Source organism: Asaia lannensis NBRC 102526, assembly GCF_024054035.1.
In the GTDB taxonomy this organism is placed as follows: Bacteria; Pseudomonadota; Alphaproteobacteria; order Acetobacterales; family Acetobacteraceae; genus Asaia; species Asaia lannensis.
In genome coordinates this window covers 172380-230050 of the sequence record NZ_JAMXQU010000003.1, presented here as the reverse complement: position 1 = coordinate 230050, position 57671 = coordinate 172380, and the positions used below count along the sequence as shown (strand labels likewise).

The 57671-nt window shown below is 59.3% G+C and carries 50 protein-coding genes and 5 tRNA genes (2 of these 55 cut by a window edge); 35 read left to right on the top strand and 20 right to left on the bottom strand.

What is annotated here, in order from left to right; all coding sequences use genetic code 11:
- On the top strand, positions 1–35 hold the final stretch of the coding sequence (locus tag NF685_RS05880; protein ID WP_252849077.1) for a lipid A deacylase LpxR family protein. The gene continues 919 nt to the left of window position 1, outside the view; the window shows 35 of its 954 coding nt (coding positions 920–954); its start codon lies beyond the left edge, outside the window; the stop codon is at positions 33–35.
- 110 nt (positions 36–145) lie between these two features.
- Here NF685_RS05880 and NF685_RS05875 read toward each other — a convergent pair whose 3' ends face one another.
- A complete protein-coding gene (locus NF685_RS05875; protein WP_252848951.1) occupies positions 146–1747 on the bottom strand; it encodes a GGDEF domain-containing phosphodiesterase in 1602 nt (533 codons plus the stop codon).
- Positions 1748–1889: 142 nt separating this feature from the next.
- The gene (gene recG / locus NF685_RS05870) at positions 1890–3995 is read right to left on the bottom strand and encodes an ATP-dependent DNA helicase RecG (protein WP_252848950.1); all 2106 of its coding nucleotides are present in this window, start codon (positions 3993–3995) and stop codon (positions 1890–1892) included.
- 267 nt (positions 3996–4262) lie between these two features.
- On the opposite strand from recG, the gene mfd reads away from it, so the two are divergent.
- Both mfd and NF685_RS05860 read left to right on the top strand, forming a co-directional pair.
- Positions 4263–7718 carry a transcription-repair coupling factor gene (mfd, locus tag NF685_RS05865; protein WP_252848949.1) on the top strand — a complete coding sequence of 1152 codons (3456 nt, stop codon included), beginning with the start codon at positions 4263–4265 and terminating at the stop codon, positions 7716–7718.
- A gap of 213 nt (positions 7719–7931) precedes the next feature.
- Positions 7932–8729 carry an SDR family NAD(P)-dependent oxidoreductase gene (locus NF685_RS05860; protein WP_252848948.1) on the top strand — a complete coding sequence of 266 codons (798 nt, stop codon included), beginning with the start codon at positions 7932–7934 and terminating at the stop codon, positions 8727–8729.
- A 52-nt stretch (positions 8730–8781) separates the two neighbouring features.
- Here NF685_RS05860 and NF685_RS05855 read toward each other — a convergent pair whose 3' ends face one another.
- Positions 8782–9792 (bottom strand): AraC family transcriptional regulator, encoded by a 1011-nt coding sequence (locus NF685_RS05855; RefSeq protein WP_252848947.1) that lies wholly within the window; start codon positions 9790–9792, stop codon positions 8782–8784.
- Positions 9793–9940: 148 nt separating this feature from the next.
- Between NF685_RS05855 and NF685_RS05850 the strand changes: the two genes are divergently transcribed.
- Positions 9941–10573: an NAD(P)H-dependent oxidoreductase gene (locus NF685_RS05850; protein WP_222547178.1), complete on the top strand. Its 633-nt coding sequence runs from the start codon at positions 9941–9943 to the stop codon at positions 10571–10573.
- Between the two features lie 118 nt (positions 10574–10691).
- On the opposite strand, the gene NF685_RS05845 is transcribed toward NF685_RS05850, so the two are convergent.
- On the bottom strand, positions 10692–11606 hold the full coding sequence (locus NF685_RS05845; protein ID WP_252848946.1) for a DUF2125 domain-containing protein: 915 nt from the start codon (positions 11604–11606) through the stop codon (positions 10692–10694).
- A 110-nt stretch (positions 11607–11716) separates the two neighbouring features.
- Between NF685_RS05845 and NF685_RS05840 the strand changes: the two genes are divergently transcribed.
- Positions 11717–13120 (top strand): pyridoxal phosphate-dependent decarboxylase family protein, encoded by a 1404-nt coding sequence (locus NF685_RS05840; RefSeq protein ID WP_252848945.1) that lies wholly within the window; start codon positions 11717–11719, stop codon positions 13118–13120.
- Between the two features lie 126 nt (positions 13121–13246).
- Here NF685_RS05840 and NF685_RS05835 read toward each other — a convergent pair whose 3' ends face one another.
- From NF685_RS05835 to NF685_RS05825, 3 genes are all read right to left on the bottom strand, one after another.
- A complete protein-coding gene (locus tag NF685_RS05835; protein WP_252848944.1) occupies positions 13247–15109 on the bottom strand; it encodes a cobaltochelatase CobT-related protein in 1863 nt (620 codons plus the stop codon).
- Between the two features lie 13 nt (positions 15110–15122).
- On the bottom strand, positions 15123–16139 hold the full coding sequence (locus tag NF685_RS05830; RefSeq protein ID WP_252848943.1) for an AAA family ATPase: 1017 nt from the start codon (positions 16137–16139) through the stop codon (positions 15123–15125).
- Positions 16140–16252: 113 nt separating this feature from the next.
- Positions 16253–16840, bottom strand: coding sequence for a DnaJ domain-containing protein (locus NF685_RS05825; RefSeq protein WP_222547183.1), 588 nt, complete (start codon positions 16838–16840; stop codon positions 16253–16255).
- 51 nt (positions 16841–16891) lie between these two features.
- Here NF685_RS05825 and NF685_RS05820 point away from each other — a divergent pair, with 51 nt between their 5' ends.
- Together NF685_RS05820 and NF685_RS05815 are read left to right on the top strand one after the other, a co-directional pair.
- The gene (locus NF685_RS05820; RefSeq protein WP_252848942.1) at positions 16892–17179 is read left to right on the top strand and encodes a BolA family protein; all 288 of its coding nucleotides are present in this window, start codon (positions 16892–16894) and stop codon (positions 17177–17179) included.
- Positions 17176–17796 (top strand): LolA family protein, encoded by a 621-nt coding sequence (locus NF685_RS05815; RefSeq protein WP_252848941.1) that lies wholly within the window; start codon positions 17176–17178, stop codon positions 17794–17796. Before NF685_RS05820 ends, NF685_RS05815 begins: the two co-directional genes overlap by 4 nt.
- Here NF685_RS05815 and lipB read toward each other — a convergent pair.
- Positions 17751–18464 carry a lipoyl(octanoyl) transferase LipB gene (lipB, locus tag NF685_RS05810; protein ID WP_252848940.1) on the bottom strand — a complete coding sequence of 238 codons (714 nt, stop codon included), beginning with the start codon at positions 18462–18464 and terminating at the stop codon, positions 17751–17753. The two genes, NF685_RS05815 and lipB, sit on opposite strands and share 46 nt — an antisense overlap.
- 57 nt (positions 18465–18521) lie before the next feature.
- On the opposite strand from lipB, the gene NF685_RS05805 reads away from it, so the two are divergent.
- From NF685_RS05805 to NF685_RS05765, 9 genes are all read left to right on the top strand, one after another.
- A tRNA-Leu gene (locus NF685_RS05805) sits at positions 18522–18607 on the top strand.
- Between the two features lie 290 nt (positions 18608–18897).
- Complete coding sequence (galU, locus tag NF685_RS05800; RefSeq protein WP_252848939.1) at positions 18898–19773, top strand: UTP--glucose-1-phosphate uridylyltransferase GalU; 876 nt, start codon at positions 18898–18900, stop codon at positions 19771–19773.
- Positions 19773–21191 carry a phosphomannomutase/phosphoglucomutase gene (locus NF685_RS05795; protein ID WP_252848938.1) on the top strand — a complete coding sequence of 473 codons (1419 nt, stop codon included), beginning with the start codon at positions 19773–19775 and terminating at the stop codon, positions 21189–21191. Before galU ends, NF685_RS05795 begins: the two co-directional genes overlap by 1 nt.
- A 42-nt stretch (positions 21192–21233) precedes the next feature.
- Entirely contained in the window at positions 21234–21410 is a 177-nt protein-coding gene (locus NF685_RS05790; protein WP_222547186.1) for a DUF3553 domain-containing protein, read from the top strand.
- A gap of 15 nt (positions 21411–21425) precedes the next feature.
- Positions 21426–22214 (top strand): ComF family protein, encoded by a 789-nt coding sequence (locus NF685_RS05785; RefSeq protein ID WP_252848937.1) that lies wholly within the window; start codon positions 21426–21428, stop codon positions 22212–22214.
- A 2-nt stretch (positions 22215–22216) separates the two neighbouring features.
- On the top strand, positions 22217–22477 hold the full coding sequence (grxC, locus tag NF685_RS05780; RefSeq protein ID WP_252849076.1) for a glutaredoxin 3: 261 nt from the start codon (positions 22217–22219) through the stop codon (positions 22475–22477).
- Positions 22474–22926 (top strand): DUF1178 family protein, encoded by a 453-nt coding sequence (locus NF685_RS05775; protein WP_252848936.1) that lies wholly within the window; start codon positions 22474–22476, stop codon positions 22924–22926. Before grxC ends, NF685_RS05775 begins: the two co-directional genes overlap by 4 nt.
- Before the next feature lie 67 nt (positions 22927–22993).
- The gene (locus NF685_RS05770; protein WP_252848935.1) at positions 22994–23413 is read left to right on the top strand and encodes a DUF2147 domain-containing protein; all 420 of its coding nucleotides are present in this window, start codon (positions 22994–22996) and stop codon (positions 23411–23413) included.
- 35 nt (positions 23414–23448) lie between these two features.
- The gene (locus NF685_RS05765) at positions 23449–24711 is read left to right on the top strand and encodes a lactonase family protein (protein WP_222547189.1); all 1263 of its coding nucleotides are present in this window, start codon (positions 23449–23451) and stop codon (positions 24709–24711) included.
- 155 nt (positions 24712–24866) lie between these two features.
- Here NF685_RS05765 and ubiG read toward each other — a convergent pair whose 3' ends face one another.
- Positions 24867–25616, bottom strand: coding sequence for a bifunctional 2-polyprenyl-6-hydroxyphenol methylase/3-demethylubiquinol 3-O-methyltransferase UbiG (gene ubiG, locus NF685_RS05760; RefSeq protein ID WP_252848934.1), 750 nt, complete (start codon positions 25614–25616; stop codon positions 24867–24869).
- A 157-nt stretch (positions 25617–25773) separates the two neighbouring features.
- Between ubiG and NF685_RS05755 the strand changes: the two genes are divergently transcribed.
- The 6 genes from NF685_RS05755 to prfA all read left to right on the top strand — a co-directional run bounded on the left by NF685_RS05755 (position 25774) and on the right by prfA (position 33279).
- Complete coding sequence (locus NF685_RS05755; protein WP_252848933.1) at positions 25774–27021, top strand: aspartate kinase; 1248 nt, start codon at positions 25774–25776, stop codon at positions 27019–27021.
- 2 nt (positions 27022–27023) lie between these two features.
- On the top strand, positions 27024–28100 hold the full coding sequence (locus NF685_RS05750; protein WP_222547192.1) for an NAD(P)H-dependent flavin oxidoreductase: 1077 nt from the start codon (positions 27024–27026) through the stop codon (positions 28098–28100).
- Positions 28101–28102: 2 nt separating this feature from the next.
- Positions 28103–29545: a helix-turn-helix domain-containing protein gene (locus tag NF685_RS05745; protein WP_252848932.1), complete on the top strand. Its 1443-nt coding sequence runs from the start codon at positions 28103–28105 to the stop codon at positions 29543–29545.
- 264 nt (positions 29546–29809) lie between these two features.
- Positions 29810–30964 carry a flavodoxin-dependent (E)-4-hydroxy-3-methylbut-2-enyl-diphosphate synthase gene (ispG, locus tag NF685_RS05740; protein WP_222547194.1) on the top strand — a complete coding sequence of 385 codons (1155 nt, stop codon included), beginning with the start codon at positions 29810–29812 and terminating at the stop codon, positions 30962–30964.
- Positions 30965–30967: 3 nt separating this feature from the next.
- The gene (hisS, locus tag NF685_RS05735; RefSeq protein WP_252848931.1) at positions 30968–32212 is read left to right on the top strand and encodes a histidine--tRNA ligase; all 1245 of its coding nucleotides are present in this window, start codon (positions 30968–30970) and stop codon (positions 32210–32212) included.
- 2 nt (positions 32213–32214) lie between these two features.
- Entirely contained in the window at positions 32215–33279 is a 1065-nt protein-coding gene (prfA, locus tag NF685_RS05730; RefSeq protein ID WP_252848930.1) for a peptide chain release factor 1, read from the top strand.
- Between the two features lie 28 nt (positions 33280–33307).
- Here prfA and NF685_RS05725 read toward each other — a convergent pair whose 3' ends face one another.
- Positions 33308–33748 (bottom strand): hypothetical protein, encoded by a 441-nt coding sequence (locus NF685_RS05725; protein WP_252848929.1) that lies wholly within the window; start codon positions 33746–33748, stop codon positions 33308–33310.
- 32 nt (positions 33749–33780) lie between these two features.
- Here NF685_RS05725 and prmC point away from each other — a divergent pair, with 32 nt between their 5' ends.
- Positions 33781–34659: a peptide chain release factor N(5)-glutamine methyltransferase gene (prmC, locus tag NF685_RS05720; protein ID WP_252848928.1), complete on the top strand. Its 879-nt coding sequence runs from the start codon at positions 33781–33783 to the stop codon at positions 34657–34659.
- Between the two features lie 262 nt (positions 34660–34921).
- On the top strand, positions 34922–35323 hold the full coding sequence (locus tag NF685_RS05715; RefSeq protein ID WP_252848927.1) for a DUF4167 domain-containing protein: 402 nt from the start codon (positions 34922–34924) through the stop codon (positions 35321–35323).
- A gap of 2 nt (positions 35324–35325) precedes the next feature.
- Here the strand turns inward: NF685_RS05715 and NF685_RS05710 are convergent, their stop codons facing one another.
- Positions 35326–36189: a glycosyltransferase family 2 protein gene (locus NF685_RS05710; protein WP_252848926.1), complete on the bottom strand. Its 864-nt coding sequence runs from the start codon at positions 36187–36189 to the stop codon at positions 35326–35328.
- 55 nt (positions 36190–36244) lie between these two features.
- Positions 36245–36319: transfer RNA gene (locus NF685_RS05705), tRNA-Met, on the bottom strand.
- A 188-nt stretch (positions 36320–36507) separates the two neighbouring features.
- Here NF685_RS05705 and NF685_RS05700 point away from each other — a divergent pair.
- Both NF685_RS05700 and NF685_RS05695 read left to right on the top strand, forming a co-directional pair.
- Entirely contained in the window at positions 36508–37716 is a 1209-nt protein-coding gene (locus NF685_RS05700; protein WP_252848925.1) for a mechanosensitive ion channel family protein, read from the top strand.
- A gap of 230 nt (positions 37717–37946) precedes the next feature.
- Complete coding sequence (locus tag NF685_RS05695) at positions 37947–38234, top strand: hypothetical protein (RefSeq protein ID WP_252848924.1); 288 nt, start codon at positions 37947–37949, stop codon at positions 38232–38234.
- A 66-nt stretch (positions 38235–38300) separates the two neighbouring features.
- Here the strand turns inward: NF685_RS05695 and NF685_RS05690 are convergent, their stop codons facing one another.
- The 3 genes from NF685_RS05690 to NF685_RS05680 form a co-directional block, all read right to left on the bottom strand.
- Positions 38301–39299, bottom strand: a complete 999-nt coding sequence (locus NF685_RS05690; RefSeq protein ID WP_252848923.1) for a bifunctional enoyl-CoA hydratase/phosphate acetyltransferase — start codon at positions 39297–39299, stop codon at positions 38301–38303.
- 399 nt (positions 39300–39698) lie between these two features.
- Positions 39699–39923: a hypothetical protein gene (locus NF685_RS05685; RefSeq protein WP_222547202.1), complete on the bottom strand. Its 225-nt coding sequence runs from the start codon at positions 39921–39923 to the stop codon at positions 39699–39701.
- Positions 39924–40778: 855 nt separating this feature from the next.
- Positions 40779–40853: transfer RNA gene (locus tag NF685_RS05680), tRNA-Val, on the bottom strand.
- An 85-nt stretch (positions 40854–40938) separates the two neighbouring features.
- On the opposite strand from NF685_RS05680, the gene NF685_RS05675 reads away from it, so the two are divergent.
- Both NF685_RS05675 and mqo read left to right on the top strand, forming a co-directional pair.
- On the top strand, positions 40939–41835 hold the full coding sequence (locus tag NF685_RS05675) for an N-formylglutamate amidohydrolase (RefSeq protein ID WP_252848922.1): 897 nt from the start codon (positions 40939–40941) through the stop codon (positions 41833–41835).
- A 154-nt stretch (positions 41836–41989) separates the two neighbouring features.
- Positions 41990–43468, top strand: a complete 1479-nt coding sequence (gene mqo / locus NF685_RS05670) for a malate dehydrogenase (quinone) (RefSeq protein ID WP_252848921.1) — start codon at positions 41990–41992, stop codon at positions 43466–43468.
- Between the two features lie 477 nt (positions 43469–43945).
- Here the strand turns inward: mqo and ruvX are convergent, their stop codons facing one another.
- Positions 43946–44413 (bottom strand): Holliday junction resolvase RuvX, encoded by a 468-nt coding sequence (ruvX, locus tag NF685_RS05665; RefSeq protein WP_252848920.1) that lies wholly within the window; start codon positions 44411–44413, stop codon positions 43946–43948.
- A gap of 74 nt (positions 44414–44487) precedes the next feature.
- Between ruvX and gatC the strand changes: the two genes are divergently transcribed.
- The 4 genes from gatC to NF685_RS05645 all read left to right on the top strand — a co-directional run bounded on the left by gatC (position 44488) and on the right by NF685_RS05645 (position 47887).
- Positions 44488–44775, top strand: a complete 288-nt coding sequence (gene gatC, locus NF685_RS05660; protein WP_222547206.1) for an Asp-tRNA(Asn)/Glu-tRNA(Gln) amidotransferase subunit GatC — start codon at positions 44488–44490, stop codon at positions 44773–44775.
- A complete protein-coding gene (gene gatA / locus NF685_RS05655; RefSeq protein ID WP_222547207.1) occupies positions 44775–46253 on the top strand; it encodes an Asp-tRNA(Asn)/Glu-tRNA(Gln) amidotransferase subunit GatA in 1479 nt (492 codons plus the stop codon). Before gatC ends, gatA begins: the two co-directional genes overlap by 1 nt.
- Positions 46250–47707 (top strand): Asp-tRNA(Asn)/Glu-tRNA(Gln) amidotransferase subunit GatB, encoded by a 1458-nt coding sequence (gatB, locus tag NF685_RS05650; RefSeq protein WP_252848919.1) that lies wholly within the window; start codon positions 46250–46252, stop codon positions 47705–47707. The genes gatA and gatB overlap by 4 nt, the downstream gene beginning before the upstream one ends.
- Positions 47708–47794: 87 nt before the next feature.
- Positions 47795–47887: transfer RNA gene (locus NF685_RS05645), tRNA-Ser, on the top strand.
- Positions 47888–48633: 746 nt separating this feature from the next.
- Here NF685_RS05645 and NF685_RS05640 read toward each other — a convergent pair.
- Positions 48634–48707: transfer RNA gene (locus NF685_RS05640), tRNA-Cys, on the bottom strand.
- A gap of 208 nt (positions 48708–48915) precedes the next feature.
- Here NF685_RS05640 and NF685_RS05635 point away from each other — a divergent pair.
- Positions 48916–50370, top strand: coding sequence for a TolC family outer membrane protein (locus NF685_RS05635; protein ID WP_373317816.1), 1455 nt, complete (start codon positions 48916–48918; stop codon positions 50368–50370).
- A 269-nt stretch (positions 50371–50639) separates the two neighbouring features.
- Positions 50640–53327, top strand: a complete 2688-nt coding sequence (locus NF685_RS05630; RefSeq protein ID WP_252849075.1) for a valine--tRNA ligase — start codon at positions 50640–50642, stop codon at positions 53325–53327.
- A gap of 256 nt (positions 53328–53583) precedes the next feature.
- Here NF685_RS05630 and lldD read toward each other — a convergent pair whose 3' ends face one another.
- Complete coding sequence (lldD, locus tag NF685_RS05625; RefSeq protein ID WP_252848917.1) at positions 53584–54738, bottom strand: FMN-dependent L-lactate dehydrogenase LldD; 1155 nt, start codon at positions 54736–54738, stop codon at positions 53584–53586.
- Between the two features lie 115 nt (positions 54739–54853).
- Positions 54854–56527, bottom strand: coding sequence for an alpha-keto acid decarboxylase family protein (locus NF685_RS05620; protein WP_252848916.1), 1674 nt, complete (start codon positions 56525–56527; stop codon positions 54854–54856).
- Positions 56528–56637: 110 nt separating this feature from the next.
- Between NF685_RS05620 and NF685_RS05615 the strand changes: the two genes are divergently transcribed.
- Entirely contained in the window at positions 56638–57558 is a 921-nt protein-coding gene (locus NF685_RS05615) for a LysR family transcriptional regulator (protein WP_252848915.1), read from the top strand.
- A gap of 11 nt (positions 57559–57569) precedes the next feature.
- On the opposite strand, the gene NF685_RS05610 is transcribed toward NF685_RS05615, so the two are convergent.
- Positions 57570–57671, bottom strand: the 3' portion of a protein-coding gene (locus NF685_RS05610) for a DUF1868 domain-containing protein (RefSeq protein ID WP_252848914.1). The gene runs 738 nt beyond the window's last position; only the last 102 of its 840 coding nucleotides appear in the window; its start codon lies off the right edge, out of view — the gene reads right to left on this strand; it ends in the stop codon at positions 57570–57572.

Below are 57671 nucleotides of genomic sequence, written 5' to 3'. Positions count from 1 at the left end.
ACTACGGATCGCTCAAGCTTTCGGTCAAATTCTGATCGCTTGTGGAAAGAGCGTCGTCTGAGCGACGCCTCTTCCATGAAAAACCCGTGCCGATCGCAGGATCGACACGGGTTTTTTTATATGCGCGGAAGCAGGTGTTTCCCGCTTACAGGTAGTCAGGCGTCGGGATGCCGAGAAGATAGCCCTGCACTTCCTCGCACCCGTAGGAGTCGAGGAATGCCATCTGGCGCTCCGTCTCGACGCCTTTGGCACAGCAGGAAATGCCGAGACGACGCGCCATCTGGATTGTCTGGCCCATGACCTCATTCACACGTCGGTCATCGCTGAGCCTTTGCATGAACGAGCGGTCGAACTTGATCTGATCGACCGGGAAATTGGCCAGACGTTCGAGCGAGGAATAGCCGGCGCCGAAATCGTCGAGAGCCACATGGACCCCCAGAGCCCTCAGTCGCGACAGTTCCTGATAGGCGATATCCCGCGGACCGAAAGAGCGCTTCTCGGAAAGCTCGATTTGCAGCCTTTCCGGAGCGAGTCCCGTTTCTTCCAGCACCGACTCGACCATGCCCGAGAGCAGGCGTTTGGCGAGCCAGGTTGGGGAAATATTGACACAGACACGAAGCGGGTGGCTCCACTGGGCCGCAGCCTTGCAGGCATGGATCAGGCTCCATTGATCGAGCTTTTCGATCATCCCGCCATTCTCGGCACACTGGATGAAAACATCGGGTGGAACCTGCCCCGCACCGGGGCGCTCCCAGCGCAGGAGTGCTTCCAGCGCGACGACAGTCTGACTGCCCGGTGCGATGATGGGCATCCAGTTCAGCGCCAGCTCGCCGCGCTCCACGGCAAAAACCAGATCGCGTTCCAGGCTCGATGTGCCAATCAGGGCAGCCGTGCTGATGGAATTCGCACGGCGTTCGTGGGCGCCGCCATGTTTGCGCACTTCAGCGATCGCTGCGTCAACGGCCTGAAAGAGCGAGGGCGCTGTGTTGCCGTCCTCGGGATAAAGGGCCCAGCCTACGGAAAAGGAAGCCTGGATCTCGGTATTGCCAATAAGGAAGGCGGGCGAGAGGGCCTGGCGGATGCTTGAAACCAGAGTGCGTGACGTGACGAGCGACAGGCCGGGCGGGGATACGACCAGAATATTGCCGCCGCCCGCATAGCCCAGAAAAGACTGGCCAGGCAGAACGGCCTTGATTCGCGCGATGGCGCTGTCGATCACCTCATTCGAGGTCTCCCAGCCGTGGCGGAGGTTTAGCGCATTCAGATGGTCGAGATCGATCGCGATCACGGAGAAGCTGGCTTTGCGCGCTTCGTCCGATGTGGCTTCGATCAGATTCGAGATCTGGGCTGCGCAGAGGCCACGATCCGGCAGATCCGGGCGACGCGTCTGCAATGTCTGATTGACGAGAATGGTTCTGGCGCAGACGGCGAGATAGGGAGCCAGCTCGTGCAGTTCCTGCTCGGAGATCGAGAGCGGCACATGGGCGAGAAGGGTCAGATCCTGGTCCAGCGCAATGCCGAGCTGATAGTATTCGGATGTCCGTTTCAGGAAAAGCTCGTCACCGTGATTGCAGACCGCCCTGACGCACTCGACGGTGACTTCGGAGGTGATTGTTCCGTCGCTTGCGATTTCAACGAGCTCGTCAGCACTGTCGAAGCCGCAGATGCAGATCGAAGAGGCACTCAGCAGGCGGCGCGCAATCTCAAGTATCGCGTTATGCGGCTGCAGCTTGTTGATCCAGGACATGACGCCTCTCTGTGACGGTAGGTTTGTGGTTATGAATAACAAATCAGCGACAGGCAAGCGCTTGAAAAAGTAATCGTCACGCGTTTTGTCGCATTATTTCAAAGGATCAAATAAGTAATTGACGTCGTCAACGTGCATCTAACTACCCTGCGCGGTTTATTCGTTGCGTATCGTTACGGTCGAATATCTGCAAAAGGCGGCGCAGTTGCGGCTGATGTTCGACAGTATCGGGTCGGTCTCGCGTCAGTCTCAGCGTTTCGCTGTGGGCCTCATGCAGGAAACGTTCTGCATCGACACCTTCTCCCAGGCGGAAGAGAGGCATTCCTGACTGCCGGTTCCCGGTCATGTCTCCGCCTCCACGCAGTCGAAAATCCCGGTCTGCGATCACGAATCCGTCTTCCGTCTCTCTGAGAAGGGCGAGACGCTCCTTGCCTGTCGCTCCGGTGGCGTCGTCGTAGAGAAGCAGACAGTAGGAAGCCGCCGCACCGCGCCCGACGCGCCCGCGCAACTGGTGCAACTGAGCGAGTCCAAAACGTTCGGCATGTTCGATGACCATGACAGAGGCGTTCGGGATATCGACACCCACTTCGATAACCGTCGTGGCAACGAGCAGGCGCGTTTCACCAAGCCTGAAACGCTCCAGTTCGGCCTGACGCTGGGCAATCTCCTGCCTTCCATGCGCAAGACCTATGGGAAAGGTAAGACGCTGCGACAGATCGGCCCATCGGGCCTCGGCTGCCGCGACGTCGAGCACCTCGCTCTCCTCGACAAGAGGGCAGACCCAGAAGATCTGGGCGCCCTGATGCAGGATACGGCTTATGCCATCGATGACCTCATCCAGCATGGAGAGGGGATGCAGCGATGTCCGTATGGGTTTGCGCCCAGGTGGCTTTTCGTCGAGACGGCTGACGCTCAGATCGCCCCATTGCGTCAGCAGCAGCGTGCGCGGAATGGGTGTGGCGGTCATGACCAGAATATCTGTGTGCTCACCTTTTCCGCCGAGGAGCGCACGCTGCTGAACGCCGAAACGGTGCTGCTCATCGATGACGGCCAGAGCGAGGTCGCGGAATGCGACAGCTTCCTGAAAGAGCGCATGGGTGCCGATCACCAGACTCGCCTCACCGGAGGCAATCGCTTCAAGAGCGAGGCGGCGGCCTTTGCCTTTCACGCTGCCTGAAAGATAGACACAGGGAACACCTGAGAGTCTGGAGAGCGTGTCGTAATGCTGACTGGCCAGAATTTCGGTTGGGGCCATGAGAGCCGCCTGTGCACCGGCCTCTACCGCGCGCAGCATCGCCAGCAGGGCCACCATGGTTTTCCCCGCACCGACATCGCCCTGAAGCAGGCGCAGCATGGGAACGGGGGCAGCGAGGTCGGCGTCGATCTCGGCAAGCGCACGCGTCTGCGCACCTGTCAGATGGTGACCGAACCGTTCCAGGGCTTTGGCGCGAAGCGCTCCGTCTCCTACCAGTGTTCGCCCGGGTCGTGAGTGCGCTTCCTGCCTGGCCAGAACCAGGGAAAGCTGATCGGCAAAGCACTCGTCGAAAGCGAGACGCTCCCGCGCCATGAGCATCTGCTTCGACCAGTCGGGCGAGGATTCGGGGTTGGGGCGATGAAGCGTCTGCAGCGCGCTGCTGAAATCGGGCCAGTCATGACGTGACAGATATTCGGCTGAAATCCACTCCTGCATGGGGGGCAGGAGGTCGAGCGCTTTGTGCATGGCGCGACGCATGATCGACGGGAAAAGACCCGCAGTCAGCGGCCAGACCGGATCGATGGCTGGAATGGTGTCGCGTCTGAGCCAGTTCACCATGTAGTCGGGGTGCGGCATGGTCAGGGAAAGCCCGTAGCGTTCCAGCTTGCCCGACACGGCCAGCTCATCGCCCGGTGCGACGGAGCGTATGAAAGTCTGATGGAAAAACAGGATTTCAACCTCATCCGTATCGTCGGTCGCGCGAATACGGAACGGCTGGCGCGGGCGGGAGGGCTGGGCAATGTCGAGAACCCGCAGCTTCGTTGTAAGCGTGGCACCCGGCATCAGCTGCTCGCGTGCGTCGCGCAAGGTCATGATCGTCCGTCGGTCGACATAGCCGCTCGGCAGGGTGAACAGAAGGTCCATGACCCTGTTTCCGCAAGCGACACGACGCAGCAGATCGGCATAGCGCGGGCCGATGCCCGAAAGGGTCGAGAGAGGCGCAAGAAGCGGGGTGATCTGCGTCGATTCTGAGGGCGTGGACTGTGTGGACATGGACTCTGGGGACATGACCTTCATGGCGTAGGAACGGATAACAGGTGAACCGATAATCGGGGCCGAAAACACGGCTTATGAATACGGGCCAATAACACGGGGTAGGGAGGCTGGTGCAGAGTCGGTCACACACGAGGGGAGACGCATCGGCAACATGGGCTGACAGAGGGAGTTTCACAGGCTATAGGATAGAACCGTCATGGAACAAAACGAAACCATCGCCTGGCAGCAAGCCTGCATAGTGGCGCGCGTGCTTTGGATTTCTGTATGACCGATACTCCCGACCGACCGACCCTCTGGGGCGTGCCGGAAGCCTATACTGCGTTCCTTCTGCGTCGTCGTCTGGGCGAACATGACGGCCCGCTGATCCATGTCGCACGTGACGACGCTGCCGTGGCAGCACTGGCCGACATGCTGGCCTATGTCGAGCCCGATGTAACGGTCATGCGCTTTCCCGCCTGGGACTGCCTTCCCTATGACCGTGTTTCCCCCAATCCCGCAATCACCGCAGAGCGCGCCGCGACGCTGACCCGTCTGCTCGAACCGGCAGGCAAGACGCGTCGTATCGTTCTGACGACCGTCCATGCTCTGGTTCAGCGCGTGCCTCCGCGCGACGCGTTTCGCAACCAGGCTATTTCGGTGCGCAAGGGCGAGGCTCTCGATCAGGCCATGCTGATCGATCTGCTGGTTGCGAGCGGTTACACCCGTACCGATACGGTCATGGAGGCCGGCGAATTCGCGACGCGTGGCGGTATTTTCGATCTTTTCCCGGCAGGGGAAAGCGAGCCGATACGTCTCGATCTGTTCGGCGACGAAGTGGACAACATCCGGCGCTTCGATGTCGCAAACCAGCGTTCGACCGACTCGCTCGATGCGTTCAATCTGCGCCCCGTCTCCGAATATGCCCTGAGCCCCGATGCCATAAGCCGTTTCCGCTCAGCCTGGCGCGATCTGTTCGGTCCGTCATCGGCTTCCGACGTGCTTTACGAGAATGTTTCGGAGGGCCGGCGTTTCCCCGGGCTCGAGCATTATATCCCGCTTTTCCACGAGCATATGGACACGCTGGTCGATTATCTGCCCGATGCATCGATCAGCATGGATCATCAGGTACCCGATATTCTGTCGGCGCGTCTGGAAATGATTGCCGATCATTTCGAAGCGAGAAAGGCCCCTGCGCGTGAAGGCGAGGCCATTTATCGCGCCCTGCCTTCGCATCTGCTCTATCTCAACCGGACCGGCTGGGATGCCATGCTGGCCCGGGTCCCGAGCATTGCGCTGAACCCCTTTGCCAAACCCGATACGGTACAGGGAATGGACGCCGGCGGTCGGCCGGGACCGATCTTTGTCCGCGGCAAGGATGGCACCCGCGAAGGCGCTTTCGACGCCCTGCGCACCCAGCTTGAAGCATGGGAGAAGGCCGGTCGGCGCTGTTACGTCACCGCCTGGACCAAAGGCTCGCGTGAGCGGATCGCGTCTCTGCTCAAAGAGCATAAATTCACCACTGAATCCCATGATAGCTGGGCATCGGCTGCCGGTATTGCGCCGGGAACGATCGGCCTCGTCGTGCTGGGGCTCGAGCGTGGCTTCGTGGCCGATCGCATGGCGTTCGTTTCGGAGCAGGATCTGCTCGGCGAGCGCATCGCACGGCCGCCGCGTCGCAAGCGTCGTGCCGAGCAGTTTATCACCGAGGCCTCCGAAATTGCCGAAGGCGATCTGGTGGTCCATGCCGATTACGGTATCGGGCGCTATGAAGGGCTGGAAACTGTCAGCGATGGCGTTGCCCCTCATGACTGTCTGCGCCTGCTCTATGACGGCGCGCAGAAGCTTTTTCTGCCTGTCGAGAACATCGAGCTGCTGAGCCGCTTCGGCTCGGAGCAGGGCGGTGTGGCGCTGGATAAGCTGGGCGGTCAGGCCTGGCAGGCCCGCAAGGCCAAGATGAAGGAGCGCATACGCGACATGGCCGGCGAGCTGATACGCACCGCCGCCGGTCGCGCCATGAAGGAAGCACCTTCTCTTATTCCCGCCGAAGGCATGTGGGATGAGTTCTGCGCCCGTTTTCCCTTTGTCGAGACAGAAGACCAGTCCCGCGCCATTGCCGATGTGCTGGAGGACCTAACGTCTGGCCGCCCCATGGATCGTCTCGTCTGTGGCGACGTGGGTTTCGGCAAGACCGAAGTGGCATTGCGTGCAGCATTTGTGGCGGCGCTGTCAGGCGTGCAGGTGGCTGTCGTTGTGCCTACCACGCTTCTGGCGCGTCAGCATTTCCGTAGCTTCTCCACCCGTTTCGAGGGCTTTCCTGTGCGCATCGCACAGCTTTCGCGCCTTGTTACCGCCAAAGAGGCCGCGGAGACACGGCGTGCTCTGGAGGAAGGACAGATCGATATTGTGGTCGGCACTCATGCCCTGATCGCCAAATCGGTGAATTTTGCCAATCTTGGCCTGTTGATCATCGATGAGGAGCAGCATTTCGGCGTGGCGCATAAAGAGCGTCTCAAGACCATGCGGGAAGACGTGCATGTGCTCACGCTTTCAGCCACGCCTCTGCCGCGCACATTGCAGCTTTCCCTGACCGGCGTGCGTGAAATGAGCCTGATCGCTACGCCGCCGACGGACAGGCTGGCGGTGCGGACATTCATCACGCCCTTCGACAGCGTCATGATACGCGAGGCCATTCAGCGCGAGCGTTTTCGTGGCGGCCAGATATTCTGCGTTGTCCCCCGTATCGAGGATATGGACCGCATGGCCGATCGCCTGCGGGAAATCGTGCCCGATGCCAAGACCGTTCAGGCCCATGGCCGCCTGACGCCGGCGGAACTCGAACGCGTCATGACGGAGTTTTCCGACGGCCGTTACGATATTCTGCTGTCCACCAATATCGTGGAAAGCGGGCTCGATATGCCTGCGGTGAATACGCTTATCATTCATCGTGCCGACATGTTCGGTCTGGGCCAGCTCTACCAGCTGCGTGGGCGCGTCGGTCGCGGCAAACAGCGCGGCTATGCCTATCTGACCTGGCCGCAGAGCCACAGGCTGTCCCCGGCATCGGAAAAGCGTCTGGAAATCATGCAGACGCTCGATACGCTGGGCGCTGGCTTCACGCTGGCCTCGCACGATCTCGATCTGCGTGGTGCAGGCAATCTTCTGGGTGATGAGCAATCTGGCCATATCAAGGAAGTCGGTATCGAGCTCTATCAGCAGATGCTCGAAGATGCCGTGACCACCATGCGTCTGCAGAAAGACCAGAAGCGCGCAGAGGACAAGGACTGGACGCCTAACATTATTCTGGGCTTGCCGGTGCTCATTCCGGAAACCTATGTGCGCGATCTGCCTGTGCGTCTGGGTCTGTACCGGCGCATTGCAGGGCTTGAGGGCGAGGCCGAGCTTGAAGCCATGCGTGCCGAGCTGGTCGATCGCTTCGGCTCGTTGCCTCAGGAAGTCGAGAACCTGCTCGATGTGGTGGTTATCAAGCGTCTGTGTACTGCGGCAGGTGTCGACAGGCTGGAAGCCGGACCGAAAGGCATGGTCATCCAGTTCCGCAGCCGCAAGTTCCGTAACCCGATGGGTCTGCTGAAATGGGTGGAGCGCCATAAGGATCAGGGTGTGAAACTGCGTCCCGATCAGAAACTTGCCGTGGTGCGCGAGATGACCAATGCCCAGAGAATCACCATGGCGCGCAAGGTCATGGGGGCGCTGAAGAAGCTGGCCGAAAAGGCCGATAGCTAGGCGTCTCGCGTCCCATACCGAGGGCAAGCGTGTCACGCTTCTGCCCTCGGCTACAGGAATGGCTCCGTTATTTTCTCGGATGGCTTTCCAGAGGGCGGCGGCCCTTTTGTGGGAACTGTGTCGAAGCCCCATACAAGAGCCGCCTGTGAAGAGGGCAGGCAACTTTATGTTGTATCGTTTGTTCGACCGTAATCGAATGAATGGAGATATCTCATGCTTGCAATCGATCTCTCGGGAAAAACGGCACTGGTGACGGGTTCGACCGGTGGTATCGGGCTGGCGATCGCCAAGCGTCTGGCCGAGGCAGGGGCCCATGTCATCGTGAACGGACGCGGCGAAGCACGGACGCACGATGCCATCGAGGCAATCAGGCAGGACGTGCCGGATGCGACTCTGAGCGGCTTTGCCGGCGATGTTTCACACCCGGAAGTCATCGCCAGCCTGGTCGAGGCACATCCTGATCTGGATGTGCTGGTCAATAATCTCGGCATTTTCGAGGAAGTGCCGTTCGGCGAGATCAGTGATGCCGAATGGCAGCGCTTTTTCGATATCAATGTGATGAGCGGCGTTCGTCTTTCACGGGCCTATCTGCCGAAAATGGTCGAGCGCAAGGACGGGCGTATTGTGTTCATCTCCAGCGAATCCGGGCTGAATATTCCTGCTGAGATGATCCATTACGGATTCAGCAAGGCGGCCCAGATCGCCATAGCGCGTGGTCTGGCGGAAAGCGTCGCCGGGAGCGGTGTAACGATCAACAGCGTATTGCCCGGCCCAACGCGGACGGAAGGCGTGATGAGCATGATCGAGAAAGCTGCGAAGAAATCGGGACGCTCACCGGAGGAGGTCGAAGCAGGCTTCCTCAAGGAAAATCGGCCTACCTCATTGATCAATCGTCTGGCCGAGCCTCAGGAAGTCGCCAATATGGTGGCCTATGTGTGCTCGCCGCTGGCTTCGGCGACATCGGGAGCGGCCTTGCGTGTCGAGGGTGGCCTGCTGCGTCATCCGGGCTGACATCTGAAATCGCGTGGCAAGTAAGAAGGCTGGCACACAATAGTGAACGCAATCAGCCGCGCTGCTGTCTGCGATATTCCTGCGGGGTCAGACCATGACAACGCAGGAAATTTTTTCTGAATGCGCGCTCCGAACTGTAGCCAACCGCATGCGCGAGACTATCGATCTTGAGGGCGCTCTCGCCCTGCAGGAGCGCAGCCGCGCGTGCCATCCGCCATTCTGTGAGATGATCCATCGGCGTGATCCCGACAACGCTTTTGAAGCGGGTCGCGAAAGCGGAACGTGACATGCCGCATTGACGGGCAATTTCCTCGACAGTCCACGGCGCGGCAAGCTTTGCGTGCATGCGTTGCAATGCTGAGCCGATTTTCGGGTCGCCAAGTCCTCTGAGCCAACCCGATTCAAGTCGATCGTGCATGGTGCCAATGTCGATCTGACCGGGGCTGCCGATCATATGCCTGATCGTTAGCAGCAACAGGATTTCGCACAACCTGTCGATCATCGCCGATGCGCCGGGGCGTGCCGTCTGTTCCGGCAGGTCATTGCCGCCTGCAGACCTCGAGTAATCGCGTGAGCGATACAAGGGGGAGGCGCCGATTTCATGGCGAAGCATCGCCAGAGCGGCCGTGATTTCCCTGTTCTCATCAGCGCCCATATGCAGCAGGCGCGGTAATTCGCGTACCAGCAGCGCGGCTTCGGGAGAGGTTACCGAAAAACAGCCTGTGACGATCCGCGCTGCCGGGCCGGTTCCCCCATCGACAACGATCCTTTTTTCTGCGGCCCAGCGTGCAGCGCCTTCAGCGTCCAGCATGGTTACCGCAGAACCGAGAGGGGTGCTGTGCAGGGAAAACCGCGAGGGACGCGGCAGAAACACCAGATCGCTCTGCATGAGCCTGCGTGGGGGCTCATCATCGAGACCCAGCCACGTCTCGCCCTCAACGACAGAGAGGAAAACGCCATATTCGGGTGGAAAGCCAATGCCATAAGGGCCATTGAGCGAGAGGAACCCCCATATACGGCCCTCGGTACGCATTTGTGCGAGAGCTCTGCTCAGCGGATCCATGGTGTTTTCCCGTCCGGCGACGCTGGTACACAGAGCGACGAGTCTATGTCGCAGTACCTTATAGGCGTTTTGAGCCGGGAATATGGTGCGATGGGTATGGAAACGCCAGAGCAAAAAAGGGAGAGTCGGGAAAGCAGGGAGAAACCGCATGACACTTATCGACACTCTGAGCTGGCGCCATGCTGCGAAAAGCATGAATGGCGCATCTGTACCGCGTGAAGTGCTCGACCGGATTTTGGAAGCTGTACGGCTGACAGCGACATCGAGTGGTTTGCAGCCTTTCGAACTGCTGGTCGTTTCCAGCGCTGCCCTGAAGGCGAAGATACGTCCCGTTGCGATGGATCAGCGTCAGGTTGAGGAATGCAGTCATCTGATCGTGTTTGCGGCATGGGACCGGTTCACGACCGAGCGTATCGATTTCATGTTCGATCTGACCAATGACCGGCGTGGCGGACCGAATGCAGGGCTCGAAGCCTACAGGGCACATCTCCACCGTCAGTTTTCGATAACGGACGATGAGGCTCATTTCGTACAGGCTGCAAAGCAGGTCTATATCGCTCTGGGCACAGCCCTGATTGCAGCCGCAGAAGAACGCGTCGATTCGACTCCCATGGAGGGATTCGACAACGATGCGCTCGATGAGCTTCTCGGATTGAGACAGCAGGGTTTGCGCAGCGTGGTCATGCTTGCGCTCGGCTATCGCCACGATGTGCATGACTGGAATGCAGGGCTGGCGAAGGTGCGACGCCCGCTCGATCAGATCGTCCGTTTCATAGACTGATCGCGTCCGTGGATTGAGCGAGACGGTATTCAGGGGGCCTGCAGCGTTTTCAAGAACCGCAGCGTCCGGGTGACGCACTGTGCCGTAAACTTATGTCTGCGGCACAGGATCATCGTGTTCAGTTGACGGGAATGGGGATCGAATTGACCTTCAACGTACCGTTGGACAAGGTCAGATCCCAGGTCACCCGGTTGCCGTCGCGATGGCCCATGAACTGGGCAACCGACAGGGCCGTACTGACGCCTGTCGGCAGGACGGGGCGTATCGTGGCAAGCAGATCGCTCAGATCGGTTATGGCGAGATGGAGTTCCCCCTCGCTCGTGCCTGCGGAGCGTCCCGGCGTGACCCAGCCGTTACCGTCCAACTGCCCCTTGGCCCACAGGGCATTGAGAGCAGTGATTGTAATGCGTCCGTTCGGGGTATGGCTGCTGTCCAGCATATCTTCGGGTATCGTAACGGTCGTATGAAGCGTGTGCGGCAGGGCAGATCCGCCGGGAGCGCCCAGACCGGAAGCCGCATAAATAATCTCGACGCTGCCCGGTGTCTGACCTGCACGCAGGGTCGCATTCAGCCGGTCGGCGGTATAGGTCGTACTGCCTTCGGAGAGCGAGACCTTGTTCCAGGACAGTTCCGCAACGGCACCCTTGTGCAGGGCCTGACGTAATGTCGCGAGAGCCGGGCGCCCGTCGACACCCTTGCATCCTGCGGGTGAGCCGTTGTGCACGAGTTTCAGCAGCCCGAACGAAATGAGGGCATTCGCATCGCGCAGATTAGGCAGCGTAAAATGCTCGTTCCGGTCACGCGCAGTCAGTTGCTGCACGGTAAGATGCGCGCTGTTGCCTGACAGCGTGGCATTATATCCGGTCATGGCCAGACTTGCTGCCCCCATCGTCCGGGATGAGGACGATGTGCTCATACAGGAGGCGGGAATGGCGTCGGCCCATGCATGGCCCGAGAGCGGACCGAGGGCAAGCAAAGCGACAAGCGAGGCAGCGGCTGCATGTTTCATGGGTGTAAGGATGGGGTTGTTCATCGGGCGAGACAACCGGAATTTTGCGGCAGGAGTTGGGCGCGAAGGCTTGCCTCGCTAGAAGACTATATTGCCTCGGCGAGGCGTATCTCAGGCTGGAAAGAGAATTCCCGATGAGCGGACTGGACCCGCAGGACTGGACGGCATTGCGCACATTGGCACATCGCATGCTCGACGATGTATTCGATCGCGCCGAGCATATGGGTGAGGGGCCAGTCTGGCAGCCCATGCCCTCTGCACTGCGTGAAGGTTTTCGCGCGACGCTGCCTCGTGAAGGTCAGGACGCACAGGCGCTCTACGACCGGTTCCTGACCGAGATACGCCCCTATTCCAACGGAAACACCCATCCGGGCTTCATGGGGTGGGTGCAGGGAGCGGGCACGCCGATCGGTATTCTGGCCGAGATGCTGGCAGCAAGCCTCAACGACAATTGCGGTGGGCGCGATCATGCGGCCATCGAGGTGGAGCGTCAGGTCATACGCTGGGCCGCTTCCATGGTGGGTATGCCTGACACGGCATCCGGCTGTCTTGTGACAGGCTCGTCGCTCGCCAATTTTATCGGCATCATCACGGCCAGTCGTGCCGCCGATCCTGACTTGCGGGTGAAAGGGGTCGGGGCAAGCCGTCTGGTCGGGTATGCTGCCCGGACCGCTCATGGCTGTGTCAGCCGCGCCTTCGACCTTGCAGGTTTCGGCAGCGACGCCCTGCGTCTCGTTCCGGTCGATGATCTGTATCGCATGGATGTATCGGCCCTGCGCGCGCAGATTGCCGCCGACCGCGCGCAGGGATTTCAGCCTTTCATAATTGTGGGAACGGCAGGGAGTGTCGATTGCGGCGCGGTCGACCCTCTGGACGAACTGGCAGCGGTCGCACGGGCCGAATCGTGCTGGTTTCATGTCGATGGGGCCTTTGGCGCGTTTGCCCGCCTTTCACCAGAACATGCCATCATGCTGGACGGAATGGAGCAGGCCGATAGTCTTGCGCTCGATTTCCATAAATGGGGGCAGGTTCCCTATGACGCGGGCTGTGTGCTTGTGCGCGACCCCGCGTTGCATGCTCAGGCTTTTGCCCAGTCCCTCAGCTATCTGACCCGTGCCGATCGAGGGCTGGCAGGCAATGCCCCCTGGCCATGCGATTTCGGCCCCGATCTCTCGCGCGGTTTTCGTGCGCTCAAGGTCTGGATGACAATTGCGCATTACGGTGCCGATCGTCTGGGTGAAATGGTCAGCGCATGTTGCGACGTCGCGGGCTATCTTGCCGGACGTGTTGAGGAGGATGAGCGTTTTCTTCTGATGGCGCCTGTCGCCCTGAACATAGTCTGCTTCACGCTTGCCGGGTTCGACGATGAGGCGATCGACACGCTGGTGAAGGATCTGCATGAAAGCGGCGTCGCCGCGCCTTCGACTACGCGTATCGAGGGGCAACTGGTCATACGGGCCGCTATCGTCAATCATCGCACGACACGTGCGACCGTCGATGCCATGCTGGGAAAGCTCGTGGAACTGGCGGGAATCTGACCGTCACGACGTGTCGTGACGGTCCCGGTGATTGTCCGGTGCACGCAATGACCGGGCTAAAGACAGCTAGAGACATAGGTAAAGTGCGTTCCTCCCGCAGACGGGCGTCGTCTGCGGGAGGCATTCTCACTGTGCGACGAAGAGATCCGTGAGCTGCTTGATCATGGTACCGCCCAGCTCTTCGGCATTGGTGAGGGTGACGGAATTGCGATAGTAGCGCGTCACGTCATGACCGATGCCGATGGCCAGAAGCTCCGTCTCCGGCGACGCCTCGATACGGGCAATGACCGAGCGCAGGTGATCTTCCAGATACGAACTCGGATTGGTCGAAAACGTGCTGTCATCGACCGGCGCACCATCTGAAATGACCATCAGGATACGTCGATGCTCGGGGCGACGACGCAGGCGTTTCCAGGCCCAGAGCAGGGCCTCGCCGTCGATGTTTTCCTTTAGCAGGCCTTCTCGCAGCATCAGGCCGAGATTGTTGCGTGCTCGACGCAAGGGGGTATCGGCATCCTTGTAGATGATGTGGCGCAGATCGTTCAGACGACCCGGATCGGGTGGGCGTCCAGCCGCAACCCAGCGCTCACGGCTCTGTCCGCCTTTCCAGGCGCGCGTCGTAAAGCCGAGAACCTCGGTCTTGACGCCGCATCGTTCGAGCGTGCGCGCGAGAATGTCGCCGCACATGGCGGCTACGGAAATGGGGCGTCCGCGCATGGAGCCCGAATTATCGATCAGCAGGGTCACGACCGTATCGCGGAATTCGGCCTGACGTTCCGTTTTATAGGACAGGGATAGCGTAGGGTTGGCGACGACACGCGCCAGCCTTGCAGCGTCCAGAATACCCTCCTCCTGATCGAAGGCCCAGGAGCGCTGCTGCTGTGCCATCAGCTTGCGCTGCAGGCGATGAGCGAGGCGGGAAACGACGCCCTGAAGACTGCTCAGCTGCTGGTCGAGCTGCTGGCGTAGCCGGGCAAGCTCGTCCGGATCGCAGAGTTCGGCTGCATCAGCCTCTTCATCGAATGCTGTCGTGAAAATCTTGTAGGCTGGAGGCGAGGCATTCCCCTCGGCATCCTTCCCGTTATCGTCTTCCAGCGTGCCTGCCGGCTGTTCGGCACCCTCATCCTGAAGGTCGGAATCGCTCGCGTCCCGGCTGTCGGGTTGTTCAGTCGGCTCAGGCTGGAAACCATGGGTTTCGTTGTCGTCCTGATCCTGGGGCGAGGGTTCATCGTCCGCCTGATCCGATTCGGTCTGGCTGTCATCGTCCTCATCGGGATCGTCGGCCTGGCTCTGGTCGTCCTGCTCGGGCTCTTCTGTGAGGTCGAACGCCTTGAACAGACCGGAGCAGGCCTGTGCGAAACGCTGCTGGTCCATCTGGGTCGAGGCAAGGGAGGCTAGCGCGCGCTTGGCTTCAGGGGAGAGGCTTTCACGCCATGCCTTGAGCGCAGATCCGGCCGAGGACGGCGCAGGATCGCCCGAAAGCGCCTCGCGCACCAGGAGCGGTAGCGCGACATTGGCTGGCATGTCGTCTCGTGCGCGCATGCGGGAATACCCCGCCTCATTGCAGTCGAGCGCGAGTTTCTGCGTAAGATTGGCTTTCACGCCCGCCATATGACGGGCACCGTACACCTCGCAGCGAACCTGTTCGAGCGTGTCGTAGAGCGGTCGCGTCTCTGCCGTATCGGCTGTGGAGGGGAGAGGTGAAAGCGTCGCATCGTGATGCTTCAGCCGAAGGGCTGCTGCGTCGGCAGCACCGCGCACACGCACCATTTCCTGCGGGGTGAGCGCGCGCGACACGTAAGGGAGCTGAATACCGCTCCCCTGTTTGGCCGAGGCAGAAGCCGCGAAACTGATCTCGGTTTCAGTCTCTCCCGACATGGCGCGCAGGGCGGCACTCGTGGCACGGCGGAACGCATCTGTACGTTCGCTGCCGGGCAATGCGAGATCGGTCGTCCCGCGTTCGGGTGTCTTGGCTCTGGATGAAGCCATAGGCTCGCCTCCGTCAGGCGTTCAGGGGCGACTGATTGAAACAGCGCTGATAATATTCCGCCACGATACCGCGTTCGGCCTCATCGCATTTATTGAGGAATGTGAGGCGGAAGGCGAATGCGAGATCGCCGAAAATGCGTTCGTTCTCGGCCCATGTGATGACGGCGCGCGGCGACATGACCGTGGAGATATCGCCTGCCATGAAACCGGCGCGCGTCAGATTGGCCAGCGCGACCATGCTCTCGAGCCGCTTCGTGATGGCGGGTTCGTCGCCCAGACCGAGCTTGGCGCGCACGATCCCGACCTCCTGCTCCAGGGGCAGGTAATTGAGCGAGGCGACGATATTCCAGCGGTCCATCTGACCCTGGTTGATCTGTTGCGTGCCATGATAGAGCCCCGTCGTATCGCCCAGACCGACAGTATTGGCCGTAGCGAACAGGCGGAAACCGGCATTGGGGCGTATGACGCGGTTCTGGTCGAGCAGGGTCAGGTGCCCTTCTGCTTCCAGAACGCGCTGGATGACAAACATCACGTCCGGACGACCGGCATCGTATTCGTCAAAGATCAGCGCGACCGGATGCTGCAGACACCACGGCAGGAGCCCTTCGCGGAATTCGGTAATCTGCTTGCCGTCGCGCAGCACGATGGCATCCTTGCCGATGAGGTCGATACGCGAAATATGGCTGTCGAGATTGATGCGCACGGTCGGCCAGTTGAGGCGCGCGGCGATCTGCTCGATATGCGATGATTTGCCCGTGCCGTGGAAGCCCTGCACCATCACACGGCGGTTATAGGCAAACCCTGCGAGAATGGCCCGTGTGGTATCGCAGTCGAACTGATAGCTCGGATCGATATCGGGCACATGTTCCGTGCGGATCGAGAAGGCAGGGACTTCCAGATCGCAGTCGATCTTGAAAACATCACGTGCGGAGACGATCCGATCGGGCGCGCCGAGCACATGGGTCGGCACCGCGTTCTGTTCGGCAGTGACAACCGTTTCGGGCGCATCGATGGAGGCGAGATCGCTCATGGTTTCAATCCGTCTTTCACTCTTCTTTGATCGGTCTGGTCTTCAGGGGTTCGGCAGCAAGGATATGGTCATGTTTCCCCTCATGGCCAGAGGGAAAGCCGCATCAGGCGCAGCTAAAGACTGATCAGGTGCGCCCGAATCGTACTATAGGCCACGCTCACCGTCTTGAACCGGTCTTCTGCTGCAGGGTCGCCCGCATTCGCATCGGGATGGTGCTTGCGCGCCAGTTCCTTGTATCGCGTCTTGAGAGCCTCGATCGTGACCGGCCAGTCCAGCGCCAAAGCGCGCAGGTGATCGCGCAGGGGGGGAGGGGCCGCATCGCGGTTATGCTGATGGCGCTGTCTGGCTGCCTGGGCGCGTCGCGCGCGGGTTGAGGACAGGATGTCGAGCGGGTCGAGAACCTCTTCCTCGTCGAAATTCTGGCTGCCTCTCGTCCCCAGTTTCCATGAAGGGCGCTGCCATGAGATATCGGCCCGCAGCTGTGCCTCGATCTGGCCCGGCGTCATACCCTTATAGAAATCCCAGCGCGCATTGTACTGCCGCACATGCTCGAGACAGAACCAGAAATACTGACGCAGTTGCGTACGGTCTTTGGGCGCACGATATCCTGCATGTTCCGTACATCCGGGCATGTCGCAGTAACGCTCCGGCGCGTCCGGGTCGGGGTCAAAAGCCCTGTGTCTGGTGGATTTGCGCTGCATGATCGGGTTTATGTGCGTTGTATGGGACGCCGATGCAAGGAGGGAGAGGTGATGACAGAGCTCAAGGAACGCGCTGCACGTATGACGCGACAGCTGCAGGAGGCATTGCAACCTGTCGAACTGACGATACGCGATGACAGCAAACGCCATGCACACCATGCCGGACGCAATGGCGTTGAAGGCGATGAGACGCACTTTACCATGACGATCATCAGCGATCGCTTTGAGGGCATGAACCGTATTGCCCGTCACCGTATGATCAACACGCTGTTACAGCCCGAATTCGATACGGGCCTTCATGCCTTGTCGCTTACGCTTGCAACCCCCGCCGAACGATGAGTGCCGCAAGTAAGAACCTCGCGTTGCGACGTCGCGGTTTTGCCGCTCTGGCCGTCTGTTCTCTTGGAGCGATGCTGGGCGGCTGTGCTGTCAGCGGACTGGATGGGCTTACGGCGCAGCAGAAGGCCGAGGCCCATCGTGTCGAGGCTTATCTGAACACCCCTGGGCAGCTTTCCGGCACGTTCGTTCAGAATGGACCGCAGCAGAATGGCGGGGCCGGTCACTTCACCTACGAACCGGGCGCTCTGGCTCTGGATTATATAGCGCCCCACGCCATGACCCTGCGTGCAAAAGGTACGCATCTCGTACTGAACGATTCGCAGTCGGGTGCTGTGACGCGTGTCAGTCTGTCGCGCAATCCGCTGGGATTGCTGCTTCATACGCCGGTTCGTTTCGACGGGGCCATACGCGTCACGGATATACGGACCGCCCCTGGTGCGAGCCAGATTTCTCTGGCTCAGGCCGATAATCCATCGCAGGGCCTTCTGACCCTGCGATTTCTCGATCAGAACGACAGGTTGCAGCTCTCATCCCTCGATGGTGTGGATGCGCGCGGAAACCATGTGATCATTCAGTTCTCCGATGTGTCAGCGCACGGTATCGCCCCGAAGAACTGAGGCCAGTGCCGTAGAAGGGCCTCATCGAGATCGCTCATGGTGAGGCCCGGTGCGAACCGGCTGATACTCGTCACGCCGTAATCCCTGATTCCGCAGGGGATAATGCCGGAGAAATCGTCCAGGGCGGGGTCAAGATTGATCGATATGCCGTGCCAGGACACCCAGCGGCTGACCCTGATGCCGATAGCAGCGATCTTCGCTTCGAGACCGGTTATGGGATCATCTGTCCATACACCGATTCGGCCGCATTCCGTCCGGCTGTCGATGCCAAGCGATGCCAGGCTGGCCATGATCCATTTTTCCAGGCTCTGCACGAAGCTGCGCAGATCGCGGGCAGGGGTCGGCCCATGGGCGCGCTGCAGATCGAGCATGACATAGACAATGCGCTGACCTGGACCGTGATAGGTCCACTGACCGCCGCGGCCTGCCTCGAAGGTTGGAAGTCCATCGGGATTGATCAGATCCTCTGCCTTGGCTGAGGTTCCGGCCGTGTAAAGTCTGGGATGCTCCAGAAACCAGAGCAGTTCTCCGGCTTCACCCGTATGTATGGATGCGGCGCGCTGCTGCATCGTCTCCAGCGCGGTATCGTAGGAAACGGGATCTTTCTCCTTTTTCCATAAGATTTTCTCAAAAAACGCCTTTTCGGCGATTGCCTGGTCATCACTCATCGGCTATAGCCCCCTTCACACGAGCGGTATCGCCCAGAGCGGCCCGCTTGTCACGATGCGGTCGTGGCGGAATGGTAGACGCGCAAGCTTGAGGTGCTTGTGGGGGCAACCCCGTGGAAGTTCGAGTCTTCTCGACCGCACCATAGGAACTGGTAGCACCCCCTCACGGGGGTGCCAGTCCTCAGAAAAACCAAAAATCCAAAATCAAAAAAATTTCATTACGAAATGAACTTTCGTTCATGTGTTAAATTATTAACCAGTCGTATTAATGTGAAATTTTGTGTGCATGCCATCACTTTGCCGAACTTCCCTGTCAGTACCCGTGGCAAGGAAGCAGTCATGGTGTAGGGTCACTCGCAGTCAGAGACTGCATTTATATGCTCAATGCTCAAGACTGTTTTGCATACACAATGAGATCTAAAGGTCGGATAACGTGATCAAGCCGCTCAGAAAAGCTGTACTGCCCGTTGCTGGTATGGGGACACGCTTTCTTCCTGCAACGAAGGCCATGCCCAAAGAGATGCTGCCGGTCGTCGACCGCCCGCTTATCCAGTACGCAATCGATGAAGCACGCAAGGCGGGCATCGACCAGTTCTGCCTGATCACGGGACGTGGCAAGGATAGCCTCATCGATTATTTCGACGTTGCGTTCGAACTCGAAACGACGTTGCGCGAGCGCGGTAAAAACGATCTGCTCAAGGCGCTTCAGCCGAGCTCGATCGAAGCCGGCTCGCTCGCTGCCGTGCGCCAGCAGGAACCGATGGGTCTGGGTCACGCTATCTGGTGCGCCCGCTCGTTCATCGGCGACGATCCGTTTGCAATCCTGCTGCCCGATGACATCGTCCAGGGCGAAAAGGGCTGCGTTGCCCAGCTGGTTGAAGTCTATAACCAGACAGGCGGCAACGTCGTCGCGGTCTCCGAAGTCCCCAAGGAGCATACCAACCGTTATGGTATTCTCGATGTCGGCGCCGATGATGGTAAGCTGGTAGAAGTCAAGGGGCTGGTCGAGAAGCCCAAGCCCGAAGACGCGCCTTCGAACCTGTCGATCATCGGGCGCTATGTGCTGCTCCCTGAGATCATGACCCATCTGTCCAAGCTCGAGCGCGGTGCGGGTGGTGAGGTGCAGCTCACGGACGCAATGGCGAAGATGATCGGTCATGCGCCGTTCCACGGCCTGCGTTATGAAGGCACGCGTTATGACTGCGGCGATAAGGCTGGCTATCTGGAAGCCCAGATCGCCTTCGCGCTTGAGCGCCCCGATCTGCGTGATGCCATGCGCGGCTTCATCAAGAAATATGCCGATGCCTGATGCGTGCCATTTTTCGGCATGACTTCGACCCGTCGGTTCTGCGGGAATACGATATTCGCGGAATCGTCGGTCAGACGCTTGGTGAGGACGACGCCTATGCTCTAGGCGTCGTTTTTGCGTCTGTGCTCCGTGAGCGCGGTCTGTCCGACGTGCTGACAGGTCATGACGGGCGTCTGACCTCGCCGGCACTGGAGGCATCGCTTGTCGCAGGGCTTGTGCGTGGCGGTCTGTCGGTAGGGCGCTTGCCGTGCTGCCCGACACCGGCACTCTATCACGCTGCGCATCGTCTGGGTGCATCAGGCGCAATTATGGTGACGGGAAGCCACAACCCCCTCGATTTCAACGGGTTCAAGCTCGTTCTGGAAAACAGGCCGTTTTTTGGCGCGTCACTTCGTGACCTGGGACAGCGGGCCTCTCACGGTGTCGATTGTCCCCATCGCTCCGGTCCAGCACCGCAAAGCGTATCCGATGCGATCGAAGCTTATGTGGATGCAGTACGGGCCGGATGGTCGGGAGAAGGCCGTCCCTTGCGTGTCGTGTGGGATAACGTCAATTCCTCCGCCGGTCCGGTCCTGGCTGCCCTGACGGCGAAACTGCCCGGTGAGCACCTTGTGCTGAATAGCGCGGTCGATGGCCGGTTTCCTGCGCATCATCCCGATCCAACCCTGCCGGAAAACATGCACCAGCTCAAGCAGGCAGTTCTCGAAAACGGAGCTGACCTCGGTGTCGGGTTCGATGGCGACGCAGATCGCCTCGGTGTGCTCGATGATCGCGGCGTTCTGGTCCCTGCCGATAAACTGACCCTGCTTCTCGCGCAGCCCGTTATGCAGGAATCGCCCGGTGCGGTCATACTGGGCGATGTCAAAATGTCTTCCCTGCTATTCGACGGCATTGCCGCCATGGGCGGTAAGGCGCGTATGTGCCCGAGCGGTCATTCGGAAGTGAAGGCGGCACTTTCCGAAACGGGCGGGCTATTCGCAGGCGAAATGTCAGGACATTTCCTTTTTGCGGATTGCTGGCCGGGCTTCGATGACGGGATTTATGCTGCAACCCGCCTGATCGACCTGCTTTCTCGCCGGAACGAACCGCTATCGTCGCTTTGTGACGCATTGCCGTCACCTGTCGTGACGCCGGAAATACGGTTCCCGTGCCCGGACGACGTGAAATTCGGGATTATCGATCGCCTGATTGCCAGAAGCGCGGAGCGGGGCGACGATATGACACTGATCGACGGTCTGCGTGTGACGACCCCCGAAGGATGGTGGCTTTTGCGCGCTTCCAACACGCAGCCTGCTCTCGTCGCACGTGTGGAGGGCAGGACAATGCGTGACTGCAGGACCATGCTCGAAGCGCTGGGCGCAATGATCGAGGCAGAGGGTGTCGCGTTCCCACAAGTTGATGACCAGTTCGATGAGTAACGCGATAGGCCAGGTTTCCACCTTCGACAGGGAGGGCAAGGCATGAGAGGCAATCTCGGTTTTTATGAACCCGGTCAGCTCGTAACCCATCCGGAATGCCCGGAGTGGGGAGTCGGGCAGATACAGAGCGTCGTCGGGCATCGTGTGACGATCAATTTCGAAAATCAGGGCAAGGTGCTGGTCAATACAGCCCTGATTGAACTGCTTGTGATCGACTGACGGGGCTTGCGCGGAGTGAAGCGTCTTGTTCTCAAGCATCTCAATGCGTTTGTTCGTCCTGTTCTGGACTGGGTTTTTCCGCCAGTCTGTCTTTGCTGTGGCGCAGAGACGACAGCCCCGGGCCTTCTCTGTGTCCAGTGCTTCAGACAGCTCGCCCCGATCGTTCTGGCTTGCACGCATTGCGCGCTGCCCCTGCCATCTGCCGATTATGCTGACGATGAGGGCCGCTGCCCTTCCTGCGCGAAACCGCGTTTTCCATGGTACCGGGCACATGCCGCCTTTCTCTATGAGGGAACGGCACGACGTCTGGTACTGCAGCTCAAATATGCCGATCGGCTTGATATCGTCCCGTTTCTGGGACGCGCCATGCTCGATACGTTTGGTGAGGGCGACAGGGGAGGTGAAGTTTTCGTCCCGGTACCGCTGCATAGACGTCGCTTCTGGAAAAGGCGGTTCAATCAATCTGCCTTGCTGGCTCATGCACTCGCGCGCAAGACGGCTGGGGCACGCGCGTTGCCCGATGCGCTGATGCGGCGGCGCTTCACGCGCATACTGGCGCGCCTGTCGCCCGAGGATCGGAAGAAAGCGCTCAATGGTGCGATCGGCGTAAGACCGTCGATACGGGCCGATATCATTGGCCGGCATGTGGTTCTTGTCGATGATATCTTGACCACTGGCGCAACCGCCTCCATCTGCGCAACACAACTCCTCAATGCGGGGGCGAGGCGCGTCGACCTTCTGGTGGCGGCGCGAACCGTCAAACTGGCTGGGGATCAGGGCCGTCAAGGCGAGGAACAGGAATGACCGTGCAGAAGATCGAGATCTATACGCAGCTCGGCTGCCCGTATTGTGTGCGGGCCGTCCAGATTCTGCAGTCCAAGCATGTTCCCTTCACCGAGATCGATGCGCCTCATGGAACGACAGCGCGCCAGGATTCCATCCGTCGCTCAGGAGGCGGTCGCACGGTTCCGCAGATTTTTGTCGACGATGTCTGCCTTGGTGGCTGCACGGATCTGATGCAGCTCGATGCATCGGGCAAGCTGGACGGACTTCTCGGCAAGGCATGATCTGCTACAGGTTACACTGTTCGTCGGGACACGAGTTCGAAGGCTGGTTTCCTGATGGAGAATCATTCGATCGGCAATGTCAGGGCGGGCTGGTGACCTGTCCGCAATGCGGCGCGAGCGATGTCGAGAAAAGCCTGATGGCACCAGCTCTGGCGCGTCGGGCCGTGTCGGACGATCGACCTTCCGCTCCTCCCGAGCTGGCCGTAACACAGGCCGATCAGATCAGAATGGCCCTGCGCACGCTCAGGCGGGCGGTAGAGACGCAGTGCGACGATGTGGGCGACAGATTTGCCGAAGAGGCGTTGAGGCGTCATGATGTGCGTAACAACGGAGACCGCCAGTCCGGGCGTGGCATTTATGGCACGATGAGCGACTCCGAGAGGGAAAGGCTCGAAGATGAAGGCGTGGATTTTTCCCCGATACCCTGGATCGACCACTCGGACTCGTGATCAGGGCACAGCAGGCGGTGTACAGGTAAAGCGAGGCTTCCTGGTTTCGCTTGCGCTTTTTGCCTCGATGCTTCTGGTAGCATCGCCATTACAGGCTCAGACACGCGGTAATCCGCCTGCGCCGGAGGAGGGGCTATGGCTTTCTCAGGATCACGATGGTGTGTTTCAGATCGGACATTGCGGCGATACGCTCTGCGGGCGGCTGATCGGCATGCAATATGATGGGCCTGTTCCCAAGGATGTGTGGGGTCGTTCACAATGTGGGCTGGTCATGCTCACCGATTTCCGACTAATCAAGGATGAAAACGTGTGGCGAGGGCATATCCTCGACCCGGAAACCGGGCGTACCTATGACGCCCGTATCAATACCGAGTCGCCGGAGGTGCTCAAGCTGCGCGGATTTATTCTGGGAATTCCCCTTTTCGGCAAGACGCAGACCTGGACCCGGTACCACGGCACCATAGGGCCCGAATGCAAACTGCCTTGACCCGAATGGTCGCCCGAGGAGCTTGAGAGCATATCATGAAGACGACGCTTTCCCGCCGCAGTTTTGCGTTGGGTACCCTTGGCCTGCTGAGTTGCGGCACGGCTATGGCGCAGGACGCCACCGATCAGGCCCCGGCTGCACCGCCGCCGCCGCCAAAGCCTGTGTCGAAGACCATCTGCTTTGTAGGTGGTTACACCAAGCACGCTCCTCCGGGAGGAGCAGGCAATGGTGAGGGTATTGCCGTTTTCGAAATGGACCGCCAGAGCGGCGTGCTTACGCCGGTAACGACGTTCACCGACATCGCGAGCCCCTCTTTCATTACGCTCTCGCATGACAAACGCTTTATGTATGCGCTCAGCGAGATCGACGATTTCAACAAGGATGGGGACGGGTCAGTCACGGCTTTTGCGGTCGATCGCAAGACCGGATCGCTCAAGAAACTGAATGTTGTCAGTTCCGGCGGTGCTGTGCCTGCACATCTGAGCGTGCACCACTCCGGTCGCTATGTGCTGGTTGCCAATTACATGGGCGGTTCCGTCGCTGTTCTGCCGATCCGGCCGGATGGATCGCTCGGCCCTGCCACAGATGTCGTGCATAACACCGGCCCGCGTCAGCCTGAGCGTGCTGCCGATAATCCGCAGGGCAATTTTGCCGTTTCCGACCATTCGGGCTCGCATCCGCACATGATTCAGAGCGATCCGAGCGGCAAATACGTGATTGCAGACGATGCCGGGCTCGACCGTGTTTACGTCTGGACGCTCAACCTGCAGACGGGCAAACTCGTTCCGGCCAAGGTGCCGTATTACGACATGACGCCGGGAAGCGCCCCGCGCCACTTCCAGTTCAACCGCTCCGGCAAGCTCATGTACAATCTGTGCGAGCAGGATTCGAAGATCGTTGTCAGCGCCTTCGATCCGCAGACCGGTGCGATCAACAATCTGCAATCTGTCAGCACCGTGACCTCACATTTCCGTGGGAGCACTCTGGCAGCTGAAATCCTGATCTCCGCCGACGACCGTTTCGTATACGCTTCCAATCGCCTCGGCGATTCTCTGGCGGTATTCAAGGTTGGCGATGACGGCACGCTGACCCTGCAGGATGAAGCCTGGATGCATGCCGATTACGGTCGCGCGATGATGTTCGATCCGTCTGGCAATTTCTTGTTCTGCGCCAACCAGCGAAGCGATGCGGTGACGTCCTTCCGTGTCGACAAGGCGAGCGGTCAGCTCGGTTTCACTGAAAACTTCACGCCTGTCGGAAGCCCGACCACCTTCGCCTTCATGGATACAGAAGTCTGAAACCGGTCAATGTCCGGCTCGTCGGATCGAGCCGGATCGCCGGTTTGATGGCGTCCGGGTCTGACACTTTCGGTTGAAGGAAGAGGTCTCCCGTCATGCCGACGGGAGACATCGTTCGCAGAAAAGCCGCCCAGTGAGGGGCGGATTTTCTGTTTTCAGTCGCGTACGAACATCGTGATGTAATTGATGCTGGTGTCGCGCGTGATACGCCAGTGCATCGGGCGGTAGCTCATCCCGGCAACATCGATCATACGCAGACCCGCAGCACGGCCCATTTTGTGCAATTCATCGGGACGGATGAATTTCTGCCAGTCATGCGTGCCCACAGGCAGCAGACGCGCGATATACTCGGCACCGATCTTGGCTACGGCGAGAGAGGCAAGTGTGCGATTGAGCGTCGAGACGGCGACGAGACCGCCCGGTTTTGTCAGGCCACGCAGCATGGAGAGAAATTCCTGCGGATCGTTGACATGCTCGATCACCTCAAGCGCCGAAACGGCATCGAAACTCTGTCCCTCAGTAAGCAGTGTCTCGGCGCTGCCGTTACGATAGGTGAGGGTGCCAGCGTTCTGGGGAAGGGGATGATCGGCAAGATGGGCTTCTGCCGCGCGTATCCCTTCGGGTGAGGCGTCGAGGCCAAGAACATCGTGGCCCATGCGGGCATAGGCCTCGCTGGCCAGCCCTGCGCCGCAGCCGATGTCGAGAAGGGAGAGCGTCCCGCCCCGCAATGCTGTCAGACGTTTGAGATGCGCGTTGACCCATTCAGTACGCATCGGGTTCATGTCATGCAGGGGCTTCATGGGCCCTTTCGGGTCCCACCACGTGGCTGCCAGCTGATCGAAATGGGCGATCTCGCGATCGGAAACAGAAGAGGCTGCGTGATCCGGCATTGTTGTTCCAGGCATACAGAAATGGGTCCGTTGTTCCAGAGTATCTGGACGGCGCGATCTGGACTTAGTATGTGACCGGCCTTTCCTTGCGCAACATCGCAGGCTGGAAAATCCGTCTCCGGCGCTCTGTGATCGACCGCTTTCTGCTACGTACGGAGCCAGGTGCACAATTATGACGTCTAAAGACCAGTGCCCAACCCGGATCGTCATGAAGTTCGGTGGAACCTCCGTGGCCGACCTCGACCGCATTCGCGCCGTGGCCGAACGCGTGCGCAAGGAACGCGACAAAGGCCATCAGGTTGCCGTTGTGGTTTCCGCCATGGCGGGTGTCACCAACCAGATGGTCGGCTATGTCAATGCGCTCGATTCCATGGCCGATGCGCGTGAATACGACGCTGTCGTAGCCAGCGGCGAGCAGGTGACGAGCGGCCTGACGGCCATCGCACTTCAGGCGCTCGGTGTGCCGGCGCGCTCATGGCAGGGCTGGCAGATTCCTTTTCGTACCGACGATGCGCATGGCAAGGCGCGTATCGGCGATGTGGAAGGTGCAGCGCTGATTGCCTGCATGGAACAGGGTGAGGTGCCTGTCATCGCCGGTTTCCAGGGCGTGGCGCCGGGCGAGCGCATCAGCACGCTCGGACGCGGTGGCTCCGATACCTCGGCGGTTGCCGTGGCCGCCGCGATCAGGGCGGATCGTTGCGATATCTATACCGATGTCGATGGCATCTACACGACCGATCCGCGCATCGTGAAAAAAGCCAGAAAGCTGGATCGCATCACTTTCGAGGAAATGCTTGAGCTGGCTTCGGTGGGGGCCAAGGTCCTTCAGACGCGCTCGGTCGGTCTGGCCATGAAAGAAAAAGTGCGCGTGCGCGTATTGTCGAGTTTCGAGCCCGAGACAGAGCTTTCGGGATCACTGGTGGTTGATGAGGACGAGATGATGGAAAAGGAACTGGTCACGGGGATCGCCTATTCTCTGGACGAGGCGAAGATCTCGGTGAGCCGCATCCCGGACCGTCCGGGCATCGCCGCTGCTATTTTCAGCCCTCTGACCGAGGCGCGCGTCAATGTGGATATGATCGTCCAGAGCGTTGGCTCGGACGGATCGACCAACATGACCTTCACTGTGCCAAAGGGCGATCAGGCGCGTGCGCTGGCTGCACTTGAGGGCGCGCGCGCGGATATCCAGTACGGCGAGATCCATACGGCCAACGACGTGGTCAAGATCAGCGTGGTCGGTATCGGCATGCGCTCTCATTCGGGCATGGCAAGCACGATGTTCCAGACGCTTGCCGATCGCGGAATCAATGTGCAGGTCATTTCGACCAGCGAGATCAAGATTTCCGTTCTGATCGATGCCGAATATATGGAGCTGGCCATGCGGGCACTGCACACCGCCTACGGTCTGGACGGGGAATAATCATGACGACCATGGATCAGGCTCGCCGGACTGCGCGTGAGACGCTCGATCGCCTCTGGGCACCGGGCTGCGCATTTCTGGGTACACCGACTGCCGTTCTGGGCGGAGCCATGTCCTGGGTCAGCGAGCGCAATCTCGTTTCGGCCATTTCGAATGCGGGCGGTTTTGGCGTTATTGCCTGCGGGGCCATGAGTCCGGAGCGGCTGGCAGAGGAAATCGTCGCGACGCAGGCTCTGACCGACAAGCCCTTCGGCGTGAACCTCATCACCATGCACCCCGAGCTCGACAAGCTTGTCGACGTGTGCATTGCGCACAAGGTTGGCCATGTGGTTCTGGCGGGTGGCGTGCCAAGCGGCGCGACCATCAAGCAGGTACGCGATGGCGGCGCGCGCGCAATCGGTTTTGCCCCCGCTCTGGCTCTGGGCAAGCGTCTGGTCAAGCTTGGGATCGAGGCGCTGGTGATCGAGGGATCCGAAGCAGGCGGCCATGTCGGCCCGGTTTCGCTGAATGTGCTGGCGCAGGAAATCCTGCCCCATATCCATGACGTGCCGGTTTTCGTGGCAGGCGGTCTCGCACGTGGCGATGCCGTACTGGGCTATCTGGAGCAGGGCGCATCCGGCGCCCAGCTTGGAACGCTTTTCGCTGCAAGCAGCGAAAGCATCGCGCATGAGGCATTCAAGAAAGCCTTCGTACGTGCCTCTGCCCGCGATGCTGTGACATCGAACCAGATCGATGAGCGTTTCCCGGTGATCCCGGTGCGCGGGCTGAGCAATGCCGGAACGCGTCGCTTCATGGCGCATCAGGCAGCCACGCTTTCGCGCTTCACTTCCGGGGAGCTGAGCAAGGAAGAGGCACAGCTCGAAATCGAGCATTTCTGGGCCGGTGCCCTGCGTCGCGCCGTGATCGAGGGCGATGTGGAGGAAGGATCGGTCATGGCCGGTCAGTCCGTCGGCATGGTCAAGGCCATACGGCCCGTTGCCGAGATTCTGCACGATCTTGTCGAGCAGGCAGTTGACGCTCTGGTTGCAAGAGAGGCACGGACCGGGCATCTTCACGTCACAGAGACCGCAATCGGGTAATCATGCCAGAGAAGACGACAGACCGTATTCCGGGATGGCAGGGCGCCGAGAGCGCGCGTGGTCTTGGTGCCGAATTGCGCGCCAAACGCGAGGAGCTCGGCTGGGCACTGCCTGACGTGGCCGGATGGCTGCGTATTCGCGAGAGCTATCTTCAGGCCCTGGAGGAAGGCAATATGTCCGTCTTCCCGGGTTCGGCCTATGCGCTGGGCTTTTTGCGCAGCTACGCGCATGCACTCGGGATGGATCCCGATCAGGCGGTTGCCCGCTTTCGCCATGATACGCGCGGCGCGCTCGATCGGAAGCCGGAGCTGAGTTTTCCCGAACCCGTTTCGGAGCGGGGTGTCCCGGTCGGTTTATGGGTCGGTGCCGGGTTGGCTGTTCTGGTCGGAACCTATATCGGCTATTATCACTTTTTTGGTTCCGAACCGGCACCGACGCATCAGATGCCTTCCGTTGCCGAGATCATGCCGGGTGTGACACAGCACGGGACACCTTCGCCCCAGATTGCAGCCGTCATGCCCGATCGGGGTCTCGCGCCGTCGCCTCAGCCCACGGAGAAGGGCGATAGCACAACGACTGGCTCCCTTTCAGCGTCGTCGGCGAACCCCGCATCTGCAACCGGTCCCGCACAGGAAAATGCTACGCCTTCCGGCGCGGTATCGGCCGCCGCGCCACGCGTGTCTGCTCAGAACGTGCCTGCGGTGAACGGTCAGGTTGCAGGCGAACAGACAAATGCCGGACAGACTATGGCGCCGCAAGCCGGGGCAAGTAACCTCCAGGGCGCTGGTGCGTCGGGCAACATGGCGCCATCGCAACCCGGAATGCAGGGAGACGGAACTGCCGGTCAGGCAGGCGCCGGAGTGATGCCGTCTTCTGAAGCAACATCGGCGTCTTCATCCTCTGGCAATGTCGTTGCATCCAACATGATCGGTCTTCATGCTGCAGCCGATGCCTGGGTGTCGATCCGCGATAAGAATGGTGCGACGGTTTTCAGCCGCGTTCTCAAGGCGGGCGAAACCTGGCAGGGCTCGGACGATGCTGCGCCGTACCGTATGACTTTAGGGAATGCAGGAGGTCTTACGCTTAGCGCTGGTGATGTCACGACCGCCGCGCTGGGTCGTATCGGCGCGGTCCGCCGTAATCTTGTTGTCAGCGCTGCCGCCATTCGTAATGGCCAGCTCGGTCAGGAAGGCAGCAGCACAGTGGCTCCGCCAACAATGACCGCGCCAGCTTCAGCTTCATCTTCGGGAACGCCTGTGGCTTCTGGGACGCATGTCCCGGGATCTGATGTCACGCGTGCCGGGACGGGCTTGAAAAACGAGGTTGCGGCCCCAAAGCTTACGACACCGACGCGTCGCAACGGCCCTGCTGATACGGCATCGCATGAGTCGGAAACCGATCGTCTGAATGCACGCCAGCTGGAACGGACGGCACAACCGCAGTAAAGCCTCTGCCGGTACCGGTTGCTGTTGCAGCGATGCCGCAAGCGGTCGTGGCGGCAGAGCGTCGGTAACAGAGAAATTGAGGAACCCTGCCTGTTTCACATAAGACAGGTGGGGTTCATGAGAGACGGGCAGAGCATTTCGCGACAAAGCGGGATTTTCTGGCCAACATGATTTAGACACGGGTCGCATGACGGAACACTGTTCCCGCAGCACCCCGGCTGGGATGGCCTGTCGGCCAGAACCAGCCGAAATGGAGACGAGATTATGAGCGGATATCGCCCCTACCAGTATATCGAACGTCGCAAATCCCGTCAGATTCATGTTGGCAAGGTGGCTGTCGGTGGGGATGCGCCGGTATCGGTGCAGACCATGACCAACACGCTCACATCGGATGCCAAGGCGACCATCGAACAGATCCGGCTTTCGGAGATCGCCGGTGTGGATATCGTGCGCGTATCGTGCCCCGATGAAGAGAGCACCGCCGCCCTGGCAGAAATTGTGCGCGAAGTGAATGTGCCGATCGTTGCGGACATCCATTTCCATTACAAGCGCGCCATCGAGGCCGCAAAGGCCGGTGCAGCCTGCCTGCGCATCAACCCCGGCAATATCGGCAGTGCCGAGCGCGTGCGTGAAGTGGTGAATGCTGCGCGTGACTATGGCTGCTCGATCCGTATCGGTGTGAATGCAGGCTCGCTTGAGAAGCATCTGCTCGAAAAATACGGTGAGCCCAACCCCGATGCGCTGGTCGAGAGCGCGCTTGAGCACGCCAAGATCCTGCAGGATCATGATTTCCATGAATTCAAGATCAGCGTGAAAGCGTCTGACGTGTTCATGGCGGTTGCCGCTTATCAACAACTTGCCGAAGTCTGCGATCACCCGCTGCATATCGGTATTACAGAAGCCGGGTCAAAGCGCGCCGGTACCGTGAAGTCGTCGATCGGTCTGGGCAATCTGCTCTGGGCCGGTGTGGGTGACACCATGCGCGTATCGCTCTCTGCCCCTCCGGAAGAGGAAGTGCTGGTCGGCTGGGATATTCTCAAATCGCTCGGCCTGCGTCATCGCGGCGTCAAGATCATCTCCTGCCCGTCCTGTGCGCGACAGGGCTTTAATGTAGTCGAGACGGTGCAGACCCTCGAGGATCGCCTGCAGCACATCAAGACACCGCTTACGCTCTCCATTATCGGTTGCGTGGTGAATGGTCCCGGCGAGGCGCTGATGACCGATCTGGGCGTGACCGGAGGTGGCGCAGGCCGCCATATGGTTTACTCGGCCGGCAAGCAGGATCATCGCCTGAACGAAGGGCAGGATATGATCGAGCATATCGTCGACCTCGTGGAAGAGCGTGTGGCGAAGATCGAAGCCGAAAAGGCCGCGCAGGAAGAGGCCGAGAAGGCCGAGGCCGCGCTGGCAGGCGCCTGAACCATGAGCCAGTTGCAGCCGGTTCGCGGTACGCATGATCTGATCGGCGATACCGCGCGCCGCCACGCTCATGTCGTGGATACGGCGCGTGAGGTGACGCGTCGTTACGGGTACGAAGAGTGGTCGACGCCGATCTTCGAGGATACGCGGGTCTTCTCGCGTACGCTCGGCGATACTTCCGATGTCGTGACCAAGGAAATGTACACCTTCGAGGACCGAGGCGGCGACAGCCTGACCCTTCGTCCCGAAGGGACAGCGGCGATCTGCCGCGCTTTTGTGACCAATGGCCTGACGCAGACCCTGCCGCAGCGCGTGTTCTATAACGGGCCGATGTTCCGTTACGAGCGCCCGCAGAAAGGGCGTTTCCGGCAGTTCCATCAGATCGGGGCGGAGCTTCTGGGCGCCACCGATCCGCTGATGGACGCCGAAACCATTGCCATGGCGCATGCCATTCTCAAGGCACTCGGTCTGGGCGATGCGGTCACACTCGAGATCAACACGCTGGGCGATCCGGACAGCCGTCAGGCCTGGCGGGACGCTCTGGTGGCCTATTTCAAGGCTCATGAATCGTCTCTTTCTGATGAGAGCCGCGCCCGCCTGGAAGCCAATCCGCTGCGTATTCTCGACAGCAAGTCGCCGCAGGACCGGGCGTTGCTGGACGAAGCCCCTAAATTCGCGGCCTATCTGAACGAGACCTCCCATATTTTCTGGGACGATCTGCGTCGCAAGCTTGACCTGTTCGGCGTCGGCTTCGTCGAGAACCCGCATATCGTGCGCGGTCTCGATTACTACAGCCATACGGCCTTTGAATTCGTCACCGATCGCCTTGGCGCTCAGGGGACGGTTCTGGCTGGTGGTCGCTATGAAGGGCTTGTGGCTCAGATGGGTGGCCCGGCAACGCCAGCAATCGGCTGGGCGGGCGGTATCGAGCGTCTGGCGCTCCTTATCGATTCGGCCCCCATGCAGCCGCGCCCCGTGGCGGTGCTGCCTACCGGTGAGACAACGCTTGCGGCCGCAATCGAAGCGGCGCAGACCTTGCGCGGGGCTGGCTTCGCCGCCGAGATCGAAACACGTTCATCGCTCAAGAAGCGCATGGAGCGTGTTGTCAAATCCGGTGCTGCCCATATGGTGCTGGTAGGTGAAGACGAGCTGGCGCGTGGCGCTGTGACGGTGCGCGATCTGACAAAGCGCGAGCAGGTCGAGGTCGCAATCGGGTCTCTGGCGGAACATTTCCTGAAAGCTGTCTGATCGTGGCACTCGACGACAGGCTGGAGCGTATTGTCGCCCGGTCGGATGAATTGCAGGCGCTCATGTCGAGCGGTGAGATGCAGGGTGAGGATTTCGTGCGGGCATCGCGCGAATTTGCCGAGCTTGAGCCGGTCGTCACCTCGATCCTTGCTTATCGCCGCGCAGAGTCCGCCCACAAGGACGCGCTCGCCCTGCTCGACGATCCGGAGATGCGGGAGCTGGCCCAGGGCGAGATTGCCGAGATCGAGGGGCAACTCGAGGGGCTGCAACAGAAAGTCCGTCTTGCGCTCCTGCCACGGGACGAGGCGGATGAGCGCAGTGCCATTCTTGAAATTCGCCCGGCAGCGGGTGGAGACGAGGCAGCGCTTTTCGCTGCCGAGCTGTTTGGTGCCTATAAACGGTTCTCCGATCTTCATGGCTGGCGCTTCGAAGTCATGGAATATGACGAGAGCGATCTCTCTGGCCTGCGTGAGGGTGTTGCAACGATTTCGGGTCGATCCGTCTTCGCACGCCTGAAATACGAGTCCGGTGTGCATCGTGTGCAGCGCGTTCCCGCAACGGAAAGTCAGGGTCGTATCCACACCTCCACCGTGACCGTCGCGATCATGCCGGAGGCGGAAGAAGTCGATGTCGCAATCGATGAAGGCGATCTGCGTATCGACGTCTATCGTGCTTCCGGTGCCGGCGGGCAGCATGTGAACAAGACCGAGAGTGCCGTGCGCATCACCCACATGCCCAGCGGTATCGTGGTGGCGATGCAGGAAGAGAAAAGCCAGCACAAGAACAAGGCCAAAGCCATGAAGATCCTGCGTGCGCGTCTTTACGAGATGCAGCGCGCCCAGCTTCATGCCACGCGAGCGGCCGATCGCAAGTCACAGGTCGGGACGGGAGATCGCTCCGAACGGATCCGTACCTACAACTTTCCGCAGGGGCGTGTGACCGATCATCGTATCAACCTGACGCTGCACAAGATCGACCGCATCATGCTCGGTGAGTTCGATGAGATCATCGACGCCCTGACGCAGGAAGAGCAAACGGCGCTTCTCGCCGCCGAGGGGCTGAGCTAGAGCGCCGTCGCTTCTATCGATGAGTCTCTCAGCTTACCGGTGAAACGCAGATTTCCGCATGACCCGGGTGATGTCTGGCAACTTCCGGATCATTCGGATCGCGCAGGAAGAAATCGGTAAAGTCTTCATCGCCCAGCGCGAGGAGATGGTGGTTTTCAGGGTGGGTCAGGGTTCCCTGGCTGCTGACCTGATGCGTTTCTGCGCGGCCTTCCGCATTGATGACCGTGATCTGGCCGCACAAGGCATAGCTGTGTTTGACGCGACCGAGCGGGATCTCGATCTTTTTCGTAAGACTTGGCGTTTTGTCGTCGAGCCTGAAGGTGGCTGCAAGCGTGCCATCGATGTATAGACGCGAAACCTCTGACACCTCGATAGGGGCGCGATCGTCTGTCACGGTGAAACTCTCGGCAAGAGCGAACGAGGGGCTGGCACTGGTGATCAGGGCCAGCAGGGACATGATCTTTTTCATGCGCGTATCATAAGCCGTTTCAGGAGAAACAGGTGAGCGGTAATCCACCATCCCTCAGACAAGTGCTCGATGAAACCGCCGCCGCCCTTCAAGGCGCAGGGATCGATCAGGCGCGCATGGAAGCCCGCCGACTGCTCTGCTGGTCGCTGCGCTGCGATCACGCGGCCTTGCTGACGATGAACAGCTTCCCTGAAGAGGCACAAACGCGTCTGGTCGATGCGTTGTCACGTCGTTGCCTCAGAGAGCCGATGGCCCTGATTGAGGGCGAGACAGGGTTCTGGTCGCTGACTTTGGGTGTTTCGCAGGATACGCTCATTCCGCGTGGTGACAGCGAAACACTTATCGAAGTCCTGCTCGACCTTCGCCCCGACCGGAAATCGGTCGGTTCGGTTCTCGATCTCGGCACAGGAACGGGCTGTCTGCTTCTTGCTGCACTTGGCGAGTATGAAGAAGCTTTCGGTGTGGGCGTCGATCTCTCACCCGGGGCAGCACAGCTCGCACGGAACAATGCGCGTCGTAACGGGCTCGACGGACGCTCTGTCTTCATGGCCGGAAGCTGGTGCGATGCCCTGCGCGGTACATTCGACGTTGTTCTGAGCAATCCACCTTATATTCCAGCCGACGATATCGCCGGGCTCATGCCCGAGGTGCGCGACCACGAACCTGCGCGCGCGCTTGTCGGTGGCATGGACGGGCTCGACGCCTATCGTCTCATTCTTGGGCAGATGAGCCGCTGTCTGGCGCCCGGGGGCGTGCTCGTTCTGGAGATCGGGCAGGGACAGGAGCGGGATGTGGAAAGGCTTGCCATTGCACAGGGGTTGATTCTGCGTGAAGCGCGTGCCGATCTTGGCGGTATTATCAGAGCTTTGAGCTTCGAATGGCAGAGCGGGTATTCGCCGGACATTACGTGAAAAACCATTGGCAGGCCGCAGTAAACTTGCTAGTTTCACAGGATCGGTCTGTTGGTGTTGCCGGTGAATGCACTGGCGAAACAAACCGTCTTCCGCAATTTCGCAGTGATCTTCGTGATCGGGCTGGGCGGAGTAGTGGCCTGATCTCGTTATCCGGCCAGCAAGAGACAAACCAAGGGTCATTCATTCCCTGCAATCGCTCCGCTTCTGTCGTTGACGGATCGGGATTGCGAATACGAAAGTGCTACGCGGATCCATGAACATGAAACGTATGAGAAGCCGTCACCATCGTCCGAGCGGTGGCGGGTCGCGTCACGCAAGCGGTCAGACCCCACTGAACCGTAATCACGTGTTCGACAGTAATGGTCCTGACATGCGTGTACGTGGTACAGCCCAGCAGCTTTTCGAGAAATATCTCCAGCTGGGCCGCGATGCGACGGGAACGGGCGATCGTATTCTTGCCGAAGCCTATTTCCAGCATGCAGAGCATTATTTCCGCATCCTCAATGCCATGACGCAGGCGGCTCAGCAAAGCCAGATGGAGCGTCAGGAGCGCCATCAGCAGCGTGTCCGTGCGCAGCAGGACCATGAAGACCGCCGTCAGGGTGACGATAACGGTTCAGAGTCCGAAAGCGAGGAAACGGTCGAAGAAACAGCCGAGTAAGATCAGAACAGGCCCTTGAACCGCGCGGGCAGGGGCCATAACCGGTCGCCCGATAGCGAGAGATCGACAGGGTAGGGGTCATTGAGCCTTCCCTGTCCTTCCGACACGATTCGTGCGCGCCAGCGCGATAAGGCTGTATCCTCCGCAAGCAGGGACGACGGCTCTTCTGGCAGTCCGGCCATGCTGGCCAGCATGGCACGCCATGACTGGTCGTCCATGCGTTGATGCTGACCGGCCTGATCGCTGCACCATGGCTGCGACCGCGTGCGTTGCAGCCGCTTCAAGCCCATATCGACATCGCAATATCTGAGATGAAACAGCATCAGTGCCGGATCGGGGCTGGGCGCAAGATCCTGTACGCTATGGAAACCCGGTGACCAGATTACGGGCTTTCTGATCAGGCATGGTTTACACATCGCTGCGGAAAAACGCAGGGAGGATCTCTGTCGTGTTAGTGCTGCTCCGAAATTGGCGGGTTTTTCGCGGTCTTCGTGATGGAGAAGGTCGAAGCCCGTTGCGGTAAGGCAGGGCAGGTCGCGTGCTGTGGCAAGAGCGGTGAGCGATGTAAAGCAGGCGGGATCGGCTACGACAATTTCGTCGACATCGCTATAGAGTACGGTATCGTACCATTCCAGCAGACCGGCACAGATGGCGCTTATTGCGCGCGCGCGCTGTGCGTCGTCCTGCGGTGAACGTGGGATACGCAAACGATTGCATTTCAGGCGGTCGGTCGATCCATCGTCAGATCCGTGATCGATCACGTAGCAATGCTCCGCGCCGATGGTACGGCTGTGATGGCGCAGCCAGACCGGCAGGAAAACCGGTTCGTCATACACCATCGTGACCGCGGCAAGGGGCGCTTTCATGAGCGTCACTTAGGCAGTTCGTATCGAAATGTCTATCGGGAGATTACCGGTCGGATGGTAGCGGCGGACGGATTTGAACCGCCGACCAAGGGATTATGATTCCCCTGCTCTACCGCTGAGCTACGCCGCCATCGCGACCGGTGGGCGTGGAATTAAAAGGGTTGGGCGCATGTGTCAACACTCCATGAAGAGGTTTTTGCGCCTAACGTGTTTTTGCACCGCTCGCAGTCTGTGGCATGGTGCGAAAGGTCTGTACCTCATGGTGCCGGGAGGCGTGTCCGGCGCTCCTCATCCCTCTTCAGGATCTGGATATCCGTTTTGAAACAACAGTTTCTGAGTTCTCTTTTCGCTTTGCGTTCCTATTTCGACTGGCTGCCTGCGCAGCTGGTCTCCATTCTCATGCTCGTTGTGCTGGCAACTGTCGCTTTTTATGCGAGCAAGCTGGTTTCAGTCATTATCCTGCGCATATTCGGCAATCGTGAGGATGCCGTTTTGCGCAAGATCATTCTTGCCATGCGTCGGCCAGTGCGCGTGATGGTCGTGCTTGCCGTTCTTCTTTCTGCACTGCCTGCAGCCTCGGGGTTCACCTGGGAAACGACGCAGCTGTTGCAGAAACTGCTCTTGTTCATTGGTATCCTGATGGTGGGGTATGCCGTGATCGTGGCCTTCCGGATCATGACGGAGGCCTATCTTCAGCGCATTACGGCACGCGATCATGTCGATGACATCATGATACGCACCCATCAGACGCAGATCAGGGTATTGCGCCGTCTGATAGAAATTCTGGTCGGTATCGTGACCGTTGCTGCGGCGCTCATGACATTCGATTCAGTGCGGCAATATGGCGTTTCGCTTTTCGCTTCTGCCGGTGCGGCGTCTCTTATCGTCGGTCTGTCGGCACGTGGTCTGCTCACCAATCTGCTGGCAGGGGTCCAGATTGCCATTACGCAGCCGATCCGTATGGAAGACCTGATTATCATCAACGGAGACTGGGCCTGGGTTGAGGAAATTACCTCGACCTATGTGGTTCTGCGCGTCTGGGACTGGAGGCGCCATATCGTGCCGATTTCCTATTTTCTGGAGAACCGGTTCGAAAACTGGACGCATAATTCCGCAGCCATAATAGGCGTCGTTTTCCTGTATGTGGATTACGAAGCGCCTATCGAAACGATCCGCGGTTTCCTGAACGAAATCATCAAGACCTGCCCACTCTGGGACGGCAAGGTGTTCGACTGTCAGGTTGCTGATTGCGATGCTCAGACGCTCAAGATCCGTATCATCGCCAGTGCGCGCAATGCGCTCCAGAGCTGGGATCTGCGCTGCGACATTCGTGAGAAAATCATTCTGCGCATGAGAGCGGAATGTCCTGAAGCCCTGCCGCGTTCGCGTTTTGCGGTGGTGCCCCCGCGTCCCGGCGAGGAGGCCTGGCCGAGCGCCGAGGCAATCTCACCCCCCATAGATCGGCCTCCACCGGGTTCCTATATGGGGCCGGGCAGCCTCACGCCCCGCGGAGGCGCTGACCTCTGAGCAGCCGTTTATGCCTGAAAGCCTTGCCGAGGGTTTTGACGCGCTGCCAGTAAAGTTCGAAAATGGTCATCAAAGTGTCTCCTGCATGTGCAGGAATACGTTAAACGCGGCAGAGATGTGGCAATTATTTCATGTAACGGTCATGTTTTGGTGAGCGTCTCCGCTTTGACCAGCCCGGGCTTGCCCGCGCCCTGCCGTCGGTGGGCGTAAATCCAGAGAAGGAACCCGATTTGACGACCTATATTGTAGCTTATGAGCGCCTTGCCGGACAGTCTTACGAGGCCCTTGAAGAGAAGCTTGCGGGCTTCAGTGAGGGCTTTCACGAGATCGATAATTTCTGGATTATCTCGTCAAATCTCATTATCTCCGATCTGCGCGATGTTCTGTCGCGCCTGCTACCTGAGGGTGCCAAACTGATGGTGATGAAATATGTGCCCCATAACAGCATGGAGATGGGGGCAGCCGCATGGCACGGCTTTGCCCTGTCGCAGGAAGACTGGCTGAGCAAGCGCCTCTAACGGCGCATCCGGCGCCTTTGGCGTTCGAACACCCCCAGCCTTGCCTGTAGGCCGGGGGTGTTTCGTTCAGTGTTGTGACGCGCTGTCACCCTGTGTGCTGAGATAGCGGGCATAGAGTGCCCCGATGGCTGCTGAAGCCAGCCGTGCTGTCGCATCGTCTGCGCGGCTGGTCAGGAGCACGGGCACCTTTGCGCCCATAACGATGCCCGATGTGGCGGCTTTGCCCAGGAAGGCAAGGCTTTTGACGAGGATATTGCCCGATTCAAGGTCTGGAGCGACCAGAATCTGGGCTCGTCCGGCCACTGGCGATGCGACATTCTTGATCCGGGCCGAGTCCTGGCTCACCGCCACATCCATTGCGAGCGGCCCATCGAGCACACCGCCGGTGATTTCGTGCCGGTCCGCCATCTTGCACAGGGCCGCAGCATCGAGCGTACCCTGTATCTTGATATTGATCGTCTCGACAGCAGAGAGAAGTGCAACGCGCGGCTCGCCCAGACCGAGCGCGTGGTGCAGATCGATCGCATTCTGAACGATATCGCGCTTCGTGATCAGATCCGGGGCGATATTGATGGCGGCGTCCGAAACGAGAAGCAGGTCCGGATAATCGGGGACGTTGATGCAGAAAACGTGGCTCATGCGCCGTCTGGTACGCAGACCGCTTTCCTGCTTGATCACCCCGGCCATGAAGGTATCCGTATGCAGGCTACCCTTTGTCAGACCCTTCACTTCACCTTCGTGCACGAGCGCGACGGCCCGTCTGACGGCCTCAGCAGGCGTCGCGGCCTGCTCGATGCGCAGGCCTGCAATATCGTATCCGCCTTCGAGGGCGACCTTCTCGATTTCCTGCCTGTCTCCCACAAGGACTGGTACGATAATTCCATGGCGCGCTGCTTCTACCGCACCACCGAGGGCATGGGTGCTGCATGGCCAGACGATAGCGTAGGGCACGGGACCCAGAGTGGCGGCCTTGGCGACAAGCGCGCGCATAAGTGCGTGGCTGTCCGGAAATGCCGTTGAGAGGGAATCGGCAGGAAGGGGGGTCTTGTTCTGGATCGGAGACATGGGCGCGATCTACTCCTCGGGCGCTGGCCATGCAGCCTGTCCGTCCTGCGCGGCAAGAGGCCTTTGCAGAGGGCAGGATGCAGATGCTGCCTCCCGGGGCGGCGATGAGTCGTCTGATCGTTACCCTTGAGTTGCGTGACGTAACGGCCCCGTCGCCTCGGAGGCTGTCTGCCACATTATCTCATCCCTGTCTGTCTGGCTTGCGGCATTAAGTCACAGAGCCGTGGGGAGGCCGCTTTCGTGCAGAAAGGCAGCACTGTGCTGTGATGACGGCTGTGTCCGGTCAGGAAGGTGAGGAAGCGTGTTCAGCGTTGCACGACCATGCGGCGGCCCAGCCCCAGAGCGCGATTGCAACAGGGGCCGAAGAGGTGATCGGGCCGTATGCGGAAGGTCGGTCTTTTAGCGCTGATGGTCCAGCGAACTCGTTGCGTGGCCGTGACGCTGATGCGTGATCACGGCTTGCCTGATGAAGATATAGAGCAAACCGGCAGCGAAAAGAGCCTCTCCGCCGACGTCGAGCGCGTCGGACAGGGCTGCAACGCCGGGAATCCCGAACGTCGTCAGAGCGGTGGAAGCGGTCCATAAACCCAATGCGGCGATGATGAGAATCGTGTTTTTGAACATAGGAACCCGCTTACAAATAGTTATTATTTTTGAAAGATACCCTTCGTGAATTTAACGATCTTTAACACCGGCAATGCAAGATATTTTTTGTTACGAAAAGAATTCATCTCATGTTGGAACCTTTGCGTTGTAAGGGTTCACGATGGGGAATTGCTCCGTCTAGGCACCAGATTCCGTATTGCTGCCCACCAATCGAACCTACCGTAAGATTTTGCACTCTGCGTCTATGTATGTGTGAACGCGTAATGTGTGACGCGCTATTGACGGTCATCGACCGGGTTTCATTACCCGGTATTGAGGGGGGGTATCTCTTCTGTAAGAGGTAATCGCGGAATTCCGGGTGAGTGAGCCTGATTTTTGTCGCGCTCTGTAGGGGGAGGAAACTTCTGCTGCGCGTGCCGCAGGAGACAGTCATTCGATTTTTCCGGCTCTGCCCTGCAATCCATCCGAGGTCAGGAATTTGGTTGCCGGAAATGATCTGTATCTTGCTGGGAGCAGCTTTTATCTGGAGCCGCCTCGCGCAGTACGAAGCGGGAGGGCTCGCCGTTTCTGGTCGGCCGTCTGTCGTAGCCAATCGGTGTGGTGTTATCCAGCCGGAGAGTCTGAGTGGCATAGCCGGTCTGGAGGATTTGCTGACACATGAGAATCTGACCCGGGGAACGCCTGACCAGGGGAGCGTCTGAACAGAGCGTCCTCAACGGGGTGTTCTGACAGATGGTGCGCCACATGCCATTCGCCCGGCCGGATTGCTTCTGCATGACACCTGCGCATGGCGCATGCTCGCCGCAGCGGATGCAGAACCGGAAAATCGTGTCTGCTTAATATGATTTTACTATGGGAAATTCGCGGACCGGATGGTGGGCGCAACAGGGATTGAACCTGTGACCCCTACCATGTCAAGGTAGTGCTCTACCGCTGAGCTATGCGCCCATCCGGTCCGTGAGCGGCGTTTTAGCGGGCGTTGACGAGGCTGGCAAGATGGGTTTTCTAAAAAAATCACCAAAGCGGAAAAAAAATGTCTTACGGCGCTACAGTGGAGCCAGAGCCCTGTCTTTCCACAGCTTTTTGTCTTCATGATGTGGCAGAGGCCGCCGGGCCGCTCATACTTGCATCGCCTCATTCCGGCCGCGCATATCCGGAACGCTTTCTCCAGCAGTCCCGTCTCGATCTGAAGGCGCTGAGACGCAGTGAGGATGCCTATGTCGATCGTCTTTTCGATCATGCGGTCGATGTCGGGGTGCCTCTGCTTTGCGCGCGTTTTCCCCGCGCTTATTGCGATGTAAACCGTTTCGCCTGGGAGCTGGATCCGAACATGTTTCGTGACCGTCTGCCTGAAGGGTGCCTTACCAACACGGCCAAGGTGCGCAGCGGGCTCGGGATGATGGCACGTATCGCCGGTCCTGGCCGGGGGATCTATCGCCATCAGCTTGCCGTGTCCGAGGCCCGGGAGCGTATTGCGACATGCTGGCTGCCCTATCATGAGGCGCTTGAAGCCATGATCGCACATTGCAAGGCCCGTTTCGGTGTCTGCGTGCTTCTCGACCTGCATTCGATGCCGACCATTCCCCATCTGCGTTTGCCGGATATCGTGCTTGGCGATCTGCACGGCGCGAGCTGTGCACCGGAAATTGTCGACGGGCTTGCAAGGCTGTTTTCCGGATCCGGATTTTCGGTTGGCCGTAACCACCCTTATGCGGGTGGGTACATCACGTCGCGCTATGGTGCGCCCATGGAGGACGTTCATGTGGTCCAGATCGAAATCAATCGGGGGCTTTACCTTGACGAGGCCGCCATCATGCCATCGCCTGGTTTTGCGCGGCTAGAGGCCTGCATTTCCGGGCTGCTGCCGGATCTCATCGCGCTTGCAAAGCGGCTTGTTCCAGCCCATGTGATGATCTCGAAGACGATGTGATTTTCGCGGTCTCCTGCGATCAACTCCGCCTGATTCCGGGCTGCGAGGGCTCGCAAGATGCCGTATTTATGTGGTTGAAAAGACGTCACGTTCGCCTGTCGGCGCAAGCCGGGGAGTGAGCGCGCCTGTGTCACCAGACTGGAAGAACCGCCTCATGTCCCAGACCTGCCAAGAAAGACCGGATATCGTCCTGATCGGCGCCGGCGTCATGAGCGCGAGCTTTGCGGCGCTCATACGATCGCTGGATCCTTCCTTGTCCATCACGATGTTCGAATCGCTCGAATCCTGCGCGAAGGAGAGTTCCGAGGCATGGAATAACGCCGGCACGGGACATGCGGCCTATTGCGAGCTGAACTACACGTCCCGACGCAAGGATGGCAGCATCGATATTGCCAAGGCGCTGGACGTCAATACGGAGTTCGATCTGTCGCGTCAGCTCTGGGCGCATCTGGTCACGGCAGGATGGATTGACGACCCGGCGGCATTCATACGGCGCTGCCCCCATATGAGCTTTGTGCAGGGTGAGGAGAACGTCGCGTTCCTGCGCGCCCGCTACGATGCCATGGTGCGCCATCACTGCTTTGACACCATGAGCTATTCCGAAGACCCGTCCGTGATCGCACAATGGGCGCCGCTCATGATGGCGCGTCGTCGACCGGGTGTGCCCGTTGCAGCGACGCGGGTCGAGCAGGGTACGGATGTCGATTTCGGGACACTGACGCGCAAGCTGTTTGCAAGACTCCGCCAGGAGAGCGGCGTTGCGCTGCATTATCGTCACAAGGTCACGGCACTCGACCGCGAGCCTGGCGGTCGCTGGCGCGTGAGTGTGCTGAACCGTGAGACGGGTGAGGCCAAGACCGTTTCGGCCGGATTTGTGTTCGTGGGGGCGGGTGGTGCTGCGCTCGATCTGCTGAAAAGCGCGGACCTGCCTGAGGCGCATGGCTATGCAGGCTTCCCGGTCAGTGGCCTCTTTCTCCATGCCGACAACCTCGATCTGTGCCAGCGCCATACGGCAAAGGTTTATGGCAAGGCTGCGGTGGGTTCGCCCCCGATGTCTGTGCCTCATCTCGATACGCGCATTATCGGTGGGCGGCCTTATCTTCTTTTCGGTCCTTATGCAGGGTTTACGACCAAATTCCTGAAATCCGGCCGGTGGAGCGATCTTCCGCGCTCGATCACGACAGATAATGCGAAGGCAATGTTCGACGTGATGGTCGATAACCGCGATCTGGTGCGTTACCTGATCGGACAGGTCATGCAGAAGCCTTCGGCACGGTTCAGGGCGCTTCAGGAATTTTACCCCTCCGCCCGCTCTCATGACTGGCGTGTCGCGGTTGCCGGCCAGCGTGTTCAGATCATCAAGACGGAAAACGGGCGTGGAACGCTGAAATTCGGGACAGAGGTTCTGAGCACAAAGGACCATAGTCTGGCCGCCGTGCTCGGTGCATCACCCGGCGCGTCGATTGCAGCATCCGTTGCGCTCAAGGTGGTGCAACAGAATTTTGCCGATCGTCTGCCTGAATGGAGCGAGCGTCTTCGCACCATTATCCCGAGTTACGGTCTCGATCTGCGCAGTGACGAAGCCGCATGTCGTACGATCCGTGCCGACACGGGTGCGAAACTCAAGATCTGATCTGCCCAGCGGATGAGGGGCGGCCAGGATTACAGAATGCGTGAAGCGCGACAGCGGACACGGTGGAAACCGTCATTGGCCTGAGGGTACCTGAGCTGCGTTACCGATCGCGGTTATCTGACTGCATGTTTCTCGCATCGGACCGTGCGCGAGTGAATTGATTCGGCAAGCTGGGCCGTCCGCGCGGATCAGGTGGCCGGTGCTGCAATATCCCCCGTTGTCGTGCGGATTGGCAAAAGCGGTTTGGGGCAACTATCGAGGAGATCCCGTTGCCGGTCATGATGACGCCGGGCAAGCGCCAGGCTCCACTGTAATTGTCTCTGGGGGGCACCCCCACGCCTCTTTACGGCCCCGGCGGGATCAATGATCATGAGCTTTCGTGCGCGGCTGACTAACGCGAGCCGGATGCAGACGCTCCGTTTCACATTTATACCACTCACCTGCGCTGGACTGGATTTGGGGACGAAATCCGCCCTCTCAGGCTGGCGCGGTGGCGTCCAGCCAGGATTGCAGCGTATAGGCGGCAGCCATTTTATCCACGACCTCGGCACGTCTTTTGCGTGTCATGTCCGCTTCCTGAATCAGGAAGCGATTGACCGCGCTGGATGACAGGCGCTCATCCCAGCAGCAGGCAGGCAGATCCAGACGGTTGGAGAGTTCCGTCATCCAGTCCTGTGCGGAGCGGGCTGCGGGACCGAACGAGCCGTCGAGAGAGAGCGGCAATCCGCAGATCAGGCCACCGATCCCCTCCTTTCTGACAATGCGCCCGATTTCATCAGCTGTTTCGCCGAATTTGCGGCGCTTCAGGCTCAGATAGGGTGAGGCGAGCATGAGCGTGACGTCGCTTAGAGCGAGGCCGATCGTTTTCTGACCGGGGTCGAGGCCGAGCAGCCGCAAGCCGGAGGGAAGGGCGTCGCGCAGGGCGTATGGATTGAACAGAGTCATGGGAAAGCGTTATGATCTCGCGAAATTCTGGACCTTCGGGATTATCCGCTCACTTTCAGGAAAGTCGATCCTTTATGTCGTTGGAAACGCGCACGGTCAGGCGCATAGCAAAACTGGCCAGAATTGGCCTGAGTGACCAGGAATGCGAGGCCATGCGCCAGGAGCTCAGTGGTATTCTGGGCTGGGTGGAGCAGCTGAACGAGGTCGATATCAGCGACGTGCCGCCCATGATCGGTACGGGACTGGCCACGCCGCGCCTGCGTGACGATGTGGTGACCGACGGCGACAAGCGTGATGCCGTTCTGTCAAACGCACCCGACCGTGTCGGTCCTTATTTCACTGTGCCCAAGGTTGTTGAGTAATGCATGATCTGACCCTCGCCTCAGCGCGAAAGGCCCTCAGGGAGCGCCGTCTGTCGGCCGTCGAACTGACCGATCATTTCCTTGCGGCTATCGGCAGGCTCGACAGCGAGATCAACAGCTTCGTGACGGTTACGGCGGATCAGGCCCGCGCCTCGGCCCGCGCTGCAGATGCCCTGCTGGCGACCGGCGAAGCCCCCGCTCTGTGCGGGCTGCCTCTGGGCATCAAGGATCTGTTCTGCACCAATGGTGTGCGCACCACAGCGTCGAGCAATATCCTGCGCAACTTCGTGCCGCCTTATGAGAGCACGGTGACGTCCAATCTGTTGGCCGATGGGGCGATTTTCCTCGGCAAGACCAATCTCGACGAATTCGCAATGGGCTCGACCAACATGACGTCGGCGTTCGGAGCGGTGACAAACCCGTGGCGTCGCAACGGCTCGGACGTCAAGCTCGTGCCCGGTGGCTCTTCGGGCGGATCCGCTGCGGCTGTAGCCGCCGGTCTGGCGCTCGGAACGACTGGTACCGACACCGGAGGCTCCATCCGTCAGCCTGCTGCCTTCTGCGGTATTACCGGCATCAAGCCGACCTATGGGCGTTGTTCGCGCTTTGGCACCATTGCCTTTGCAAGCTCGCTCGATCAGGCAGGGCCGATGGCGCGCACGATGGAAGATTGCGCGATCCTGCTTGAATCCATGGCAAGCTTCGACGCGAAGGACAGCACCTCTGTCGATCGTCCGGTGCCACGCTATGAGGAGTCTCTGGAGCGCGGCGTGAAGGGGCTGAAAGTGGGTATTCCCCGCGAGTATCGCCCCGATACCCTGCCTGCCGATATTGCTGCCTTGTGGGATCAGGGTATCGCCTGGCTGCGCGATGCCGGCGCGGAAATTGTCGATGTATCGCTGCCTCACACGAAATACGGCTTGCCGACCTATTATATCGTGGCGCTGGCCGAGGCATCGTCCAACCTTGCACGGTATGATGGTGTGCGTTTCGGTGAGCGCGTCGAAGCGCCGACTCTCGATGAACTCTATGAAGCGACGCGTCATGCCGGGTTCGGTGAGGAAGTGCGTCGCCGCATCATGATGGGCACCTATGTGCTCTCTTCGGGCTATTACGATGCCTATTATCTGCGTGCGCAGAAGGTACGTACGCTGATCCAGCGCGACTTCCTTAATGCGTTCGAGAACGTGGACGTGCTGTTGACGCCGACTGCACCTTCTGCGGCGTTTGCCCAGTCGGAGCGTCCCACCGATCCGGTGCAGATCTATCTGAACGATATCTTCACCGTGCCGGCCAGCATGGCGGGCGTACCGGCGCTTTCCCTGCCTGCGGGGCTCGACCATGACGGTCTGCCGCTCGGCCTGCAGCTGATCGGCCGCTATTTCGAGGAAGAGACGCTGTTCGCCGCAGGACGCGTTATGGAAAAGGCAGCAGGCTTTACGCACAGGCCTGCCCTGCATGCGGGAGCGATCGCATGAGCAGCTATCGTATCGAAGGCACAACGGGTGCCTGGGAAATCGTTGTAGGTCTTGAAGTCCACGCGCAGGTCATCAGCAACGCCAAGCTGTTTTCAGGCGCTTCAGCCTCGTACGGTGGTGAGCCGAATACGCATGTGAGCCTGATCGACGCTGGCTTCCCCGGCATGCTGCCGGTTCTCAACCGCGAATGCGTGGCGCAGGCGGTGCGCACGGGTCTGGGCCTTAACGCACAGATCAATCTGATGAGCCGGTTCGATCGCAAGAATTATTTCTATGCCGATCTTCCTCAGGGATATCAGATCAGCCAGTTCGCTCATCCCATCGTCGGTGAGGGTAAGGTCGAGATCGAGCTGGCCGATGGCACTGTGCGCCATATCGGTGTTACGCGTCTGCATCTTGAGCAGGATGCGGGCAAGTCGATGCACGATCAGGATCCCACCCGTTCCTTCATCGACCTGAATCGTTCCGGCGTTGCGTTGATGGAAATCGTAAGCGAGCCCGATATCCGCTCGCCCGAAGAGGCTGGCGCCTATCTGCGCAAACTGCGTCAGATCCTGCGCTATCTCGGTACCTGTGACGGAAACATGGAAGAAGGCTCGATGCGTGCCGACGTGAACGTTTCGGTGCGCAAGGCGGGTGAAGAGTATCGCACGCGTTGCGAAATCAAGAACGTCAACTCGATCCGCTATGTCATGCAGGCTATCGAGATCGAGGCACAGCGTCAGGTCGAGATCTGGGAGTCCGGCGGTACGGTCGATCAGGAAACGCGTCTTCTCGATCATGTTCGCGGCGAAACGCGCTCACTGCGTTCGAAGGAAGATGCGCATGACTATCGCTACTTCCCCGATCCCGATCTGCTGCCGCTTCTGATCGAACAGGACTGGGTTGATGGTCTCAAGGCTGCCTTGCCGGAACTCCCCGAAGCCAAGCGCGAGCGTCTGGAAAAGACCTACGGCGTTTCGCGCTATGAATCGGGTGTGCTTGCAGCTGAGCAGGCTATTGCCGATTTCTATGAAACGGTCGCACAGGGCAGCGATGCCCGTCTTGCCGTGAACTGGATGCTTGGTGACTTCTTCGGTGCCCTGAACCGCACCGGTGCGAGCATCGAGACAAGCCCCGTCAAGGCTGACGGCTTGCGTGAGCTTCTGGCGCTGATTTCCGATTCGACAATCAACGGCAAAATCGCGAAGGAAGTGCTCGAAGACATGTTCGAGACCGGTGAATCGGCCTCGGCGATCGTGGAGCGCAAGGGATTGCGGCAGGTGACCGACACGGGCGCCATCGAAGCCGAGATTCGGGGCATTCTTCAGACCCACGCGGACAAGCTTGCCGAATACAAGAGCGGCAAGGACAAGCTGTTCGGGTTCTTTGTGGGGCAGACCATGAAGGCCATGAAAGGCAAGGCCAATCCTGCCATGGTCAACGAGTTGCTGCAGAAACTTCTGGCAGAGTAAAAATCTGCACGAGGGGGGTTTGACGCAAGCCGCAAATCCCCCTAGAAGCAGTTCTGCAAACGCCGTGAAAACTGCGTCCCTCTAGGCGGAGGGGTGGCCGAGAGGCTGAAGGCGGCGGTTTGCTAAACCGTTGTACGGTGTCAAGCCGTACCGTGGGTTCGAATCCCATCCCCTCCGCCATTTTTCCCGTCTATCCTATTGTCTGTCGTGCATTGTTGGGTGTTGATATGCCCAAACGTTGATGGCCAGAATTCCTTTCGATCGTGCTGTTAGTTGCGCGTGTGTCGGGATACACTCATCCTTGCGACAATCATTGAATGATCACACAATGGGCAGACACTTCTCCGAGCATGACCTTGCGTTTTCGGGAGCGTCTTGACTATCCGGGATGACTGGTTTTCTGCGGCTTTATATCCAGTGCCTGACGGATTTAAATTTGCGTCGAATGTGATCATCAAGCAAGCAATCAGAAAATACTTAAAATATCTCCTGTAGCAGCGGGATTATTTTCATAAGTCCGCAGCTATCGTCTCCTGTGGCAGCCATAGGATTGTCGGGAAAGACGCGGTGCGAGCGCTAGTTATCATCCTAAACGTTTTGCCGCGAGGCGAGGCACGTCAGCCGTATCACTGACGAAATCAGGATATCGCCCGGCCGCGAATGCTTTCGTTAATCATGGAAAGCATTCTTTTTGGTATTACCTATCTATTTACAATATACTTCTTTTTGATTGAAGCAGGCCTTGGTTAGCTGGCTGAGCCAATCGGATCGACAAGGCGTTTTTTGCAAACATGATGCATATCGTGAGAGCAGGGCTTCGTGCCTGATCTGGATATCGCAGCAATCCAGAAGCTTGTTCGCAGAGACGCTGCCTTAGCCATGGGCTATCGAGAGGATAGAACTCATAGAACGGATTTTGGGGGGTATGGAGGTCCGGGCGGGAATCGAACCCACGTACGCGGATTTGCAGTCCGCTGCATCACCATTCTGCCACCGGACCGGCTGGTGTGTGGGCTATATCTCTTTCTATGGCCTCGGGGTCAAGTGGGGAACTGCGTCAAAATTCAGAAATAAGAAGAAATTTCGCGCTGGCGGTAAATATGGCATAGGGACTTCAAGGGACGTCTGAAACCGGTCCCATAAAGAAAAGCCATCATGTCTTCGCAGCGCCGTCGTCATTCGAAAGGGCATCCATGAAATCGGATCACATCAAAACCTATACTTCTTTCAGTGTGGGTCTGATCGTCCTTCTGAAAAGTACGACTGTTCTTGCTCAGACATATGACGGGAAGGGATCTCCTGAGTTCATCCCCCACACCCTGCAAGAAGCTTTGGCAACGGCTTATCTGACCAACCCCACGCTTCAGCAGGAGCGGGCAAAGCTGCGTGCCGTTGATGAGCAGGTCCCCTCAGCGCTCGCTGGTTGGCGCCCGCAGATCCAGGGACAAGCTGCGCTGACCTATTATAAGGGTATAAATGCCTATGGCGCGCAGGGGCCGGAACCGGGATCGAATTTCGGTACTCCTGCCTATAGCCGCTCTTACTCCACGCCTGGGTATCAGGGTGGTGTAACGATCAACGAGAATCTCTACACAGGTGGCAAGACGACGGCTCAGACGCATCAGGCTGTCAATGCTGTCATGGCAGAGCGTGCTCAGCTCATCGAGACTGAACAACAGGTCTTCACCGATGTCGTCAACGCGTATCTCGGCGTTGTGCGAAGCGAGCAGCTTTTGCAGATCAATATGAATAACGAACATGTTCTGGAAGAACAGCTCAAGGCAACGCAGGACCGATTCCAGCAGGGGGAAATCACCCGAACGGACGTCGCGCAGGCGCAGGCAGCTCTGGCCAGCGCCAAAGCCGCACGACAGCAGGGTGAGGGCACGTTGCGTGCTGCACAGGCAACCTATTTGCAGGTTGTCGGGGTGCCTCCAGCTCCGAACCTTGTGGCTCCTCAGCCTTTGGCCCTGCCGGTAAAAGCAGAGAAAGATGCGGTGGCGGAGGCGATGCGGAATAACCCGTCCATCATCAGCGCGCTGTTCACCGAAGCTCAGCAGAAAGACAATTTTTCTGTACAGATCGCGGCAATTCTTCCCAAAATTTCCGCCACCCTCGGTTATTCCTACATCAAGAACCAGGGTTACGGTAAAATGGTGACGGATAACAAATACGGCATGATCAATTTCAATGTGCCGATCTATCAGGGTGGTTCTGAATACGCCGCTGTTCGTCAGGCCCGTCAGCAATATCTTGCTGCAAGGCGTGGCACTGATATTGCCCGTCGATCGGCAGCCCAGACGGCATCGGCAAACTGGCAGCAACTCCGCTCCTATAACGATTCGATTACCAGCAACCGCACCGCTATCGCAGCCAACGTGATCGCACTCGACGGTGTCGAACGTCAGGCCATTGTTGGAACGAGCTCCACACTTGAAGTTCTCCAGCAGCAGCAGACCCTGCTCCAGGCCCAGACAGCCCTGGTGCAGAATCTGAGTGGCCTCGTTCAGGCCTCCTATGCGGTCGCTGCGGCCATGGGGCGTCTGACAGCCGCCGATCTGAAGCTCGATGTGCCGCTATATGACGAGAAAGCCTATTACAAAGCGGTCAAAGACCGTCTGTGGGGGATCAACGATTACGCGGTCAACCAGCCCGGTCGCTGATTGTTGTGCGCGCGCCGGGTTCTAGGGATGGCGGATCCGAGCCCCGCTTGCCGAACCGGCGCATTTCTGTCTGGCCCTGAGCGATCCTGCCGGTTCGCTCACACCAGTTCTCTAGGTTTGCGGACAGGCCGGGCATTCCTGTCGATGTTTCGCGATGAAGCAGGATTTGGCGGCGCTCACCGGAAACGGTAAAGGAAGCCAAAGACAGACAGATCCATGCCGTGGGCCATTTCATGCCGTGGCATGACAAGACAGGTGACAGGAAGACGATGCTCGAAAAGACCTTCGACCCCGCGGCATGTGAAACCCGCCTTTACGCCCAGTGGGAGGCAGCCGGTCTTTTTGCAGCCCATCCTGAAAAGGGCGGGGATGCGTTCTCGATCATGTTCCCGCCGCCGAATGTCACGGGGACGCTCCATTTCGGCCACGCACTCGATTTCGTGCTTCAGGATATTCTCATCCGCTGGAAGCGTCTCGAAGGCTGCAATGTGCTCTGGCAGCCCGGCACCGACCATGCGGGCATTGCCACGCAGATGGTGGTCGAGCGTGTGCTCGACAAGGAAGGCCTCAGCCGCAAGGAAATGGGGCGCGAGAAATTCCTTGAGCGCGTCTGGGCTTGGAAAGAGCAGTCTGGCGGACAGATCATCCAGCAGCTGCGCACGCTGGGCGCCTCGGCGGACTGGGAGCGTGAGCGCTTCACCATGGACGAGGGTCTGTCGCATGCCGTGCGCGATGTGTTTGTCACGCTGCATCAGCAGGGGCTGATTTTCCGCGCCAAGCGGCTGGTCAACTGGGATCCGTCATTCCGCTCGGCCATCTCCGATCTCGAGGTCGAGAATAAGGAGACCAAGGGTTCGATGTGGTATCTGCGCTACCCGGTTGAAGGGGGCGGAACCATCGTCGTAGGAACCACGCGGCCTGAAACCATGCTTGGCGATATGGCCGTGGCCGTACATCCGGAAGACGAGCGCTACACCGCTCTCGTTGGCAAATACGTCACATTGCCCCTTACCGGACGCCGTATCCCGATCGTTGCCGACACCTATTCGGACCCCGAAAAAGGCAGTGGTGCGGTCAAGATCACCCCTGGTCATGATTTCAACGATTTCGAAGTCGGCAAGCGTCACGATCTGCCGATGCCGAGCATTCTCGATGAGTCTGCCGCGATCTGGCTGGATGAAATCGCTGACGAGCTTCAGGATATCGACGGTCTGTCATCTATTGCGTTTGTGCGCTCGCTTGAAGGCATGGACCGTCTCGAGGCCCGCAAGCGTATCGTTGAGGAACTCGAGCGCCTCGAACATATCGAAAAGATCGAGCCCCATACGCTTCAGGTGCCCTACGCGGAACGTGGTGGTGCCATTGTCGAACCGCGTCTGACGGAGCAGTGGTATTGCGACGCGGCAACGCTCGCCCAGCCGGCCATCAAGGCCGTCGAAGAGGGACGTATCCGTTTCGAGCCGCAGCAGTGGGAGAACACCTATTTTGCCTGGATGCGTGACATCCAGCCCTGGTGTATCAGCCGTCAGCTCTGGTGGGGGCATCGTATTCCGGCCTGGTACGGCCCCGAAGGCAGCGTTTTCGTTGCACGCAGCGAGGAAGAAGCCCTCGCTGAAGCAAGGCAGAAATTCGGTGACGATGTCAGCCTGACCCGTGATGAGGACGTGCTGGACACGTGGTTCAGCTCCGCGCTCTGGCCTTTCACAACGCTCGGCTGGCCCGACAAGACGGCCGAGCTCGCGCGCTACTATCCCACGAGCGTGCTTGTTACCGGGTTCGACATCATTTTCTTCTGGGTAGCCCGGATGATGATGATGGGTCTGCATTTCATGGATGACGTTCCGTTCCGCACGGTGCTGATCCATGGGCTCGTACGTGACGAGCGCGGCCAGAAAATGTCCAAAAGCAAGGGCAACGGTCTCGATCCGCTCGACCTCGTGGCCGAGTTCGGTGCCGATGCCACGCGCATGGCAATCTGCGCCCTGACGGGCCCGGGGCGCGATATCAAGTTCGGCCGTAAGCGCGTCGAGGATTATCGCACCTTCATCACCAAGATCTGGAACGCTGCGCGTTTCTGCGAGATGAACGGCGTCAAGCCTGTAGCAGGGTTCGAGCCAGCGAACGTGAAAAGCGTTCTGGGACGCTGGATTCTGGATGAAACCGCCAAGGCTGTGACGTCTGCAAAGGCCGCGCTCGATGTCTATCGTTTCGACGAGTATGCGGGCACGTGTTATCGCTTTGTCTGGAATGTGTTCTGCGACTGGTTCCTCGAACTGGCGAAACCGGCGTTCGCGGCAGAAAACACGCCGGAGCAGGATGAAATCCGTGCCGTTACCGCACATGTGCTCGGCACGATCCTGCAAATCATGCATCCTGTCATCCCATTCGTGACCGAAGAGCTCTGGCAGTCTTTCGGTTATGGCGATTGCGTAGCGCAATCCTCCTGGCCGGAAGCGGTCGAGCCGCGGGATGCCCGGATTGCTTCAGCGGAAATGGACTGGGTCATACGTCTGATCGGGGAGATACGTACGATCCGCTCGGAGATGAATATTCCGCCAGCACAGATGGTGCCGGTGCAGCTGCGTGACGCTGCCCCCGAGACACTGAAGCGCGCGGAACGCTGGGCAGCTGTTATCGGACGTATGGCACGTGTGGCGTCGGTTTCGGCTCTCGCTGGCGAGCCACCCAAAGCGGCGGCCTTGACCGTTATCGATGAAGCCACGCTCGTTCTGCCTCTCGAAGGGCTGATCGACATCACGGCCGAGATCCAGCGTCTCGGGAAGGAAATCGATCGTCTGGCCAAGGAAATCGAGAAGGTCGAGCGCAAGCTGGGTAATGCCGATTTCGTGGCGCGCGCCAAACCGGAAGTGGTTGAGGAAAACCGGGACCGTCTGACCAGCTTCAGCCACGACAAGGCACGTCTCGAAGCCGCCCTGTCCCGTCTCTCTGCTGCCTGAGAGAGCTCCATTTCCAAGAGTGGCGCTCGAAACGGGCGCCAGTCCCGGTTATTGGCGGACTTCAGTAGTGACCGCGCAGCGTGAAGCTGAAAGTACGGGGCTGGCCATAGATCATGCCATCGTAAAAGCATTTTCCGATACAAAAAGCCCCGCTCCCAGTGAGGGACGGGGCTGAGCCGGGAACGGCCAGGGCTGAAGATTCCCTGAAGTAAAAACAACGTCGCGGCGTTTTCGGCTCTCGCGGGCGGCCAGATCGTCAGCGCTGCGCGCCGCGGTCCAGTTCGTCGAGTTTGTCGCGTGTGATTTCCTCGATCGTTCTGGCACCGATAAGGGTCATGGTGACCTTGAGATCGGCGGCAATCAGGCTCATCAGGCGTCGCACACCGCGTTCTCCGTCTGCTGCAAGCGCGTAGATGTAGGAGCGTCCGAGAAGTACGCCCTTGGCGCCCAGAGCGATCATTCGCGCGACATCGAGCCCAGAACGTATTCCTGAGTCGGCCAGCACGGTCATGCGGTCGCCCACGGCTTCTGCAATGGCCGGAAGCGCCCAGGCCGTCGGGGCAGCACCGTCGAGCTGGCGTCCACCGTGATTGGATACGATGATGCCATCCGCACCCATGCGTAGCGCATCGCGTGCGTCTTCAGGGTCGAGAATACCCTTGATGATCAGCGAACCCTTCCAGCTTTCGCGTATCCATTCGAGATCCTGCCAGCGTATGGAAGGATCGAAGTTCGTGCCGATAAAGCCCATATAATCGGACATGGTCATACGATGGCCGGTATAGGCCTCGATATTGCCGAAAGAGAGAGGACGCCCCGCCAGCCCGACGTCGAGCGCCCAGCGCGGATGGGCGATGGCCTGCGCATATTGGCGCAGTGAGGCCAGTGGGCCAGACATGCCGGAATGACGGTCGCGATAGCGCGAGCCGGGTACCGGCATGTCGACCGTGAAAACCAGCGTTTTCATGCCGGCCTTCCATGCCCGGTCGAGCGAATTCTGCATATAGCCCCTGTCTTTCAGGACATAAAGCTGTGACCAGAGATCGCCCCCGGCGTCACGCGCGACTTCCTCGATCGAACAGACCGAGACGGTCGAGAGGGTATAGGGAATGCCAGCGCGTTTCGCCGCTTTCGCGGCCTGGACCTCACCGCGTCTGGCATACATGCCGGTTGCGCCAACGGGCCCAAGGGCAAAAGGCAGCGACCAGCGCTGCCCGAGAATTTCGGTCGCAAAACTCGGCGTGCCAACACCGGACAGAACACGCTGGCGAAATCTGATCTGCTGTAGTGCGCGCTGGTTGTCACGCATCGTGCTTTCCGTGACCGCGCCGCCATCGATGTAATCGAAAAGGAAGCGGGGCAGGGCGCGCTTTGCGGCCTTGCGGTAGTCGGTCGGTGCAGAAATGATCATATAGCGGTCCCGTTCCTCAGCATCGGATGAACGGGAGCGGTCATAACCGGCTCCCGTATTGTGTTTGTGCAGATGTTGCCTCTGATATCGACATGGATACCAGTCTGTACGGAGATCAGGCCGTACGGGGTGCCCGTGCATTGGTAGCCGCAACGACCTTGCCCCATTTGCGCAGGGCTGCGGTGCAGTCATCACGGTCCAGAGTACATTCGATCAGCGTCGGACCTCCGGTGTTGGCAACGGCTTTCAGGATTGCTGCTTCCAGCTCGCCCCCGGTTTTGGCATGAAGACCGAGAGCGTGACCGGTTCCGCCATTGAATACCTCCATAAGGCCGGCGTAATCCCAGTTCTGTATATAGTTATACGGGCCATCATGGATGGCGATTTCAATCACATAACCACGATTATTGATCAGGAAGATAATAACAGGCAGGTTGTGACGGACCATCTGCGCCACTTCCTGTGCCGTCAGCTGAAAAGACCCATCGCCAACCATGACGATATGGCGTCGCTCAGGCGAGCCGATGGCGTTGCCGAAAGCGCTCGGGACAGACCAGCCGATATGTCCCCATTGCATCTCGACCTCGACGCGCGCGCCTTCAGGGAGGCCAAGACGCATCGCGTTGAACCATGAATCGCCGGTCTCGGCTGAAAGTGTCGTGTTCGAGGTGACCAGCTTCTGGATCTGACGCATCATCTCGTCATTGGTCAGAGCGGCATCGGGCTGGGTTGGAGCAGGTGCGAAGCGGCGTTCGATCTGTTGGGGCGGCTTGACCGAGGCATGAGGCAGGCGACTGGTCAGCCCTTCGAGGAAGGACGGAAGCGTGACATCGGCGAATGTCACGCCATCGACAGTCACGCTGTCCTTATCGGCAATCAGCGCCCGCGGAGCTTTGGGCCAGGCGGTCCACCCTACGGTGCTGTAATCGTTGAAGATAGCGCCAAGGCACAGCACGGCATCGGCTTTTTCGACCAGATCCTGCACGCCCGGATCGCTGACCTCGCCCCAGTAGAGACCTCTGAAAGACGGATGGGTTTCGGGAAAGAAGCTCTTGGCGGCTGCCATGATGGCAACAGGCCAGCTGGTATGACCGGCAAGGTGCTCGGCCGCCTTTTGCGCATGGGCTGCGCGTATACGACTGCCGACAAGGACGACCACATCCTTTTTGTCCGCCAGCCATGCAATGGTTCTATCGAGTGCAGCATTGAGGCTCGTCGCATCGCTTTCAGGGGCGAGCAGGGCGGTAATCGGGCCCGGTCGGGTGCACTCCGCATTGGCCACATTGCAGGCGATATCGAGATAAGCGGGTTTCTGCTCGCGCAGCGCCGTGCGTATGACGTGATCGATCTTGGCAGGTGCGGAGGCAGCGTCGTTGATGCTCTCGGCCGCACAGGTCACCTCACGCGCCATATTGAGCTGGAAATCGAGATTCGTGGTGCCCAGCGTATGATGAAGAATGCGCCCCGAACCACGATCGTTCGAGTTGGGACCACCGGAAATGAGGATTACGGGCAGGTTTTCCGCAAAGGCGCCGCCCAGCGCGTTCATGGCGGATATGGCGCCTACGCCGAATGTCACGACTGCTGCGGCTGCGCCTCTGGCGCGGGCATAGCCCTCAGCTGAGAAGCCGCAATTGAGTTCATTGCAGCAATAGACCTGCTCCATCTTTTTTTCTGTGAGAAGCTGGTCCAGCAGGACCAGATTATAATCACCTGCGACGGCAAAATGCCTGTCGAGACCGATCTGCACGAGCCGTTCTGCAAGATACTGTCCCACCGTATAGGTCATTGTCATCGATCCCGTTCGAGAAAATCAAGTTGTCGGAGCGATGGTAGGGATGACCGGAACAGACTTCCAATATATGTTTGGAACATATTCCATACCTGAAAGATATGACGATGGATCTGCGGCATCTGCGTTATCTGGTCACGATTGCCGAATGCGGGTCGTTCACACGCGCGTCCGAACAACTGCATATGGCCCAGCCTCCTCTGAGTCAGCAGATACACCGTCTCGAAGATGAATTGGGGGTGCGTCTGTTCGACCGTTCGCGTCAGGGGGCCAGCCTGACGGCTGCGGGCCGACTTCTCGCGGATCGCGCACGTGCCATACTCGCCTTGTCCGAGGAATTCCGCTCTTTCGCCCGTGGTCTGGCTGACGGGTACGAAGGAAGCCTGCGGATCGGCATGGCCGGAGGGGTGACACTGCTGCCGCTCATACCGGCTGCCATCCAGACATTCCGTCAGGCACGGCCCGATGTCATGGTCACGCTGGAGGAGAGTAATACGCCTGCGCTCTGCGCGGCACTGCGTAACGGTCAGGTGGATGTGGCCATCGTTCGCCCACCCGCGCCGGATCCGCAGATCGTGCTTCGACCGCTCATGGACGAGCCTACGATGATTGCCCTGCCTTTCTCACACCGACTGGCAGGCGCATCGGGGCTTCAGCTGCGCGATATTGCTGAAGATCCGCTCATCCTGTTCGAACGTCATCTCGGCCCGGGATTTTACGATACGATTATCTCGGCCTGCCTGGAGGCCGGGTTCTCCCCCCATCTGGGTCAGCATGCACCTCAGGTGGCGGCGACCATTCCTATGGTCGCCGCGGGTATGGGCGTGACGATCGTGCCCGCCTATCTCAGCCAGATCCATGCGCCGGGCGTCAGTTTTCACCCTATCATAGGACCCATGCCCCGCGCCACGATTGCTATGGCACTGGCTGGAACCCGCGCGACCCAGGCTGTGGAGGCTTTCGAGAGCATTCTGAAAAAACTCTGTCTCGACTCAAATGCCCCGCATGAGCCCATTTGCCTGCCGTGAAGGAGGTATGCTCAGGCCCGCCCTTGCAGCGCGAGAAGTGGGGTGAATGCGCCCATGGTCTCGAAGCTGCAGAATACAGGCGCGGGGACTGTAAACACCCCGAGCCTCTCGCT

What these genes read in the sequence shown, in the direction of transcription:
- mfd (WP_252848949.1), top strand. Translation starts at nt 4,263, where the DNA reads ATGACCGATACTCCCGACCGACCGACCCTCTGGGGCGTGCCGGAAGCC.
- mqo (WP_252848921.1), top strand. Translation starts at nt 41,990, where the DNA reads ATGTCCCAGACCTGCCAAGAAAGACCGGATATCGTCCTGATCGGCGCC.
- gatB (WP_252848919.1), top strand. Translation starts at nt 46,250, where the DNA reads ATGAGCAGCTATCGTATCGAAGGCACAACGGGTGCCTGGGAAATCGTT.
- NF685_RS05815 (WP_252848941.1), top strand. Translation starts at nt 17,176, where the DNA reads ATGAGTGCCGCAAGTAAGAACCTCGCGTTGCGACGTCGCGGTTTTGCC.
- NF685_RS05710 (WP_252848926.1), bottom strand. Translation starts at nt 36,189, where the DNA reads ATGAAAGCGCCCCTTGCCGCGGTCACGATGGTGTATGACGAACCGGTT.
- NF685_RS05860 (WP_252848948.1), top strand. Translation starts at nt 7,932, where the DNA reads ATGCTTGCAATCGATCTCTCGGGAAAAACGGCACTGGTGACGGGTTCG.
- NF685_RS05615 (WP_252848915.1), top strand. Translation starts at nt 56,638, where the DNA reads ATGGATCTGCGGCATCTGCGTTATCTGGTCACGATTGCCGAATGCGGG.
- NF685_RS05745 (WP_252848932.1), top strand. Translation starts at nt 28,103, where the DNA reads ATGCCAGAGAAGACGACAGACCGTATTCCGGGATGGCAGGGCGCCGAG.
- NF685_RS05620 (WP_252848916.1), bottom strand. Translation starts at nt 56,527, where the DNA reads ATGACCTATACGGTGGGACAGTATCTTGCAGAACGGCTCGTGCAGATC.
- NF685_RS05715 (WP_252848927.1), top strand. Translation starts at nt 34,922, where the DNA reads ATGAAACGTATGAGAAGCCGTCACCATCGTCCGAGCGGTGGCGGGTCG.
- NF685_RS05775 (WP_252848936.1), top strand. Translation starts at nt 22,474, where the DNA reads ATGATCTGCTACAGGTTACACTGTTCGTCGGGACACGAGTTCGAAGGC.
- NF685_RS05690 (WP_252848923.1), bottom strand. Translation starts at nt 39,299, where the DNA reads ATGTCTCCGATCCAGAACAAGACCCCCCTTCCTGCCGATTCCCTCTCA.
- NF685_RS05855 (WP_252848947.1), bottom strand. Translation starts at nt 9,792, where the DNA reads ATGGATCCGCTGAGCAGAGCTCTCGCACAAATGCGTACCGAGGGCCGT.
- NF685_RS05875 (WP_252848951.1), bottom strand. Translation starts at nt 1,747, where the DNA reads ATGTCCTGGATCAACAAGCTGCAGCCGCATAACGCGATACTTGAGATT.
- ispG (WP_222547194.1), top strand. Translation starts at nt 29,810, where the DNA reads ATGAGCGGATATCGCCCCTACCAGTATATCGAACGTCGCAAATCCCGT.
- NF685_RS05770 (WP_252848935.1), top strand. Translation starts at nt 22,994, where the DNA reads ATGCTTCTGGTAGCATCGCCATTACAGGCTCAGACACGCGGTAATCCG.
- NF685_RS05685 (WP_222547202.1), bottom strand. Translation starts at nt 39,923, where the DNA reads ATGTTCAAAAACACGATTCTCATCATCGCCGCATTGGGTTTATGGACC.
- recG (WP_252848950.1), bottom strand. Translation starts at nt 3,995, where the DNA reads ATGTCCACACAGTCCACGCCCTCAGAATCGACGCAGATCACCCCGCTT.
- ruvX (WP_252848920.1), bottom strand. Translation starts at nt 44,413, where the DNA reads ATGACTCTGTTCAATCCATACGCCCTGCGCGACGCCCTTCCCTCCGGC.
- lldD (WP_252848917.1), bottom strand. Translation starts at nt 54,738, where the DNA reads ATGATCATTTCTGCACCGACCGACTACCGCAAGGCCGCAAAGCGCGCC.
- NF685_RS05790 (WP_222547186.1), top strand. Translation starts at nt 21,234, where the DNA reads ATGAGAGGCAATCTCGGTTTTTATGAACCCGGTCAGCTCGTAACCCAT.
- NF685_RS05725 (WP_252848929.1), bottom strand. Translation starts at nt 33,748, where the DNA reads ATGAAAAAGATCATGTCCCTGCTGGCCCTGATCACCAGTGCCAGCCCC.
- NF685_RS05845 (WP_252848946.1), bottom strand. Translation starts at nt 11,606, where the DNA reads ATGAACAACCCCATCCTTACACCCATGAAACATGCAGCCGCTGCCTCG.
- NF685_RS05820 (WP_252848942.1), top strand. Translation starts at nt 16,892, where the DNA reads ATGACAGAGCTCAAGGAACGCGCTGCACGTATGACGCGACAGCTGCAG.
- NF685_RS05830 (WP_252848943.1), bottom strand. Translation starts at nt 16,139, where the DNA reads ATGAGCGATCTCGCCTCCATCGATGCGCCCGAAACGGTTGTCACTGCC.
- NF685_RS05750 (WP_222547192.1), top strand. Translation starts at nt 27,024, where the DNA reads ATGACGACCATGGATCAGGCTCGCCGGACTGCGCGTGAGACGCTCGAT.
- NF685_RS05840 (WP_252848945.1), top strand. Translation starts at nt 11,717, where the DNA reads ATGAGCGGACTGGACCCGCAGGACTGGACGGCATTGCGCACATTGGCA.
- NF685_RS05835 (WP_252848944.1), bottom strand. Translation starts at nt 15,109, where the DNA reads ATGGCTTCATCCAGAGCCAAGACACCCGAACGCGGGACGACCGATCTC.
- NF685_RS05755 (WP_252848933.1), top strand. Translation starts at nt 25,774, where the DNA reads ATGACGTCTAAAGACCAGTGCCCAACCCGGATCGTCATGAAGTTCGGT.
- NF685_RS05630 (WP_252849075.1), top strand. Translation starts at nt 50,640, where the DNA reads ATGCTCGAAAAGACCTTCGACCCCGCGGCATGTGAAACCCGCCTTTAC.
- gatA (WP_222547207.1), top strand. Translation starts at nt 44,775, where the DNA reads ATGCATGATCTGACCCTCGCCTCAGCGCGAAAGGCCCTCAGGGAGCGC.
- NF685_RS05795 (WP_252848938.1), top strand. Translation starts at nt 19,773, where the DNA reads ATGCGTGCCATTTTTCGGCATGACTTCGACCCGTCGGTTCTGCGGGAA.
- NF685_RS05675 (WP_252848922.1), top strand. Translation starts at nt 40,939, where the DNA reads ATGTCTTACGGCGCTACAGTGGAGCCAGAGCCCTGTCTTTCCACAGCT.
- lipB (WP_252848940.1), bottom strand. Translation starts at nt 18,464, where the DNA reads ATGAGTGATGACCAGGCAATCGCCGAAAAGGCGTTTTTTGAGAAAATC.
- NF685_RS05850 (WP_222547178.1), top strand. Translation starts at nt 9,941, where the DNA reads ATGACACTTATCGACACTCTGAGCTGGCGCCATGCTGCGAAAAGCATG.
- ubiG (WP_252848934.1), bottom strand. Translation starts at nt 25,616, where the DNA reads ATGCCTGGAACAACAATGCCGGATCACGCAGCCTCTTCTGTTTCCGAT.
- gatC (WP_222547206.1), top strand. Translation starts at nt 44,488, where the DNA reads ATGTCGTTGGAAACGCGCACGGTCAGGCGCATAGCAAAACTGGCCAGA.
- NF685_RS05765 (WP_222547189.1), top strand. Translation starts at nt 23,449, where the DNA reads ATGAAGACGACGCTTTCCCGCCGCAGTTTTGCGTTGGGTACCCTTGGC.
- NF685_RS05825 (WP_222547183.1), bottom strand. Translation starts at nt 16,840, where the DNA reads ATGCAGCGCAAATCCACCAGACACAGGGCTTTTGACCCCGACCCGGAC.
- hisS (WP_252848931.1), top strand. Translation starts at nt 30,968, where the DNA reads ATGAGCCAGTTGCAGCCGGTTCGCGGTACGCATGATCTGATCGGCGAT.